The organism is Streptomyces sp. NPDC088554 (assembly GCF_044752945.1).
GTDB lineage: Bacteria > Actinomycetota > Actinomycetes > Streptomycetales > Streptomycetaceae > Streptomyces.
Map to the genome: position 1 here is coordinate 1 of NZ_JBIVMF010000007.1, position 55,102 is coordinate 55,102.

A 55,102-nucleotide genomic window follows, 5' to 3' on the forward strand; every position below is an offset into this window, starting at 1 on the left:
GGCAAATACCCCATGCCTGCATCCAGTCGGCAATCCCACGCCCGGCCCAGCGAGCCTCAAAAACCGGCTTCAGAACCGACCGGTGGATCGAGGCTAAGGCGGATGGTGTGCGGGACTTCATCGGCGTTTCCGACTTCGGCGAGGCCGCGTCGGTCGGCGAGCTGATTAGCGGCCTGCGGGACCGGCAGTCGACCGTGAAGGACTTCCAGAAGTCCATCGAGTTGGCCACCAAGCGCGGCGCGTCAAAGGATTTGATCAGCCAGCTGATCGAGATGGGGCTCGACTCCCAGCTTGCTGGGCTGGTCTCCCGGGCAACCGGCTCCGACATGAAGCAGCTCAACTCGCTGGTCAAGTCGGGTGGGGCGCTCGCAAGCAGCTACGGCAAGAGCATGGCGGACTACATGTTCGACGCTGGGAAGGATGCCGGGCGTGGGTTCCTGACCGGGTTGCTCGGCCAGGAGAAGGCGATCCAGGACGCCATGGCCGAGATCGGCAACAAAGCGATCAAAGCCATCCGCTCCAAGAAGGGCATCGACGCCCACAGCCCGAGCCGCAAGGGCGAGGTGGCCGGCGACGACGTCGGGGCCGGAGTCGTCAACGGCATGGTGCAGAGCCTCCCCGGCATCGACCGGGCAGCAACCCGCCTGGGCGCGGCCGCGGTTCCCTCTGTGGCAGTGGTGCCGGTGTCGGCAGGACGAAGCACGACCGCCGATGTGGTTGCCGCCGTGCTGGCCGCGCTCGACGGCCGCGCCCTCGCGCTGGTCCTGGAGGACGGCACCCAGCTCGACACCCGTATCGACCTGCGGGTCGACAAGGGCCTGACCAAGGTCATCAACCGCAAGCGCGCAGGAGCGAGGTAGAGATGCCGCTGATCGTCGACCCGTCCGCACCGCTGGTGGAACCGACCGCACGGGTCACCAGCCCGGATCAGTGGCTGGCCGCCATCGTCGACCACGCATGGTCGGGCGTCGTCCTGGCCGTGGACTACCGCGCGGGCGCGGGCCTACCCAGGGCCGGGAACGTCCAGTGGGTACGTATCACCCGCCGCGACCCCGGTACGCCCGTCCCCGTGCCGGTCCGCTCCGCCGATCCGGCATGGGCGCTCGGCGGCGTCGGCACCGCGTATGACCATGAGCCACCGCTCGGGGTCGCAGTCATCTACACGGCCGTGCCGGTCTACAAGGACGGCAGTATCGGGCCGTCCTCCAGCCTGGCGGTCACAGCGCCCGCGCCGGAGCCCGGAGAAGACCGCGACCTGTGGATCAAGAGCATCGACCAGCCCGGCCTGTCGATCCGGGCGATGCTCGTCGACGCGCCCGGCCCGACGTCCGCCGGCCGCCAGGACGTCGCCGAACCGTACGGCTCGCCGTACAGGGTCGTCGCCTACGGCACGCACGCAGCCGAGGCCCGCAGCGTCACGGTCGACGTGCCGCCCGAGGACGTCGACCAGATGCGCGACCTGCTGCGCTCGGGTGTCCTCCTCGCCCAGGTACGCCCCGGCTACCTGTGGCCTGACGCCTACTTCGTGCCCGACTCCATTTCCGGCCCGAACCCCACAGGCAAGCTCGGCTCCAGCGAGGGCTACCAGTTCACCTTCGCGATCGAGCCCACTGCCCGGCCCGCCACCGCCGGGGCCACCATGCGGCTGCCCGGCTGGTCCTGGGACCACGTTGCCCGGCAGTTCGCGACCTGGGACGCGGTCGCCGCCTCGTACTCCTCCTGGGCGTCGCTCTCCACGAACGGAGTCCTGTAGTGCTGCCTATCTCGGAGCGGGCCCTGTACTCGCTCACCCAGGCTGCCCACCGGCCGATCCGGGCCGAATGGTCCGGCGACGGCGGACAGACCTGGACCCCCGTACCCGAGGTGGCTGCCGCCGAGGTGAAGCCGGACCGTACGGCGGAGTGCCGCTACTCGGGCTCCGCCGAGCTGCTCGGCATCCCCCGCGGCGCCCTCGGTATCAACGCGGTGACCAGCCAGATCCGCATGTGGCAGGGCATCCAGGCGCCCCGCATGGGCGTCGAGTGGATCCCGGCCGGTGTCTACCTCGTCGACCAGCTCGCCAGTACCCGGCACGGTGCAACCGTCAGTCTCCTCGGACGCGAGGATGCCCTGCGCGCCGCGAAACTCCCCGTGCCCCGCACCATCGGCCCGGACAACGCCCGCCCTCTCGCCCACACCCTCATCGCCGAGGCCCTGCCCGGTGTGCCCGTCGCCTGGCTGGACGGCCTCGCCCCGGACACGTCCCTCCCGGCGATCGTCATCGAGGAGGACCGGTGGGGCGCCCTGTCCGGCGGAAAGGACAGCGGCGGTACGGACACCGGGATCGCCGCGGCGATCGCCGCCGAACTGTACGCCGACGCCCGCGGTGTGCTGACTTTCGCGCCGGTGCCCACTCTCGCCGACCTCGTCGTCTGGCGCATCCCCTACGGCACCGCCCTCGTCGAACCCGCAGAACAGGAGAACGCCGAGGGTCTGGTGAACCTGTGGTCGGTGTCGGGCGACGGCGGCGACGGATCCGAGGCCGTCGGCCCCGTCTACATCTGGGACGACGACCCCGGATCCCTCACCTACGCCGGACCAGACCCGGTCGGTGATCCCCTAGCCCCGCAGCGCCAGGGCCTGACCGGGGTACGGATCCGCTCCGAGCGCTACGCGTCCCCCCTTATCACCAGCACCGGCCAGGCGTACGACGTCGGCCGGGCCCGCCTCGCCGACTCCCTCGGCATCCAGGCGTCCCTCAGCTTCACCTCCGCGTGCAACCCCGCGTTGGAGCCGGGTGACGTCGTCGAAGTAGAGGTCCGACCGGACGAATGGCAGCTCCACATCATCGATTCATGCCCGTACTCCCTTGGGAGCGCCACCCAGTCCTGCACCACCCGCACGACCGCCCGGAGGCTGACGTGACCGACGCCGCCAACGCCCTCGGCGCGGACCTCGCCCGCTCCGTCTCCGCACCGGGCGGACTTCAGACCAGGAGCGCGCAGGTCGACGGCGTCACCGACAAGGGCGTCAACGTGCGGATCGGCGATGAACTGCTGCTGGACATCCCGTGCTCCGAGGGCTACCGACGGCGGCAGGCCGGCGACTGGGTGGCGATCACCAAGAGCAGCCGCCCGGTGGTGGTCTGGCGCCTGGGTGACGATCCCGGGGAGGCGACCGAGGACGAGATCCGGGAGATCGCCGCCGACACCGCCGCCGACCTCCAGGTCGTCCGCGCCGTCACCTGGGGCACCGCGGCCCCCGCCGGTACGGGCTGGCAGGCGGGCACCACCGTCCACGCCCGCAAGAACTCGCAGGGCAAGGTCGAGCTGTACGTGCAACTTGGCACGGTCACCGAACCGTCGCCGCCCGCCCCGCCGGCACGCGCACCGAGCCCCGTCACCGTCACCCCCAGCAGCTCCGGCTCCTGGCGGTCGGGCAGACCGGACGACTACGCGTCGAACCCTATCCAGGGCGACTGGACGGGCAGCGGCGACCGCCGCGGCGCCTGGTTCTACGGTGCGAAGATCGCGCAGGCGTGCGCGGGAAAGACGGTCTCCGGCATGAGCGTCGCCCTCACCCGGGCGCGCGGCTCCGGCGTCAATGCCAAGCGCCCCATGCACCTGTACCTGCACAGTCACCAGAGCGAACCGTCCGGACAGCTCACCCTCGGCGACGGCCCCGAGGAACTGCTCTCCCTGTCCGTCGGAGCGCGCGGCACAGCCGCCCTGCCCGCGCCTTGGCGCTCCGCCCTGGCCTCCGGCACCGCCCGGGGCCTGGCCATCTACGCCCAGGGCCGCACCGACTACATGGCCGTTACCGGCGGCACCCTCACCATCCGCTTCTCAGCCTGAAGGAGGCCCCGATGGCGACCATCGGATACGCCGACCTGCCCGTACCGGGCGGCGGCGACGGGCCACTGGGCCCGGCCGCTTTCGCCATGCTCGCCATGGCGGTCGACCCCCACTTGGTCCAGACCGTCGCCAACCGGGCGGAGCGCGACACCCTTTACTCCGGCGCCCCCATCCACACCATCGTCACCGCTACGGACGGCACGGTCTGGAAAAAGACCTCCAGCAGCTCGAACACCTGGGTCACATGGTGGGAACCGACACCGGCCTGGCGCGCCGTCACCCCCGCGACCGGCTACCAGGCCGGCGAGTTCGCGCCCCTGGCCCGCACCGTCGGCGGACAAGTCCACCTCCAGGGCAGGTTGCAGAGAATCGACGGCGGTGTGTTCCCCGTCTCCGGGATCAAAATCGGATCGGTACCGGCCGACTGCCGACCCGCCAAGTACGGCTCCTGGGCAGGCGGCGCGGGCCTGACCGGCGACCCCGTCAACGGCGTCGGCCGCCTCGAAGTCCTCGGCAACGCCTCGTCCACATCCGCCGGAGTGGTCGGCGACATCATCTGGTACTCCCAGGACGGCACCGGCGTGCCCTGGGTCGACCTGTCCGGCTCCTACTGGCTCGACTGAAAGAGGTCACCATGCCCCTGTACACCTACGGCGGCAGCCCCGCCGACGTCCTCACCAACCTCCAGGGCGACGTCGTCCCCGACTACCCGCTCAACATCCGCGTTGCCGGGTCCGGCGAGTTGGTCACCGCCCTGTACGAGGCGGACGGCGTCACACCGATCGGCCAGCTCCGCTCCAACGGCCTCGCCTCGACCGCCCCCGGCGCGATCCGAGTCTGGCTGTGCGCCTGGCCGCAGATCGAGTACGAGTACAACGCGAGCGGGGGCCGGACCGTGCGCTGGTACGCCACTGGCCGGGAGGTCGCCACCGAGGCCCTCCAGGCTGCCACCGGCGCCGCAGCCCTCGCCACCACAGCGGCGGAGGAAGCCGCAAGGGCACTCACCATCGCGACCAACGCGTCCGCGCTCGCCACCACCGCGGTGACCAGGGCCGATAACGCGAGCACGGATGCCGCCGCGGCGATCGCCGCCGTACAGTCGCGGCTCGGCGCAGCAGTAACAGTTGATGACCTGCCACCCGTCATTTACGACGCGCACCGCGGGGGCGCCGGCGAGGCGCCCGAGAACAGCATGGAAGCGCTGCTCGCCTCCCGGCAATACGCTCAGGTACTCGACATCGACGCACGGCTCCTCAGCGACGGCACTCTGGTCAGCATGCACGATGCGACGCTCGACCGGACAACCAACCGGACGGGCAACGCGAACGCGGTCACGGCCGCGCAACTCGCCAGCGTCCGGATCGATCCCTCTACGTGGTTCGCGGCCTCATACCCGGACCTCCCGGTACCAGCGGTGGAGGACATCCTCGACCGCCTGGGCGGCCGGTACGTCCTCACCGTAGAGGCCAAGGACGCGGCGTCCATTCCGATCCTCGCTGCGATGATCAGGGCCAGGCGACTGGAACGCAGTGTCCTCATCAACAGCAACACTCCCACGCACATGGCCACGATCAAGTCCGCCGGGTGCCTGGCGCATTTGTGGCGGAGCGCCTCACAGATGGCGAGCGACAACCCGGTCACGATCAGGAACAGCGGTGCGGACCTGCTCGACATCGACATCAACGGCACGGACACGCAGATCACCGCGGCGATTGCCCAGGCGTACCCGCTGGGCGTGTGGGCGCACACCCTGACGCGTCGGATACAGCGGGACCGCGCGCTCGCGCTCGGTTGCCGGGGGATCATCACCGATTACCCGGCCTACGTCAGCGGTGCCGTTCCTCGCCGCAGCGTGTCCACGTTCGGCGCGGCCGGCACCTGGGGACCCGGGTACGTACCGTCAGCCGGGGTACGTCCCGTGCTCGACAGCCAGGGCCGTATCCCGCTGCCCGCGCCGGTCTCGGCCGCCGCAACCGACGCCGTCGTGCTCTACGCAGGCGAGGTCTCCCCGGCCTCGGCATCGACCACGATCAACGTCCCGTTCTCCTTCCCCGTCGCGGGCAGCACCGGATGGTCCCTGTTCTCCGTACACGTCGGAGCCGATGACGCGGAAACCGTCCTGTCCGGCACCGACATCAAGCACAACGGATACACCTGCCAGGTCAGCAACAACTCCTCGCTGCGGGTCTACAGGGACGACCAGGCGAGCAACACGTCCACACAGCTCGCCAACACCGCCACCGGAACAGTCTTGTCGGCGAACACCACGTACACGCTGCGGATCGTCATCACCGCCACGCAGATCATCCTCAGCATCCCCGAGGTATCCGGGCTCACCACCACCGTGACGGACGCAACGTACCGCGTGCCCTGGTACGTCTACGTCGGCCGCAACTACAACGCGTCTGCTGTCGGCCTGGTCAACATCATCAGCATCAGCGCCACCTGACCAGCCGTCGCTCCGCATGCCCCGAGCCATCCGGCCCGGGGCGTTTTTTCATGCCCGAAGGAGGCTCACCCATGGGTGACACCGAACGACCGGTCCCCGACCGGCCCGAGGACCAGGCCGAACAAGCGCAGCACCTGATCGCCACCGGCAACGGCCCGACGGTCCAGGACGAGGAGCAGTTGCTCGCCGAGCTGTACGGCGCTCCGGACATGGCCGGGTTCTACACCTGGCCCGGGGCGGTGCTCGATGGCGAGCACCAGGCGCCCGCCGCCGAGACCGGTCCGGCTGTCGACGATGCCATGGACGGAGGTACGTCGGCATGAGCCTCGAGGCGATGATCACGCAGGCCGAGAAGTCCATAGGACTCGGCACACCGAACGCGATACAGCAGTGGTACCGGGAGCGAAACGGGCCCACGTTCAACTACAACTTTCCGTGGTGCAACGCAGCGATCACGTACTGGGCGACCCAGGCAGGGGAACGCGACGCCGTGCTGTTCGGCACCGACTACGCGTACACCGTCGCCCACGCGCAGCGGTTCAAGACGGCCGGGCAGTGGACGGCGATGACCATGGGCATCACCAAGTCCGGCATCCGCCGCGGGGACATCGTGTTCTTCGACTGGGCAGGATCCTCGAGCATCGGCGCGATCGACCACGTCGGCATCGTCACAGCCGTCTCCGGTGAGTTCGTCTACACGATCGAGGGGAACACCGCGGCGGTCTGCGCGCGCAGGGTCAGGACGGTCGGGCAGATCGCCGGGTTCGGCCGGCCGAAGTACAAGCCCGAACCGACAGCGCCGCCAGCGACCGGGACCGGTATGTACAAGGTGAAGGCCGGGGACTCCCTCTCGACCATCGCCGCCGCCCACAAGACCACCGCCGCGGCACTGGCGAAGCTGAACAGCATCAAGGACCCGGACAAGATCCGCGAGGGCCAGGTCCTCAAGCTGCCGGCGGACGCGGTCGTGCAACGGGTGGTGTCGCTGTCCAAACTGCTCACCGCGGCGAAGACCGACCCGCCGCAGAAGGGCACCCCGGTCTCGTACGCGGGTGTGCGGATCTTGGAGGACGCTTTGGTCGCCGAGGGGCTCTTGTCGAAGGGGTACGCGGACGGGCATCTCGGCATGGCCACCCTCTCCGCGATCTCCCTGCTCCAGCTTCGCTACGGGTACCGGGGTACGCAGCCCGGCGGTGACGCCGACGGCACGCCCGGCCTCGCCAGCATGACCCGCCTCGGCCGCGCACACGGCTTCACCGTCATCGCCTGACAGGACACCCGCTCCTGCTCGACGGGGGCACCGCACGCACGAAGGGCCGCACTCATCGGTGCGGCCCTTCGACATTCCACCCAACTCGAAGAACTGGAACGCCATTGGACATCATGCCATTCACCTTCCCCGACACGGGCCAGGCCGTACGTACCGTCACGATCGACGGCGAGCCCTGGTGGATCACCAACGACGTGTGCGCGGTGCTCGGCATCACCAACATCGGCAACGTCGTCTCCCGACTGGACACTGCGGATGCGGGTTCCATCCGTATCGCGGATGGAACCCCGGGCAACCCGAACCGGGCCATCGTCAACGAGTCCGGCCTGTACGACCTCATCCTGGACAGCCGCAAGCCCGAGGCCCGTCTGTTCCGTCGGTGGATCACCAGCGAGGTCATTCCCCAGATCCGCCGTACCGGCCGCTACGAGCCGCTCGAACCGCTCGGTGATCCGCTGCTCGCGCTCGAGGAGCAGGTCGCGCGGACCGCGCAGGCCATCGAGATCGCCAAAAGCGAGCGGGCCCGCGCGGACGCGGCGGAGTCCCGGGCCGCCGATCTGGAGCCGTCCGCCGGCGCGTGGGACACCCTGGCATCGGCCGCCGGTGACTACTCGGTACGGGAAGCGGCACACATCCTCAACCGCGACCCGCTGATTGACACCGGCGAGCGGCGCCTGTTCGCTGTCCTGCGCGGGATGGGCATGGTCGACCGGCGCGACCGCCCCTATCAGCGGCACGCCCGCCATGTGCGGCTCCGCCCCCGTTCGTACACCAACCCCGCAACACGGGTGGAGATGGCTGCCGCGCCACAGATACGGGTGACGACGGAGGGTCTGGCGTACCTCCACCGGCGCCTGGGCGGAGGCGTGAACGTACACCGGCTCATCGCAGAGGACCAGCTGGCGCTCCCCGTCTGAAACGCCCCCGGCCGTCGGCCGGGGATGTGCGCCCGCCAGGAGGGCGCTCTTGACCTGATCTGCATCTAAGAAGGGAACCCCATGTCCAACAAGCTGCCGTACGACATCCTCGAGCGCTCCGGCTGGACCGGAGTCGAGGCCGCCCTCGGCGTCCTGATCACCGACCTGGCCGACATCTCACTGTGGTGGGCCGCCCCGGCCGCACTGGGCCTCGCCTCGGCGAAGAGCTGGGTCGCCGGACGGATCGGCCGCCGGGGCACCGGGTCGACGCTCCCCGAAACACACGACCCCGCCACCCCGCCCAGCCTGGCCCGGGGCATCTGATGCGGGCCGCGCCAGCACAGTTGTGGGCGCGGCTGGGCTGGCGCGGCCTCGCCCTCGCCATCTCCGGGGCGGCCTGGATCTCGTACGGCGCGTCTCTGGTTGTCCAGCCCCGGTACGGGACGACGCTGGGGGTCGCGGTGCTCTTGGACCTGATGCCTGTGCACGCGTGGGGGTGGGGCTGGATCGGCTGCGGGGTGCTGTGCCTGGTGTACTGCTGGGCGGTGCCGGGCCGGGACCTCCTCGGCCTGGCCGCCGCGATGACACCCGCATTGTTGTGGTCGGTCGCCTATGCGATGGGCGGCGCGCTGGGAGCGAGCCCGACGGCGTGGGGTGTGGTGGCTCCGTGGGGGTCGCACGCGCTCCTGATCGCGATCATCGCCCGGGTGACCCGGCCCCGGTGCCTGGTGGTGACGCATGGATAGCCCCAGCAGTTGGTACGCGGTGATCGCACTCGCCATCACCACGGCGGGCGGAGTTCTGACCGCGTGGATCGGCCGGGGCCGACGCTCGGAGATCACCGTGTCGGAGGAGTCGCCGCCCGAACTGGCCGGTGCGGACCTGTCCACGATCGCGGGCATCGCCACTGTGGTGTCCCGCCAGTCCCAGAAACTCACCGCCCAGGAACACAAGATCCGCGATCTGGAGGGCGAACAGGCCGGAACACGGGATCGCCTCGCCGCGCTCGGCCGCTACATCCGCGTACTCCAGGACACCATCCGCCAGGCCGGCCTCCCAGTCCCCGAACCACCCACCGCCGACCGACAATTCCTCGATCAGCAGTAACCGCGCCCCTCTGCCCGCCCCTTCACCGGGGCGGGCAGAGGGGCGCTTCGTCATGTTCGGGAACATGCAGGTACGGATCTGTCAGCTGAGGTCAAGGACCATCACGTCGTACAACGGCGAGTCCGGGAACGGGAGCTTCTCACCGACGTGCTTGTATCCCCAGCTCTCGTAGTGTGCCCGGATGCGGGGGCGTTCGCGGCGCACCAGGAGTTGGGCGCGTTCCTCGGGGCGCTGGCTCATCAGCTCGGTGTGCATCAGCTGAGCAACGCCACGGCCGCGCCACTCTTCCCGCACCATGATCTCGCATAGCCCAAATGTGTCGGTATCGCGTTCCGGTCGCCCATACGTGAACCCGGCTGCGACGCCTTCGATTTCCGCAACGACGCATCCCCAGCCTGGTGTGGAGGAGTGCCAGCCGAGGCGCTCTTCGAACCGCTCCAGGGAGAAGAACGGATTCGATACGATCTCGGCGGCGTACACGTTTGCATACACGTCCAAGAGGGTGCGTCGGATCCCAGGCAGAAGCTCGTTGTAATGGCTGGTGGTCAGCAGGTCTACGGACATGGCACTACCGCCTCGTATCGCTCTAGGAAATCCGCTGCCCCCGCTGGGCGGCGGATTAGCAGATCATCGCGGAATCCTGTCAGGCCCGCCATGACGCGTGGGCTGCTCACGTGGGGGACCAGGTCGAGCGCGTCGGTCCCGGCTGCGATCGCTGCGTCCAGTTCACCTGCTGCTGCCAGGCACCGGGCAAGACGTACGTGTCCCGCCAGACGGTTTCGGCGGAACGGCGTGGGCTCGACAGCGGCGAGCGCCGCGTGGGCGTGTCGTACTGCGTCGTCGTAGAGCCCTAGATCGAGGTGACACAGGGCGGTAGTGCTGGCGACTTCGCCGGCCGAGTAGAAGCCGAGCCACTTCAGCGGGTCGGCGGGCTCCTGGTCGTACGTCTGCTCCGCTTGGTGGAGCGACCTCCCGCACCACCCTCTCTCTCCCTGGACGGCATGCCCTCGCGCCACTCGGGTGTGGAGCAGAGAGGACAGTTCTCCGTCCCGTACGCCTCGGGTGTCGTCCAGGGCTGCCCGTGCAATCGCTACGGCCTCTGCACCGTGGCCCAGCTGGGATGCCTGATGGGACATCGACGACCAGATGCGTGCTTGGAGCAGCCGGTCCCGGCCGAGCAGGGCATACCGCAGGCCAGTGTCCCACCAGCGGCGGGCGGTATCCTGGTGGCCGGCATCGAAACTGAACCATGCGCAGCTGGCACACAGCTCACCGAGTGTCCGGTGAAGAGCTGTCTGCACATTTCCGCCGTAGGCACAGCGCCGCGCCGCGTGCTCCACGTATTCGATGTAGCGTGCTGCGATCTGCGCGATCTCCACGCCCCCGTGAGCGTTATCAAGCTGGTGAAGTCGCCCGGCGGTGGCCTGGATGCGCTCGATGTCGCTCATGCCGAGGCGGCCCGCAGTGGGCAGGGACGGAAGAGAGAGGGCGGCCCCGGTCATGCCGAGGACGAACTGGCGGCGAAGCATGGGCTGCTGATCCTGATCCGGCGACTGCTGTGGATTTTGGGCCCGGACCTTACTCCGGTAGCTGGCCGTCGGAACGAACCCCATCGCCTCAGCCGGAAGTCCGAAAATCTTTTCCAACGCCGCGCGGTATGCGTCTCCGGGCCACGCGATTTCCCCGGATAAGAGTCTGCGGACCTGCCTGCCGGTACAGGAGACAGGCTGTGCGGTGATCCACTGAGAGGTGGTACAGATCGCGTCAGCCAGCCCGTTGTGACTGAATCCGTGTTGCGCCATGAGGCTGCGCAGTACGTCGTTATGCCCGGTCCCCGGCATGGAAAACCCCCTGCTCATTTCTCACGATAACGGCTGTCCAACCGCCTGTCCGGAGAAACCTGTCCTCACCTCATGCAGTAACGCGGGTTCAAGTGTCCTATGCCTACCACTTGGTTGATACGGAGTCTGGAGACGTCCCTTCCGCCCACACTCAGGCAGGAGCACCCAGTGATCGTCTCCGACACCGCCGTCTCCCGGTGGCTCGCATCATCGATCTGCGATCCCGAAGCGGCTCGAAGAGAGTGGCGTGAGGGAACAGCCATGCTCCGGGGCGGGATCCGTTTCGACGCTGTGAAAATGCATCCGGCCGTGGTGGAGGCTGCGGTAGGCAGTACCGTCCCGGCCGAGGTGTCCGCCGTCCTGGCTGACACTCTCCGCGGGCCGGTGATCTGCCGCCCGCGCGTCTGGTACTGGGCTCTGGTGCCCCCGGGAACATGTGAGACGTGGAAGTCCCCGCACGCGGTTGTCTGGGGATACGGCGCGTGGCTCAGCGTGCCGAGGGTTGACCGTAGGACGCCCGGAGATGTGTTGCCGTACTGGTCTGTGCCTCCGGCCTGCCCCGGCTTCCTGTGCGATGCCGCAAACGTGGCGGCGTTCCTGCGGACCGGCTGTGATCGGCTGGAGGCGCAAGGGCAAACGGCATACCGGGATCTGCTGGACCACGTGGACGCGTGCCCCGCCTGCCGGGCCGGCTCGAACCTGCGGGCCATTGCCGACGACTGCGACAACGCGCTCTCCGGGCATCTGTCCACCGCGTCTCATGCAGCGCTCACCGACCGGGCGGCCCTGCTACGACGGCATCTGGCCATGCTGGTGCCGATGGGCGTGCACAGTACCGACGAGGTACGCGCGGACCAGGTACTGCAGGACGCGGCCCAGCTGCTGGCCGAGGCCCCACCAGAAGACCGCATGCGGGCATGGGTACAAATGCGGGCGCTCGCACGCGTGACCCGCACCCTGGCGGACGTCTGCCGCCCGCGCGGCGGCGGGTCCATCTGCGAGACCGGTACCGCCCTTCGGCGCGCCGCCCGGAGGACCTGGTGACACTCTGCCCTGCCGGCGACGGCGACCATGATTACCCCGACGAACGGACCGGTGGCGCCCGGTGCAGGGACCACGGGGTGATCACCCTGTTCCACGGCGACCCCATCACCTCGGAAGATCTCCCCGACGACGGCCTCGGGGTACCCAGCTTCTGCGCGGCTTGCCTGGCTGCCGAGATGCTCCGTCTCGTCTCCCCGCACGGCTGCGATGGAATCACGACCCTCAGCAGCATCGGCGACGCGCTCCTGGAGGCCGATCCGCAACCCTGCCCGTGCCCGTGCCCGTGCAGCGGGAAGCCGACACCGAAACCGACCGCCGACCTCGGCATCCGGGCAGACCTCGCCGAGGCGGACAGGCTGGTTCGGGCGAGGGCCGCCCCCGAGGAACTGACCGAGGTGGCCGCCCGCATGCGGGCGCACATCCGCACGATGCTCCCGATCGTGGCCGTACTGGACGATGTGCCTCCCGATGACCCAAGGCAGGAGATCCGCCGGTCACGCGTGAGAAGCATTCAGCCACACATCGGCGCCGACCTGGTCGACAGCACGCTGCCTGCTCACAAGTACGTGGCCATCCTCCGAGAGGAGTGCGCCTGGCTGCTGTCCGAGTACATCACCGGGGCTACCTGGGGATCTGCCGAGGACGATCCCCAGTGACGAATGATCCGAACAGGGAGCAGCCCGGGTGCCTGACCACTCTCTCGCAGCCCTCGTGTTTCGGCTTCCTCGCGTTCATCGGACTGATGCTGCTCCTGTGCAGCATCGCCGACATAACGCTCTGACCCCCGCGCGCCGCTGACCACTCGCGGGTCAACGGCTTGCGCCCCTGCGACTTCCTGTCCTTGCGGATCTCGAAGTCCATAACACCCCTTGAACTGGGGTGTTGCAACGACCACTAGAACTGAAGCCCAACGGGGCCCGCAGCACACCCATGGCGACCGAATCGGGTTAAGGGTCGCACTCTGAACCCGTGTTGCCAGGGCGCCGAGCCCAGGCAACACGGGGCATGCCCCGATCAACGGAATGGAATCTCGGTGACCGAACGATGCGCGGAATTCCAGTGGCTCCCGCGCCCTCTGCTGCACGGAACACTGGCCGCGGCGACGCCCGCGCCTGGTGCAGGCGACGGGATCCTGAGGACTCTGGAATGTTCTCTGCCGAGCGGTCACGGCGAGCAGCACTACGCGCTGGTCTGCGAGCTGGACGGAGCGGGCACGGGTGCGATCTGGGCTCCCTGGACGGGCTCCATGCCGCCGACCGCAATCGTCACCTTGCCGGACTGCCCCTACCTCGGCGCCGAGGAGGGCGGGTGCATCCTGTACGCCGGGCATGGGGGAGACCACCAAGACCGGACGCAGAGCTGAGGTGCGTCGTGGCTTCCTGTCGGCACCGTGCCTGGCTTCCCCACACGCTCGTACGGGAGATCATGCGCATGGGTTCTCCCGCCCCGAGCCGTGTGGCCCTGATCGTGCAAGACCTGGAATGTGGCCTGGCCGCAGACCATAGCGGCGAGCACTACGGATTCGTATGCGAGCTGACAGAGGCGGGGGAGACGGAGGAGGCGGGCGGTTTCTGGGCGCCGTGGACAGACAGCACACCAGCAGTCCTCGTCAGACTGCCCGACTGCCCTGCCGTCACCACCGACGGCATGGACGCATGCTCCTCGTTCGGAGGACACCCCGGCCTCCATCTGTTCTACGAAGACACCTAGTGTGCTATCTCGTGAGGTTGGTACCGCGCCAGGGAGGATGGAAGCGGGAACGGACCGGGATGTTGCCCGTATCCAGGTGGAGCCGCCGCCGTTGTATGCGGAGAGGCGAACCGTTGGCGCGTCTCCGCACGCGGCACTGCGACCAACCGCCGCGCCATCGAACGAGGAGAGGGTGGCGATGACCGGGCACCCCGCAACTGACGGCGACCTCCTGCCCCGCGCGGCAGCTCAGCTCGTGATCGTCTTCGAGCAGATCGGGGCCGAGCATCAGGCGCTGGCCGCCGAAGCAGAGAAGATCACCGCGACGGAGCGCCGTGGCACCGTCAACCGCATGGTCGAGCGCATCGCCCAAGCCGCCCACATCCTGCACCACACCGTCAACCTGCTGGCCACTGTCCACGGGCTGAGGGGACTGGGTATTGAGAGGCAGTTCTCCAAGGACGGCAATGGCCGCGACTACAGCCCGTTGAACGCCCTTGGGGACCCCAGTGAGACGCTCTTCGAGGCTGCGGAACTTCTCCAGGCGGTCGCCGATACCTTGGGCAAGACGTACACACCGACCCGGAAGTACCCCGGCCTGGCCAGGGCCCGATGTCCCCAGCAGATGAGGACGGCCCTGGCCAGCCTGCGGACCGCCCTGGAGTTGGTGTGCGCCGATCTCGTCGCTGGTCACGACGAGGAGGGGGCTGCCGAGTGCACCCCCGCCATCGAGTTCCTGAGCGAGCTGGCAGACCGCGTGTGCTGCGCTGTGCCCGCTCAAGGCGCCAGCCCGACCGCCGAGGAGGTCGCCGCGGCGATCCGGGGCAATCCCGAAATTGCCCGTGCAGCAGCCGCCGCACTGGCGACGATGCCTGCCTGAACGCCTGCTGTCCCAGAACATGGAGCTGGCTCTACCTTTTCGGTCAGGTACTCGAGTGGGTGGCACCAACCTCGCGGGACACCACACCTAGGCAGTCTTGGCTCCGAGGCGTCGCCCACCCGCCATCTGCTGGTGCTTGCGGTGGGTATACGCCCCGATGCCCGTACGCCACTGAGCCCCGATTGCCCCGGCCAGTACCTGTCCGCCAGGTGCGAGCCGGGGCTCCGTCGTTATTCCCATCGTTCGAGGTACAGCCCGTCGCTCACCATGCGGTGCAGGTAGACGTTTGCCTCGGCGAGCAGCTTGGCACTGACGTAATCCTCATGCACGCCCCACCCGAGGCGCCCTGGGACCGCGAGAGGAGCGCACAGGAGACCAGTTGGTAGATCGTCCCCGGGAACAGGTCTCCAGAACGCTTCGGCGATACCGCGATTCTCGGAAGGGCGGTCCAATCTTCCGATGTCGCCATCCCAGTTCTGCACCCAGAGAGCCTGCTGCACAAGGAGGGATTCGTAGAGGCGTGTTAGGTCGCGCAGCAGCTCGTCTCTCATTTCACCCAGACCGACGCGCGCCGCAAGCCAGCCGGGTCCCTCGGCGACATGGCATGCTCGCCCGTTAAGTTCACTGGACGGGACCGTAGCGAAGGTGATCTTCTTGATTCTAATGATCATTTCATTCCCTTGCCGCAGGGCGGATTTCTTTGCTAACCCCGAGACTAATACTGCGCAAGAAATGACAGGTGTATCAGAAGATAGTTAATCACACGTCGCCGGAGGGGTCCGCCAGACCTCCAGCAGAGCTTGCACTTTCGCCCGGTCGTCCGCGCTAAGCGATCTATAATTGTGGATCAGCGTCCGTGCCTCACGATCTTCGGAGTAGATCATGTCGATACCGAAGAACTGACCCGCAGCTGCTTCTTTCGCCAGGCTGGACGGTACTTCGAGTCCTGCTGCCAGCGCTTCTAGTTGGGAGGCGTCGGGAGCCTCAATGGGTAGTCCTTTTTCCAGGCGGTCGATCGTGGTGTATTTCCACTTCGAGCCGGCTTCCGGCTCCTCCGGGTCGATGCATCGGGCCGCCAGCCCGCGCAGGCTGAGAGCCAGCACCTTGCGGCGCTCCTTCGTAAGGTCGGACAGGTCGGTCCTCGCCTCATGAGCCATCCAGCTACTCCAGCACTCCAGGGTCAGATCGCCCCCGAGGCTACGTCACCGCAGACCTCGGGGGCGGATATGTGACCGTTTAGTTCGACAGTTTGACTATTTCGTGCAACACTCTGGCCTGTCGAATGCTGGTGCAGCGATCAGGGGCGGGGCTCGTCCCGCCTCCCCAGGTGATGCTTACCCCGCCCCTGATCGCTGCCCAGGCTGGGAGATGAGTGGGAGATGATCTCTCCCGCCTAGGGCTAGCAAGTGCTATCTCAGGCTAACTGGATCGGATTTGCTAGCCTGAGATTTCACCCGCGTGAGGGCTCAAAGCCCCCGTCGTGACCAGGAAGAGCAAGGTCAGGCCCAGGATGACTCGGTAGATCACGAACGGCATGAAGCTTTTGGTGGAGATGAACTTCATAAACCATGCGATAACCGCATATCCGACGGCGAATGCGATCACCGTGGCGAAGAACGTCGGCCCCCACGACACATGCCCCTCGCCCACGTCCTTCAGCTCGTACGCGCCCGAGGCGAGTACCGCCGGAATCGCCAGTAGGAACGAGTAACGCGCCGCCGCCTCGCGGGTGTAGCCCATCAGCAGGCCGCCGCTGATGGTCGCGCCGGAGCGGGAGACGCCGGGGACCAGGGCCATCGCCTGGCAGAAGCCGAAGATCAGACCGTCCCTGACGCTCAGGTCCTTCAGCGACTTGCGCTCCTTGATCGCGCGGTGCCGGGCGCCGGTCTCGTCCCGGGCTGCCAGTCGGTCGGCGATGCCGAGGACGATGCCCATCACGATCAAGGTGACGGCGATCAGCCGCAGATCGCGGAACGGGCCGTTGATCTGGTCCTTCAGTGTCACGCCGAGGACCCCGATCGGGATCGAGCCGACGATCACCAGCCAGCCCATCTGCGCGTCGTGGTCGCCGCGCATCGCTTTGTCCGTCAAGGAGCGGAACCACGCGGAGATAATGCGGACGATGTCCTTGCGGAAATAGATCAGAACGGCCGCTTCCGTGCCGATCTGGGTGATCGCGGTGAATGCCGCCCCCGGGTCCTCCCAGCCGGCGAACGCGGCGGTGAGCCGCAGATGGGCGCTGGAGGAGATGGGCAGGAACTCGGTCAGTCCCTGAACGAGCCCGAGAATAAAAGATTCGAACCAAGACATGAGGTACTACGCCGTCCAAGGAATGTTTTGTGCACCGGGGAGAAGCGTGGCGGGTGCGAGCGTCACGGGAAAAAGGGGAAGGGGAAGGGGGAGGGAAAGCGGAATGTATAGGGCGACCTCGTCCTGCCGGCTCTTCATGGACAGGGCGCCGATGTGACGGCGATCACGTCCCGGTGGGGCCAGACTAGCCGCTGAGGGTTACGGGACAGTGGCAGGAAGCTGAACGCCACGAGGGTCGGGCGCGTCGTCCCTACCCTTTCGGGCGTCATGAAAGTTCTAGAGAAGAGGTATTGGGGGAGGGCAAGGTCACATGGATCACCTCTCCTGCGCCCTCCGTGAGCTGCCCTAACATCTGGGCATGACGGTCCTGCCTGATGACGGGCTATCCCTCGCAGCCGAGTTCCCAGATCCGACCCGTGAACAGTGGCAGAGCCTGGTAGCAGGCGTTCTGCGCAAGTCCGGCCGAGATGTCTCGGGCCAGGACGCCGAGGACGCGCTCTCCACGGCGCTCCAGGACGGTCTTGTCACCCGTCCGCTCTACACGGCCGAGGACACTTTCGCAGGGGACCCCGGGTATCCGGGGTTCGCGCCCTTCACCCGGGGCGGCCGGCCGGAAGGGGGCGTGGTCTCCGGCTGGGACGTACGGCAGCGGCACGCCGGTCCCGACCCCGCGCGGGCCAACGAGGCCGTCCTGTCCGACCTGGAGCACGGGGTCACCTCGCTGTGGTTGGTCGTGGGACCCGCCGGAATCCCGGTGTCCGGGCTGGCCGCCGCGCTCGACGGCGTCCATCTCGACCTCGCGCCCGTCGCCCTCGACGCGGGCGACGCGTTCGGCCCCGCCGCCCGGGAGCTGCTGCGGATCCACGACGCACGCGGCCTGGCGCGCGGGGAGGCGCGCGGCACCCTCGGCGCCGACCCGGTCGGGCAACTCGCCCGCACCGGACGCGAATCCGCCGACGGTACGGAGACGGCCGCCGAACTCGCCGCGCTCTGCGACCGGGAGTATCCCGGCCTGCGCGCCCTCACCGTGGACGCGCTGCCGTACCACGAGGCGGGCGCCTCCGACGCCCAGGAGCTGGGCTGCTCGCTGGCCACCGGCGTCGGCTGGCTGCGCGACCTCACCGAGGCCGGGCTCTCTGTCGAAGCGGCCTGCGGACAGCTGGAGTTCCGGTACGCGGCCACCGCCGACCAGTTCCTCACCATCGCCAAGCTCCGGGCCGCCAGACGGCTGTGGGCCCGGGTCGCCGAGGTCTGCGGCGCCCCCGCGTCCGTCGCGGCACAGCGCCAGCACGCGGTCACCTCGCCGGTGATGATGACCCGCCGCGACCCCTGGGTGAACATGCTGCGCACCACGGTCGCCTCGCTGGCCGCCGGGGTGGGCGGCGCCGACGCCGTCACCGTACTGCCCTTCGACCACGCCCTCGGGCTGCCCGACGCCTTCGCCCGCAGGATCGCCCGGAACACCTCGGCCATCCTGCTGGAGGAGTCCCACCTCGGCCGGGTCATCGATCCGGCGGGCGGCTCCTGGTACGTGGAGCGGCTCACCGACGAACTCGCGCACGCGGCCTGGGCGTGGTTCCAGGAGATCGAGCGCGCCGGGGGCCAGCGCGCCGCCCTGCGCGGCGGGCTGATCGGCGAGCGGATCGCCGCCACCTGGGCGGAGCGCTCGGGCCGGATCGCCCGCCGCCGCGAACCCATCACCGGGGTCAGCGAGTTCCCGCAGCTCTCCCAGGCCCCGGTCGAGCGCGAGCCCGCCCCGGCCGGACCCGGCGGGGGGCTGCCGGTCGTCCACCGCGACGAGGCGTACGAGGCGCTGCGCGCCCGTTCCGACGCCCACCTCGCGGCCACCGGCGCCCGGCCCCGGGTCTTCCTGGCCGCCCTCGGACCGGCCGCCGCCCACACCGCGCGGGCCACCTTTGCGGCCAGCCTCTTCCAGGCCGGCGGCGTCGAACCCGTACACGACCCGGTGTCGGTCGACGCGGCCACCGCCGCCGACGCCTTCACGCGCAGCGGCGCCACCGTCGCCTGTATCTGTTCCAGCGACGCGCTCTACGCCGAGGGGGCGGCGCCCGTCGCCGAGGCCCTCAAGGCAGCCGGGGCGCTGCGGGTCTTCCTCGCCGGACGCCCCGGCGAGCAGCGAGAGACATATCTACGGGCCGGAGTCGACGAGTTCGTCGTCGCGGGCGGCGACGCGGTCGCCGTCCTCACCTCCGTCCTCGACCGGATGGGAGTGGCGTGATGCGGATTCCGGACTTCTCCGAAATCGGCCTGGGTTCCGGCGACAGCGCCGGGGTCACCGAGGACAACTGGCGCACCGCCGTCAAGGAACAGACCGGCAGGAGCGACCACGAGCTGTTCTGGGACACGCCCGAGGGCATCGCCGTCAAACCCCTCTACACCGAGCGGGACTTGGCGGGCCTCGACTTCCTCGGGACGTACCCGGGCATCACACCCTATCTCCGCGGCCCCTACCCGACGATGTACGTCAACCAGCCGTGGACGATCCGGCAGTACGCCGGGTTCTCCACCGCCGAGGAGTCCAATGCCTTCTACCGGCGCAACCTCGCCGCCGGGCAGAAGGGGCTGTCGGTCGCCTTCGACCTGCCGACCCACCGGGGGTACGACAGCGACCACCCCCGGGTGACCGGCGATGTCGGCATGGCGGGCGTGGCCATCGACTCCATCTACGACATGCGTCAGCTGTTCGACGGCATTCCGCTGGACCGGATGAGCGTGTCGATGACGATGAACGGCGCGGTGCTCCCCGTACTCGCCCTCTACATCGTGGCCGCCGAGGAACAGGGCGTACCGCCGGAGAAGCTGGCCGGGACCATCCAGAACGACATTCTCAAAGAGTTCATGGTCCGCAACACCTATATCTATCCGCCGAAACCCTCGATGCGGATCATCTCCGACATCTTCGCGTACACCTCGCAGAAGATGCCGCGCTACAACTCCATCTCCATTTCCGGCTATCACATCCAGGAAGCCGGTGCGACGGCCGATCTGGAGCTGGCCTACACCCTCGCCGACGGCGTCGAATATCTGCGCGCCGGACTCGATGTCGGCCTCGACGTCGACGCGTTCGCGCCCCGGCTCTCCTTCTTCTGGGCCATCGGCATGAACTTCTTCATGGAGATCGCCAAACTCCGGGCCGCCCGGCTGATCTGGGCGAAACTCGTCAAGAAATTCGATCCGAAGAACCCCAAGTCGCTCTCCCTGCGCACCCATTCGCAGACCTCCGGCTGGTCGCTCACCGCACAGGACGTCTTCAACAACGTCACCCGCACCTGTGTCGAGGCCATGGCCGCCACCCAGGGCCACACCCAGTCCCTGCACACCAACGCCCTCGACGAGGCGCTCGCCCTGCCCACCGACTTCTCCGCGCGCATCGCCCGCAACACCCAGCTGCTCATCCAGCAGGAGTCCGGCACCTGCCGGGTGACCGACCCCTGGGGCGGCAGCGCGTACGTCGAGAAGCTGACCTACGACCTGGCCCGGCGTGCCTGGCAGCACATCGAGGAGGTCGAGGCGGCGGGCGGCATGGCCCGCGCCATCGACGAGGGCATCCCCAAACTCCGGATCGAGGAGGCCGCCGCCCGCACCCAGGCGCGGATCGACTCCGGACGCCAGCCCGTCATCGGCGTCAACAAGTACCGGGTCGGCACCGACGAGAAGATCGACGTGCTCAAGGTCGACAACTCCTCCGTCCGCACCCAGCAGATCGAGAAGCTCCGCAGACTGCGCGCCGAACGCGACGAGAACGCCTGTCAGGACGCCCTGCGCGCGCTCACCGCCTCGGCGCGGGCCGGATCGAGCACCGGCCTCGACGGCAACCTGCTCGCCCTCGCCGTCAACGCCGCGCGCGCGAAGGCCACCGTCGGAGAGATCTCCGACGCACTGGAGCAGGTGTACGGGCGCCACTCCGGCCAGATCCGTACGATCTCCGGTGTGTACCGCAACGAGGCAGGCACCTCCCCGGCCGTCGAGTCCACCCGCGCCGCCGTCGAGGAATTCGAGCGCGCCGAGGGCCGCAGGCCGCGCATCCTGGTCGCCAAGATGGGCCAGGACGGCCATGACCGGGGCCAGAAGGTCATCGCCACGGCCTTCGCCGACCTGGGCTTCGACGTCGACGTCGGCCCGCTCTTCCAGACGCCCGCCGAGGTCGCCCGGCAGGCCGTCGAGGCGGACGCGCACATCGTCGGCGTCTCCTCGCTGGCCGCGGGCCACCTCACCCTCGTACCGGCGCTGCGCGAGCAGCTCGCGGCCGAGGGGCGCGACGACATCATGATCGTCGTCGGCGGGGTGATCCCGCCCGCGGATGTCCCGACCCTGCTGGAGATGGGCGCCGCGGCCGTGTTCCCGCCCGGCACGGTGATCCCGGAGGCCGCCCGTGAACTGCTGGACGCGCTCGGCGCGGCCCTCGGCCACGAGCGGTGATCGGGTGCCGCCACGGATCGACATCGACAGCTACGCCAAGGGCGTCCTGGACGGCTCCCGCTCGTACATCGCCCGTGCCATCACCCTCGTGGAGTCCACCAGACCCGACCACCGCAGGCTCGCCCAGCAGCTCCTGACCGAGCTGCTCCCGTACGCCGGAAGGGCCCGCCGGATCGGGATCAGCGGGGTTCCCGGTGTCGGCAAGTCGACCTTCATCGACGCGCTGGGCACCCTGCTGACCGGCCTCGGCCACCGGGTCGCGGTCCTCGCCGTCGACCCGTCGTCCAGCAGGACCGGCGGCTCCATCCTCGGCGACAAGACCCGGATGGAGCGCCTCGCCGTCGACCCCGCCGCCTTCGTACGGCCCTCGCCCACGGCCGGCACGCTCGGCGGCGTAGCCAAGGCCACCCGCGAGACCATCATCGTGATGGAGGCCGCGGGGTACGACGTCGTGCTCGTCGAGACCGTGGGCGTCGGCCAGTCGGAGACCGCCGTCGCCAACATGGTCGACACCTTCCTGCTGCTCACCCTCGCCCGTACCGGCGACCAGCTCCAGGGCATCAAGAAGGGCGTCCTCGAACTGGCCGACGTCATCGCCGTCAACAAGGCGGACGGCGCCTTCGAACGCGACGCGCGCTCCGCCGCCCGCGAACTCGCGGGCGCGCTGCGCCTGATGCACCCGGTCGACGCGGCCTGGACGCCCCCCGTCCTCAGTTGCAGCGCCCGCGAGGGCAGCGGCCTCGACGCCGTGTGGGAACGCCTCGAACAGCACCGCGCCGTCCTGGAGGCGGACGGCCGCCTCGACCGCAAGCGCAGCGGCCAGCAGGTCGACTGGGTCTGGACGATGGTCCGCGACCACCTCCTGGACCGGCTCAGGGAACACCCGGGCGTACGGGAGTTGGCACCCGCGCTGGAGCGTGAGGTACGGGACGGCCGGCTGACCGCGACCGTCGCCGCGGAGCGGCTGATCGAGGCGCTCGACCTGCCGAAGGACGGCGGGTAACGCCCGCCCCCGCGCGCCCCTCCCGGCGGGGGCGCGCGCGGGCGCGGCGGGATCGGCAGGGCAGGCCCTGGCGCCCTCCCGGGACCAAGGGGCCCGCATACTGGGCTCCATGGTCCACGACGACGAACCGGTGCTGCTGCGCGAGGCGGGCGGTACGGCCCACATCATCCTCAACCGGCCCCGCGCGCTGAACGCGCTGACCCATCCCATGGTGCGCGCCATCGGCGCGGCGCTCACCGCGTGGGAACAGGACCCGGACATCACGGCCGTGGTCATCTCCGGCGCCGGGGAGCGCGGGCTGTGCGCCGGGGGCGACATCCGGATGATCCACGACGACGCCCGCTCCGGCGGCGGCGCCTCGCCCGCCTTCTGGCGCGACGAGTACCGGCTCAACGCCCGGATCGCCCGCTACCCGAAGCCGTACGTCGCGCTGATGGACGGCATCGTGATGGGTGGCGGGGTCGGTGTCTCGGCCCATGGCGCCGTACGGATCGTCACCGAACGCTCCGCCGTCGCCATGCCCGAGACCGGCATCGGCCTCGTCCCCGACGTCGGCGGAACGTTCCTGCTCTCCCGCGCCCCCGGCGAACTCGGCACCCATCTCGCCCTCACCGGACGCACGGTGGGCGCCGCCGACGCGCTGCTGTGCGGGCTCGCGGACCACTTCGTACCCTCGCGGCGGCTGCCCGACCTGCGCGCGGCGAACGGCGCGGCCGAGCTGCGCGAAACCGTACAGACGTACGCGACGACGGCGCCCGAAGGGCGGCTCGCGGCGGACCGCGAGTGGATCGACGCGTGCTACGCGGCCGACACCGTGGAGGAGATCCTCGACCGGCTGCGCGCCACCGGACACCCCGCCGCGCAGGACACCGCCGAGACCCTGCTGACCCGCTCGCCCACCGTCCTCAAGGCGACCCTCGACGCCGTCCGCCGGGCCCGCCGGACGGCCACCCTGGAGCAGGTGCTCGACCAGGAGTACCGCGCCTCGTGCGCCGCGCTCACCTTCCCCGACCTGGTCGAGGGCATCCGCGCCCAGGTCATCGACAAGGACCGCGACCCGCGCTGGTCGCCCAAGGACCTCGCGGGGGTGACGGACGCCGACGTACGACGGTTCTCCGCGCCGCCGCCCGGCGGCGACCTCGGGCTCGGCGGGCCGTACGGCTAACGCGCGAGGTGGTGGCGCTTGCGCCAGGCCACCACCGCCGCGACCACCCCGGTGACCACGATGAACCCCGACGCCAGCAGGAACACCGGCGAGGACGGGGAGGTCGCGCGGGCGCCCGCGATCACATAGGCCGCGGTGTTGGGCACCGAACCGAGCGCCGTCGCCAGCAGGAACGGCGTCCACCCCATCCGGGAGACGGCCGCGCCGTAGTTGCCCGCCGCGAACGGCACCCCGGGGAAGAGCCGGATCGCCAGCATCGACCGGAACCCGTGCCCGCTCAGCTGCCCGTCCGCCGCCCTGAGCCAGCGGCCCCGCAGCAGCGGACGCAGCGCGTCCTGCCCCAGCAGCCGGCCGAGCCCGAAGGAGATCCCCGCCGCCAGCACCGTCCCGGCCACCGCCGCGACCAGCCCGGACACCGAGCCCAGCAGCGCGCCCGCGGCGAGATTGAGCAGCGGCCGTGGTACGAACGCGACGCCGCACAGCCCGTACGCCACCACGAACAGCACCACGGCCGCGCCCCCGCCCGCGTACCCCGGCCAGCCGTCCACCAGCAGCCGCTGCGGCTCGAAGACCAGCACCATCGCGCCCGCCGACCCCAGCACGGCCACCAACAGCGCCAGCCGCGACCACGGCGAGAGCAGCGCTCTGGAACAGCGCGCGCCCGGGGAGGGTTCGGCGAGGGGCGGGTCGGCGGTGTCGAGCATGCTCGGGATGCTAGCCCACGCGTGTGAAACCCGTGCCACGAAAACCATTCGACGCCACCACGCCCGTACGCCAGGATCGGGGACATGTTCCGGTACGCCTTCCTCGCAGCGCCGTCCGCAGTCGCGGACGCGCCGAAGGCTGCCGCGTTCTTCGTGGAGACGGCCGCACACATCACGGCAGAGGCCGTGGCCGCGCCCTTCGGCGGCGCCCGAAGCTGACCCTCCCCGGAACGTCCGGCGGACCCCGTAGGGGGAGGGTCGGCAGGGATTCCGGGGTCCCGCTCACGCTCGAGCCACTCGCTTCGAGCCACTCGCTTCGAGTACAGGGACAGCAGCCATGCCCAAGACGGCATACGTACGCACCAAGCCCCACGTCAACATCGGCACCATGGGCCACGTCGACCACGGCAAGACCACTCTGACCGCCGCCATCACCAAGGTCCTCAGCGACCGGGGGACCGGCACGTTCGTGCCCTTCGACCGGATCGACCGCGCCCCGGGGGAGGCCGCGCGGGGGATCACCATCAACATCTCGCACGTCGAGTACGAGACCGACACCCGGCACTACGCGCATGTGGACATGCCCGGTCACGCCGACTACATCAAGAACATGGTGACCGGCGCGGCCCAGCTCGACGGGGCGATCCTCGTCGTCTCCGCGCTCGACGGGATCATGCCGCAGACCGCCGAACACGTCCTGCTCGCCCGGCAGGTCGGGGTCAACCACATCATCGTGGCCCTGAACAAGGCCGACGCGGGCAACGACGAGCTGACCGACCTGGTCGAGCTGGAGGTGCGCGAGCTGCTCACCGAGCACGGCTACGGGGGCGACGAGGTGCCCGTCGTCCGGGTCTCGGGGCTGCGCGCCCTGGAGGGCGACCCGCGTTGGGTCGCCGCCGTGGAGGCGCTGCTGGACGCCGTCGACACCTATGTGCCGATGCCCGTCAGGTACACGGACGCGCCGTTCCTGCTGTCGGTGGAGAACGTCCTCACCATCACCGGACGCGGCACCGTCGTCACCGGAGCCGTCGAGCGCGGCACGGTACGCGTCGGCGACCGGGTGGAGGTGCTGGGCGCGGGGCTGGAGACGGTCGTCACGGGTCTGGAGACCTTCGGCAAGCCGATGGAGTTCGCGGAGGCCGGCGACAACGTCGCCCTGCTGCTGCGCGGGCTGCCCCGCGCCGCGGTCCGCCGCGGCCATGTGGTCGCGGCGCCGGGCAGCACCGTACCGAGCAGGCGTTTCACCGCGCAGGTGTACGTCCTCCCGGCGCGGGAGGGCGGCCGTAGCACCCCGGTCGCCACCGGTTACCGGCCACAGTTCTACATCCGTACGGCGGATGTGGTCGGCGACATCGACCTCGGGGAGACGGCCGTCGCGCGCCCCGGTGACACGGTCACCCTGACCGTGGAGCTGGGCCGTGACCTGCCGCTGGAGCCGGGCCTCGGCTTCGCCATCCGCGAGGGCGGCCGTACGGTCGGCGCCGGTACGGTCACCGCGCTGCTCTGAGCCGTGGTGTGCGCCCGCCTCCCCGGCACCGGGGAGGCGGGCGCACAATAGGACGGTGAACGAGCCGATCCCCGTCATCCGCGCCGTGGACAGCGGCACCGCCAAGCTGCTGCCCGATGTGGACCGGGAGCGGGCCTGGCTGCTGACGGTCGACGGGGCGCCCCAGTCGTACGTCGACCTGGACGAGCCGACGCACCTGGAGTTCGAGTACGTACGACGGCTCGCCCACGCCGTCGACCTCGCCGCGCCGGAGGGCGAGCCGCTGACCGTCCTGCATCTGGGCGGCGGGGCCTTCACCCTGCCCCGCTACATCGCCGCCACCCGGCCGGGGTCCGCGCAGTCGGTGATCGAGGCGGACGGCGGGCTGCTGGACCTGGTCGCCGAGTGGCTGCCGATACCGGCCGCCGCCGAGATCACCGCGCACCGCGCGGACGCCCGCCGCTGGCTCGAAGCGGCGCCGGACCGCTCCGTGGACGTACTCGTCGGGGATGTCTTCGGCGGCTCGCGGATCCCCGCGCACCTCACCTCCGTCGAGTACGCGGCCCAGGCCGCGCGGGTGCTCCGTACCGGCGGGGTCTACGCGGCCAACCTCGCGGACGGCGCGCCGTTCGCCTTCCTCCGCTCCCAACTGGCCACCTTCGCGGCCGTCTTCGGGGAGCTGGCCCTGATCGCGGAGCCCGCCGTGCTGCGGGGCCGGCGCTTCGGAAACGCCGTGCTGCTCGCCTCGCACACCCCGGTCGACACGGCGGCCCTGGCCCGCCGCACCGCCTCCGACGCCTTTCCCGCCCGGGTCGAACACGGCGATACGCTGCGGCGGTTCATCCGGGACGCGGCGCCGGTACGCGACAGCGGAGCCGTCCCCTCGCCCCGCCCGCCCGACGGCGCCTTCAGCATCGGCTGAGACGGCGCCACCCGGAGCCTTCTCCGGGCCGGACGGGCCGGAGGCGCGGCGCCTCAGCCGTCGTACATCCGGTACGAACAGGACGGCGGAGGTCAGCACCACGACCACCACCACAGCGCCGCGCCGAGGCGATCAGGGCGCCCTGGCCGCGGGAGGGCTCAGGAGGCGCTCTCCGTGCTGTCCGCCAGCCGTACGGTGCTCATGATCTTCTTGATCGTCGCGTCCGGGATCTCATCGGGAACACCGGTGCAGGCGTAGAGGACCCAGGTCGAGAAGTCGCCCTTGGCATTGGCGAAGGAGAAGGTGAACGACTTTCCGTCCGTGTCGCACTTGTTCTTCTTCGTCACCCCCGTCGCCCTGGCCGTCGCGAAGCTCCCCTTCAGCCCGGAGGCGGTGGTGTACGGTTCGGCCTCGCTGACCTTCACCTTCTCCTTGAGGGTGCCCTTGGGCTCCTCCTGCGCGTACGGCGCCCAGACCCAGTTGCCCGCCTCGTTGGTCGCGGCGATATCCGTGTCCTTGGCGCCCCGGGCGCCCTTCGTCCCCGTACCGGCCAGCTCGGTGTACTCCAGCTTGCCGTCCTTGTCGGTGTCCTGGGAGCACCACTCGGACGTGAGGAAGGCGGGCGCGGAGAAGGAGGTGACGGGGGTGCCGTCGCCCTTCGCGGCGTCCTCGAAGCCGGAGATGGTGCCGGGCTTGCCGACCTCCCACTCCGGCGGTACGTCGAACTGCGTGCCGTACTTCGGGTTGGTGACCACCTTCCACCCCGCGATGGTCGGCTTGGCGGCCGCGCCGTCCCTGGGGTTGGCGAGGGACGGGGCCGTGGCCGGGTCCTCGGAGGGGGAGGCGGAGGACTTGGCGTCGCCGGACGCCTTGTCGCTCTTCCCGTCGTCCTTGCCCAGCACGAAGAACGCGGTGCCCGCCGCGGCGATCACGACCACGGCCGCCGCGACGACCGCGACGACGGTGGTGCTCTTCCGGCCCGGCCCGGGAACCGGCTGACCCGGCTGACCCGGCGGCATCGCGTACTGCGGCACGGTCGGCTGCTGGTACGGATTGGGCTGCGGGTATCCCTGCTGCGGCGGGTACCCCTGCTGCGGCGGGTATCCGGGCGGCCCCTGCGCCTCGGGCTGCGCCGGGTACCCGGGCTGTTGCCGATAGCCGGGCTGCGTGTAGGGATTCGGCTGCTGATACCCCGGCTGCTGGTACGGATCGGGTGTCTGGTCCTGCGGGTTCTGCTCGCCCCCGGGCGGCTGCTGTCCTTGCCACATGGCGATCAACGATAGAGGGGACACCTGTCGGTTGTGACCTCTGTTCTGTCAGGGGATGGTGAAGCTCCGTTACTCATAGGTAACGTAACGGCCCATGAGCGCAGACCAGAAGTCCATCGGCGAGATGCTCGCCGCCACCGTTCCCATGGCCAGGACCCTCGGGCTGGAGTACCTGGAGGCCACCGCCGAGCGGGCCGTCGTCCGGCTCCCCGATCGGCCGGACTTCCACAACCATGTCGGCGGTCCGCACGCCGGCGCGATGTTCACCCTCGCCGAGTCCGCCAGCGGCGTCATCGTGATCGCCGCCTTCGGCCACTTCGTCGACCGCGCCGTTCCGCTGGTCGTCAGCGCGGAGATCGGCTACCGGAAGGTGGCGATGGGCCCCGTCACGGCCACCGCGGTGCTGGGCCGCCCCGCCGCCGAGGTCGCCGCGGAACTGGAGGCCGGCGGGCGTCCCGAGTTCCCCGTCACCATCGACATCACCCGCGAGGACGGGGCCGTCACCGGGCGGATGACCGTGATCTGGACGCTCCGCCCGCACCGCTGACCGTGCCGGGACCGACCCGTACCGTCCAGCGGGTAGGCTGCCCGGCGGGTGCCCCGGGGCACCCGCCGGGCGGTGGCCCGGAGAACGGTACGAGGGTTCAGGGCAGTACGGGAGGAACCGGCGTTGCACGTCCAGGAGTGGCTAGAGACCGTCCCCCCGGTCAGTATTTATCTCCTGGTGGGGGTGGTCATCGGGCTCGAAAGCCTCGGTATCCCGCTGCCGGGCGAGATCGTCCTCGTCAGCTCGGCGCTGCTCGCCTCCCAGCACGGCGACATCAACCCGTACATCCTCGGCGCCTGTGCCACGGCCGGCGCGATCATCGGGGACTCGATCGGCTACGCCATCGGCCGCCGGGGCGGCAGGCCGCTGCTCGCGTGGCTCGGCGCGAAATTCCCCAAACACTTCGGTGAGGGCCAGATCGCCCTGGCCGAGCGGTCGTTCGAGAAGTGGGGCATGTGGGCGGTCTTCTTCGGCCGTTTCGTCGCGCTGCTGCGTATCTTCGCCGGACCGCTCGCGGGCGTCCTGCGCATGCCGTACTGGAAGTTCCTGATCGCCAACGTGCTGGGCGGCATCGTCTGGGCGGGCGGCACCACGGCCGTCATCTATACGGTGGGTGTGGTCGCCGAGGCGTGGCTCAAGCGCTTCTCCTGGCTCGGGCTGGTGCTCGCCGTGGTCTTCGGGATCGCCTCGATGCTCATCGTGAAGAACCGCGCCAAGAAGGCCGCCGAGCGTACGGAGACCGCCCCGGCGCGGTCCACGGCGACGGACGGACCGGCGCCCGTCGTCGTCGACTGAGCCCCTGCCGACCGGGTCCCGTCACGTTCGGGCCCGTCGTGCTCAGTCCCGCGCGCTCAGTGCCCGTGCGCCGCGCGGTGGGCCTTCGCCAGTGCGAGATAGCCCACCGCGTTCCGGGTGATCCCGGCCCGCTCCTCCTCGGTCAGCTCCCGCTTGACCTTGGCGGGCACCCCCGCCACCAGCGAGCCGGGCGGTACCCGCATCCCTTGTGGTACGAGCGACTGCGCCGCGACCAGCGAACCCGCGCCGATGTGCGCGCCGTTGAGGACCGTGGCCCCCATGCCGATCAGCACGTCGTCCTCGACCGTGCAGCCGTGCAGCACCGCGTTGTGGCCGACCGAGACCCGCTCACCCACCGTGAGCGGGAACCCGGGGTCGGCGTGCAGGGTGCAGTTGTCCTGGATGTTGCTGTCGGCGCCCACCGTGATCGGCGCCGCGTCCGCCCGCAGCACGGCGTGGTACCAGATGCCGGCCCCGGCGGCCACGGTGACCTCGCCGATGACCACGCAGGTCGGCGCGGTGAACGCCCCGGGGTGGAGCCGGGGCTCCTTGCCGCCCACGCCGGTGATCAGTGCCGGTGGTGTCATGTCGTCTCCTGGGTGCGTGGCCGTGTACGTACCGGCTGGTACGTACACAGGCACCGTAGGCGACGCGCCGGGGATCACGGCGGGCGGAGCCTCACTGGACGACGGGTGTGAACGTCACCGGCAGCGAGGTCAGTCCGCGCATCAGGATGGAAGGCCGCCAGGTCAGTTCGTACGGCTCCACCGCCAGCACCACATCGGGCAGCCGCTCCAACAGCGTCTCCACCGCGGTCCTGGCGATGACGTCGGCCAGCAGCGGAGCCGGATAGGGGCAGCGATGCTCGCCGTTGCCGAACGACAGGTGGGCGGAGTTCTCCGCGCCGATATGGCCCTCGGGCCAGATCTGCGGATCGGTGTTGGCCGCCGCCAGCCCCAGCACCAGACAGTCGCCCGCCCTGATGTGCTGGCCGCCGAGGCGGGTGTCGCGCACCGCCCACCGGCCGATGTAGTTCTGCATCGGGGTGTCCAGCCACAGCACCTCGTTCAGCGCCTGGCCGACGCCGATCCGGCCGCCGGAGACGTTCAGCGCGAACCGGTCGTCGGTCAGCAGCAGCCGCAGGGTGTTGCAGATCCAGTTGGTCGTGGGCTGCTGCGCGGCGGCGATCAGGGCGATCAGGTCCTGGACGGTCTCCTCGTCCGTCAGCCCGGCCGGATGGGTCAGCATCCGGGAGGCGATGTCGGGACCCGGGCTGTTGCGCTTGTTCTTCACCAGTCGTTCGATGCGCTCCTGGGCCCGGCGGTAGGCGGCGACCGGGTCGTCGGTCTCCGCCGCGTCCAGGGAGATCCGCAGATCCCGCACCAGCTCCTCGACTCCCTCGCTGTCCGGTGACATCCCGCAGAGCTGGACCACGGCACGCATCGGCAGCGCCGTCGCGTACGCGGCCATCAGCTCGGCCTCGCCGCTGCCCGCGAAGGTGTCGATGAGCCCCTCGGCCAGCTCGCGGCAGAGGTGTGCCAGCTCGAACTGGTCGACGGTCTCCAGCGCCTCGGTGATCACGGCGGCCCGCCGCTGGTGCTCGGCTCCCTCCTTGAAGAGCACCGACGGCTGGTAGCCGAGGAACGGCATCATCGGCCAGTCCTCGGGGATGGTGGACCACTGGTTCCACCGCCGGGAGTCCCGGGCGAACAGCTCGTCGTGGCTGGTGACATAGGTGACCTCGGTGTAGCCGAGCACCAGCCAGGCGGGAATGCCGCCGTCGAGGACGACGGGGGCGATGGCGCCGTGCCGCCCGCGCAGCGAGCGGTAGAGCTGGGAGGGGGTCTGCTGGTGTTCCAGACCGCTCAGCAGCGGCGCGTCCACATGCGAGGGACAGTCCGGCGGAGGGCCGGGGACGGTATCTGCGGGGTCGGTCATGGTGTCAGCTCCCTGGCCACGGCCAGTTCGTAGAGGTGGTCCACGAGGGTGATCAGGACGTTCTTGCCGGACGCGCGCACCCGCGCGTCACAGTCGATCAGCGGTACGTGCTCGGGCAGCGAGAGCGCCTGGCGGATCTCCGCGAGGGAGAACGCCGAGACATCGTCGTCGAAGCGGTTGACCGCGACCACGAACGGTGTCCGGTGGTGTTCGAGCCGGTCGACGGCGTACCACGACTCGCTCATCCGCCGGGTGTCGACCAGGACGACCGCGCCGAGCGTGCCGGAGAAGAGCCGGTTCCACAGGAACCAGAACCGCTCCTGCCCCGGCGCCCCGAACAGATAGAGGACCATCCGGTCGTTGAGGCTGATCCGGCCGAAGTCGAAGGCCACGGTGGTGGTGGTCTTGGTGGTCAGCCCGACTGTCTCGTCGACGCCGATACCGGCCTTGGTCATGACCTCCTCGGTGTTGAGCGGGCGGATCTCGCTGACCGAGCGGACGAGGGTCGTCTTGCCGACCCCGAACCCGCCCACGATGACGATCTTCAGACCGGTCTCCGCGGCATCGGGCAGTGGGGTCCGGCGGGCCGGGAGTTCAGAGGTTGCGGAGTCCATGGAGCACCTCCTTCAAGAGGGCGGAGTCGGGGAGCGTGGCGACGGACCGTGCCGCGCGTGGATGGCGCGCGGTGATCCGGCCCGTCGCGAGGAGGTCGCCGAGCAGGATCCGTACCACCGTCACCGGCAGGTTCAGCTCCGCGGAGATCTCGACGACCGCGGTGGGATGGCGGCACAGCGCGAGGATCCGGACATGCTCCGACTGCATGCCCGGGGTGGCCTCGCACTCGCTGACGATCAGGGTGACCAGGTCGAACGAGTCGTCATCGACCCGGCTGCGGCCACCCGTGACGGTGTACAGCCGGTCGGGATCCCCGGTGTCGACGGGCCGCCGGGTCATGACGGAGAACTCTCCTGGAGCGGTGTGCGCGGTTCGGCCCGCAGATGTTCGCCGATCTGCTCGACCAGCTCCGTCATCTGGTGGCCGACCACCCCCGGGTCGGCGCCGTCCTCGGCCACCACCGCGAGATGCGCCCCGTCACCGGCCTCCACGATGAACAGCAGACCACCGTGGAATTCGGTCATCGAGTGCCGCACCCCACCGGTGCCGTTGCCGAACTCGACCGAGGCGCCCTGCGCGAGCGCCTGGATGCCGGAACAGATGGCGGCCAGCTGATCGGCCTGGTCGAGGGTGAGATGGCGGCTCCAGCAGAGCTTCAGCCCGTCGCGGGAGAGGACGAGGGCGTGCCGGGTGCCGGGGGTGCGTTCCAGCAGGCTCTCCAGGAGCCAGGTCAGGCTGTTGTCAGTGGTCTGCATGGTGTGTGGGGCGGGTTGCACCCGGTAAACAGGTCACCTGCCCGTTTCTCCAATCTGGCGTACGTGGTGTGGTGGGACGCCGATCCCCCGGGCGCCGTACGGGACGGGCACCGGCGGGCCCTACTCCGCCGGCGCGTCGGCCGGATCCTCGGGGGAGCGGCGTGCCCGGTGGAAGGCCCCGAACTGGGTGCCCGCGTCACTGCCGGCCGCTATCCCGCCGCCTTCCGGCTCCGTACCCGGGAGCGGCCTGCCCCGGTCGGAGGCGGCCATCGTGCGGCCCGGCGGCCGTACCGGCAGCCCGCCGGGGGTGGCCACCCGGGGCCCGCCGCCCGGTGCCGACGGGGCGGGCAGCGACCGGTCGGGGGTGGTCGACGGGAGCGGCGGGGTGTGGTGCGGGACGGGGCTGACCCGGGGTACGGGCGGTGAGGGCATCGTCGTCTCCGGGTCCGGGCGCCGCAGGGACTGTTCCGGGGCCATACCGCGCTGCTGGGCGAGGAGCTGGGGCGGGAAGAGGACCACCACGCCCGTACCTCCGCGCGAGGAGGGCCGGTAGTTGACGCTGATGTGGTACTTGGCGGCCAGCCGGCCGACCACGGCGAGACCGAGCCGGGTGCCCTGGAGGTGCGCCAGGTCGGTGACGCGGCCAGACACGGACTCCTCGGCCCGCCGCATCGCCGCCGCGGCCATTTTCAGCCCGCTGTCCTCGATGGTCACGACGATGCCCGCGGTGCGCTCCTCGACATAGACATGGACCTCGTCGATCGGCGGGGAGAAGTTCGCCGCGTTGTCCATGAGTTCGGCGAGGAGGTGCATCACGGGCTCGGCGGCGAACCCGGCGATGGCCGCGCCGCTGGAGCAGTGCAGGCGTACCCGCTGATAGGCGGCGATACGTCCCACCGCGCCGCGCAGGATCGACTCCATGCCGATCGGCTTGTTCCAGGCGCGGCTGGCCCGGCCGCCCATCAGCAGGGCGAGCCGGTCGGTCAGCAGGCCCAGCTGCGAGGTGTTGTGGTCGAGCCTGAGCAGGTCGCCGAAGACCTCCTCGCCGTGCCGGTCCTGCATCTCGCGCAGGTCCGCCAGCATGCTGACGGCCTTGGCCTGCACCCGGCTGAGCGCCTTGGCGCTGGCCACCTGGGCGGCGGTGGCCCGGCGCTCGCTGATCGCGAAGTCCCTGACCACCGCGTCCACCAGGACCCGCAGCCGGGGATCGTCCGGCGGTTCGACGGTGGCGAGCACGGTGTCGGCGGAGCCGCCGGAGCGCAGCCCGTGGAGCGCCCCGGGGAGCGTCTTGGTGGTCACCAGGTCCAGATCGTCGGCCGCCTTCGTGAGCTGGGCGACGGCGGCGTCCCGGTCCTCGACCGCCCGCGCCGCCCGCTCCTCGGAGTGCGCGACCTCGGCGGCGAAGACCTCCAGGACGCGGCGGAGCTGGGCGTCGGTGGGCGAGGGCGTGGCGGCGAGCGCGTCCTCGGCGCTCACCCCGTCCCGGAGTCGGGCGACCACCGCGGGCAGGGTGACGTTGAGCAGCTGCGCGGAGTCGGCGCCGACCTGGGTCAGCTGGCTCCTGGCCGTTCTGCTCTCGCTCTCCGTCATGACCGCGCCGCGCCGGCCGCGCCGCAGCAGCAGCGCCGCGGTGACGGCGGTGACGGCCACCCAGGTCCAGGCGATCACGATCGTGACGGCCACCCAGGTCCGGGCCGGTGCGGGCGCCTCGGCGGCCACCGCGCAGCCGACCGCTCCCGCCACGACCAGCAGCGCCAGCGGGACGGTGAGCGGCAACGGCCGTGGTCGGCGTATGCGGCGCGGGCTGGGGGCGACAGGCACTGGCATTCCGCGGTCCCTCGTACTTGAGTGCGGTGGGGGAATCTCGACTGCGGGTGGTGCGGGTGGTGCGGGTGGATACGGGGGCTTCCGCACCACATGAGGCGCTCATGCTGCCACGGAGCGGGGGGCCGGAACCGGCTGAACGGCCGGAGCCCACACAACAGGTGATTTCATGCCGAATCGGCCCGTGGGGTGGGGGTGTCGTGGTAGTCGGTACGCGGGGCCGGAACGGCGTTGGGGTGAACGTCACAGCCCGTGGCGACGATCGGCGCGGTCCGCGCGGACTACGGTGTGCGCGTGCCGAAGAACAGAGAGCCGCTCTCCTCGCTGACCGCCTGGCGGCGCTCCCTCGCCTCCCGCGCCGTCCAGCGCGGCTGGAAGTGGGTCCAGGACGCGGGCGCGGTCAGCGCCGAGCGCCCGGGGCGGCTGCGCTTCCGCCGGATCGGCACCGGCACCCGGCTCGCCTTCCCGCAGGGCACCGTCTTCGGTGAACCGTGGATCGAGCTGGGCGACCACTGCGTCATCGGCGAGCAGGTCACGCTGACCGCGGGCATGATGCCCGACCTCGACCTCGGCGCGGGGACGATCCTGACCCTGGGCGACGGGGTCGTCCTCGGCCGGGGCAGCCATGTCATCGCCGACACCACCGTGACGATAGGGCGTGACACCTACTGCGGGCCCTATGTCTACATCACCTCGACCAACCACAGCTACGACGACCCGCAGACGCCCATCGGCAAGCAGTGGCCCCGCACGGAACCGGTCGAGATCGGCCCCGGCTGCTGGCTCGGCACCGGCGCGGTCATCCTGCCCGGTGCCCGGCTCGGCCGGAACGTGGTGGTGGCGGCCGGGGCCGTCGTCCGCGGGGAGGTGCCCGACCACGCGGTGGTGGCCGGGGCGCCCGCCCGGATCGTACGCAGCTGGGACCGGACCCGGGGCTGGCAGCCGCCGCTGCGGACCCCCGCGCCGGTGCCGATCCCGGACGGTGTCACCCCGCAGCAGCTGCGGGCGCCGGCCGGGCCGGAACCGGATGCGTGAGCCCGGCGGGGGCCGTTGGTGACCGGGGGGTGGTGAGTACAGCGCGGCGTGCCCGCTGATCGCGTGTACGCGGCTCACTGGCGATCCCCGCTGACGGTATTGGACGGAACGTGTCGGACCTCGACCAGCTCACCCAGTCGCTCGCCCGCAATCTCAAGCGCTGGCGAGGGGAGCGCGGCTTCACGCTCGACGTGCTGGCCGCGCGGGGCGGGCGTCAGCCGCGGGATGATCATCCAGATCGAGCAGGCCCGTACCAATCCGAGCGTCGGCACCACGGTCAAGCTCGCCGACGCGCTCGGCGTCTCCCTCGCCACGCTCCTCGACTACGAGCAGGGCCCCCGGGTCGGGATCGTCCCCGAGGAGCAGGCCGTACGGATGTGGTCCACCCCGGCGGGCAGCCGCACCACCCTGCTGGTCGGTACGGAGGCGAGGGGCCCGCTCGAACTGTGGTCCTGGACGCTGCTGCCCGGTGAGTCCAGCTCCTCCGACCCGCACCCGCCGGGCACCACCGAACTGCTCCATGTGACCGCCGGTGAACTCACCCTCGTCATGGACCGCGCCGAGCACCGGGTGGCGGCCGGAGCGTCCGCCGTCTTCGAGGCGTCGGTGGCGCACACCTACCGCAACGACGGCACCGGCACCATGGAAATGATCATGTCTGTCTCGATCCCGCCCGTCCGCCGAGACAACGCCGCGACAGCCGACTCCCGCCCCTCACAAGGCTGTTAGCGTGACGCGCATGCGTGCTCCCCTCGGAGATTTCGACAACGCCACCCCTGCTGTCGAATGCCTCGACCTGCTCACACCACCTGTCGCCGACGCCGTACGCGCCTGGCGCGCCGAGGTACCCGTGGGGCTGCTGGTCTTCGTGGACACGGAGCCGGCACTCGCCGACCCGGCGGTCTTCCGCGCGCGGTACGGCCCCGAACTGCTCGGCCGGTCCGCCGACTGCGTGGTCATGACGGTCACCGGCGGCGCGCACGCCCTCGCCGCCTGTGTGGTGCTCTCCAGCACCCGGATCGACCTCGACGGCGTGGCCCGTGGTCAACTCGCCGCCCGTACGGTCTCGTTCGCCTCGACGGACGATGCCGCCGAGCTGACGGGCATGGAGTACGGCGGCATCACGCCGATCGGACTGCCCACGGGCCGGCCGCTGCTCGTCGACGCCGCGGTGCTCGACACCGAGTGGGTCCTGATCGGCAGCGGACGCCGCCGGGGCAAGCTGATCGTCCCCGGCAAGGCACTCGGGAGCCTGCCGTGCGCGGTGGTGGTCGAGGGGCTCGGCGTGCTGCCGAGGGACGGCTGACGGGGACGGGCCGTTCCCGAGGCGGGGGCCGGCTCCCGCCTCGGGTCGGCCCCCGCTCCGGATCCGCTCTTCGCTCCGGGGCGGCACTCGCTCCGGGTCAGCCGTCGAGGCGGGGGATCTCGATGGCGGGGCACCGGTTCATGACCATGTCGAGACCGGCCGCGCGCGTCCGTTCGTACGCCTGCTCGTCGACCACCCCGAGCTGGAACCACACCGCCTTCGCGCCGATCTCCACCGCCTGGTCCGCGACCGGACCCGCCAGCTCGCTGTTGACGAACACGTCCACGACATCGACGGGGAACGGGATCTCGGCCAGCGTCGCGTACCCCCGCTCGCCGTGGACCGTCTCCGCCTTGGGATGCACCGGTACGACCCGCTTGCCGTACCGCTGGAGCACCGAGGCGACGCCGTACGCCGCCCGGGAGGGGTTGGTGGACAGCCCCACCACGGCCCAGGTGTCCCCGGACCGGGTCAGGATGGTGCGGATCGTCTCTTCGTCTGCGTCCATGCACAGGAGAACGGGCCGCCCGCCCCGGCCATTCCCGCCCGCGGCCCCGCATAGGGTGGACGGATGCCGGACCAGTACCTGACCGTCGCCCGCGCGGGCGTCCACGAGACCGAGATCAACCGGTCCCGTTTCCTCTGCGCGCTGGCGCCCGCCGCGACCGAGGGCGCGGCACAGGAGTTCCTCGCGGGCGTCCGCGCGGAACACCCGGCCGCCAGCCACCACTGCTTCGCCTACGTCATCGGGGCCGACGCCTCCGTGCAGCGGGCGAGCGACGACGGCGAGCCCGGCGGCACGGCCGGAGCGCCGATGCTCCAGATGCTGCTGCGCCGTGAGATGCGCTACACCGTCGCGGTCGTCACCCGCTACTACGGCGGGGTCAAGCTCGGCGCGGGCGGACTGATCAGGGCGTACGGCGGCGCCGTGGGCGAGGCACTCGACGCGATCCCCACCCTGACCCGCCGGCGCTTCAGGCTCGCCACCGTCACCGTCGACCACCAGCGCGCGGGCCGGCTGGAGAACGACCTGCGCACCACGGGCCGCGCGGTGCGCGAGGTGCGGTACGGGGAAGCGGTGACGATCTCGCTCGGGCTGCCGGAGGCCGACCTCCCGGCGTTCCGCGCCTGGCTCGCGGACGGTACGGCGGGAACGGCGCGGCTGGAGCTGGGCGGGGAGGCGTTCGCGTGAGGCGCGTGAGCGTGCCGGCCGACGACGTGACGGCCGGAGACAGGGGGAGCGCGTGAGGATTCTGCATACGTCGGACTGGCATCTGGGCCGGTCGTTCCACCGGGTGAGTCTGCTGGACGCGCAGGCGGCGTTCCTCGACCATCTGGTGGCGACGGTCCGGGCGCGCGAGGTGGACGCGGTGCTGGTCGCGGGGGACGTCTACGACCGTGCCGTACCGCCGCTCAGCGCCGTGGAGCTGTTCGACAGCGCGCTGCACCGGCTGGCGGAGGCCCGCGTCCCCACGGTGATGATCTCCGGGAACCACGACTCGGCGCGCAGGCTCGGGGTCGGCGCGGGACTGATCGGGCGCGCGGGGATCCATCTGCGGACCGATCCCCGGGGCTGCGCCACCCCCGTACTGCTGTCGGACGCCCATGGCGAGGTCGCGTTCTACGGGCTGCCGTATCTCGAACCGGCCCTGGTACGCGACGAGTTCAAGGTGGCCAAGGCGGCGCACGAGTCGGTGCTCGGGGCCGCGATGGCGCGGGTGCGGGCGGATCTCGCGGGACGCGCGCCGGGCACCCGGTCCGTGGTGCTGGCGCACGCGTTCGTCGCCGGGGGCCGGGCCAGCGAGAGCGAGCGGGACATCACGGTCGGCGGGGTGGCCTCCGTACCGGCGGGGGTCTTCGACGGGGTCGACTACGCGGCGCTGGGGCATCTGCACGGCGCGCAGACCCTGACCGAGCGGGTACGGTACGCGGGCTCCCCGCTCGCGTACTCGTTCTCCGAGACCACCCACCGCAAGACGATGTGGCTGGTGGACCTCGGTCCCGGGGGCGAGATCGAGGCCGAGCGCGTCGACTGCCCGGTGCCGCGCGCGCTGGCCCGGATCCGGGGGCGGCTGGACGAGCTGCTGGCCGATCCGGGGCTGGCGGCGCACGAGGACTCCTGGGTCGAGGCGACGCTCACCGACCCCGTGCGCCCGCCCGAGCCGATGGCCCGGCTGGCCGCCCGGTTCCCGTACACACTCAGCCTGGTCTTCGAGCCCGACCGTGCGGACGGCGGTCCGCACACCTCCTACGCCCAACGGCTGGCGGGCCGGGGCGACCAGCAGATCGCGGAGGACTTCGTGGCGCATGTACGCGGCGGGCCGGGTCCCGACGCGCGCGAACGGGCCGTGCTGCGGGGCGCGTTCGACGACGTACGTACCGACGCGGCGGTGCGCGAGGTGACCCCGTGAGGCTGCACCGGCTGGCCATGACGGCCTTCGGTCCCTTCGCCACCACCCAGCGGGTCGATTTCGACGTGCTCGCCACCGCCGGGCTCTTCCTGCTGCACGGCCCGACCGGCGCGGGCAAGACCTCGGTGCTCGACGCGGTGTGTTACGCGCTGTACGGCGAAGTGCCGGGCGCCCGGCAGAGTCCCGGGGTCACCCTGCGCAGCGACTACGCGGCGGAGGACACCACCACCGAGGTCACCCTCGAACTGACCGTGTCCGGACGGCGGTTGGAGATCAGCCGACGGCCCGCACAGCCCCGTCGCAAGAAGACCGGCACCGGCTTCACCACCGAACGGGCACAGAGCGGACTGCGCGAGTACGACCCGAGGGACGGGGCCTGGCGGGCGGTGAGCCGGTCCCACCAGGAGATCGGCGAGGAGATCCGCCAGCTGCTCGGGATGAGCAGGGACCAGTTCTGCCAGGTGGTGCTGTTGCCGCAGGGCGACTTCGCGCACTTCCTGCGGGCGGGTGCGGAGGCGCGCGGCAAACTGCTGGGCCGGCTCTTCGACACGCGCAGGTTCGCCGCCGTCGAGGAGCGGCTCGCGGAGCTGCGCCGCGCCGCCGAACACCGGGTGCGCGCCGGGGACGACCGGCTTCTCGGCATCGTGCAGCGCATCTCCCAGGCGGCGGGCGGCAGTTCGGCCCTGACCCCGCCCGCGCGCGAACCCGGGGACGCCGGGCTCGCGGCGGCCGTCCTGGAGTGGGCGGCGCTCGCGCGCTCGGACGCCTGGGAGCGGGCCGCCGTCGCGGAATCCGCGCTCGGCGCCGCCGAGAGCAGGACGGCCGCCGCGCGGCGCGCGCTGGACGACGCGCGCGAACTGGCCAGGCTGCAACAGCGGTTCGCGGAGACCCGGCGGCGCGCCGAGGCACTCGAAGCCCGCCGCCCCGCGTACGAACGGGCCCGCGAAGCGCTGGAGCGGGACCACCGGGCGGAGCTGGTCGCCCCGGCGCTCTCGCTGCGCGACGAGGCGGACGGCGCGCAGCGCGCGGCCGTCGCCGACAGGGACCGCGCGCGCGAACTGCTCCCGCGCGACCTCCTGGACGCCGGGGCCGAGCAACTCGCCTCGCTGGAACGGCGGACGCGCCAGGAACTGGGCGCCCTCGACGCGGCCGGACGCGCGGAGGAACGCGACGCCGCGATCACCGCCGAGCGCGCCGGGCTGGACCGAGAGGCCCGCGCCGACCAGGAGATCCTGGCGGAGGCGGCGGAGTGGCTCGCGGGCTGGGAGCCCCGGCGCCACGCGCTCCTGGGCGCGGTCGAGCGCGCCCAGGAGGGAGCCGCCCGCGCCGGGCGGCTCGCCGTACAGCTCGAACCGGCGCGGGCGCGGCGGGACGCGGCCCGGCTCCGCGACACCCACGAAGCGGCGCTCGCCACGGCCGCCGGGCGGGCGCACGACGCGTCCGTACGGGCGGGCGCGGCCCGGGAACACTGGCTCGACCTGCGCGAACAACGGCTGAACGGTATGGCGGCCGAGCTGGCGTCCCGGCTCACGGCCGGGGAGCCCTGCGCGGTCTGCGGATCGGCGGAACACCCCGCGCCCGCGCGGACGGTGGCCGGACAGGTCGACCGGGCCGCCGAGGAAAGGGCTCTGACGGAGTATCGGCGACTGGAGGAGGCGCGCCGGGCGGCGGAGGACGCGCACACGGCCGTACGGGAGGAGCACGCGACCGCCCGCGCCCGCGCCGGGGACGACGCTGTCACCGAACTCGCCTCGATCGCACGCCAGTTGGAAGACGAACACACCGAGGCGCACCGGATCGGCGCCGGTACGCACGCGGCCCGCGAGGCCCTCGCGAGCGCCGAGCGCGAACACGACAGCCGGCTCGCGGAACGGGGGCGTACGGAACAGCGGGTGGCCGCCCGTACCTCGCGGCGGGACGCGCTCGAACGCGAACAGGCAGGACTCCGGGAGCAGTTGGAACGGGCCAGGGGGGCGGCGGCCAGCGTCGCGGAGCGCGCGGGCGAACTGGAGCGCAGGGCGCGGCGGTTCGGCGTGGCGGCGGACAGTGCCCAGGCCGTGGAACGTACCGCGCTCCGGCTGAAGGAGGCCGACGACCGGCTGGCGACCGCCGCTTTCCGGGCGGGCTTCGACACCCCGCGGGAGGCGTCGCGGGCGCTGCTCGCCGACGCCGAACGGCGCGAACTCCAGCGGCGGTCGGACGCGTGGCAGGCCGAGGCCCACGCGGTCGCCGAGCGCCTCGCCGAACCGGACGCGCGGGCTGCCGCCGGACAGCCGCCCGCCGGGGTCGAGGTGGCCGGGACCGTCCATGACACCGCCGAACGCGTCCTGCGGGCCGCCTCGTCCGCCGCCGTCACCGCCCGGGAGCGCGCCGCCGAACTGGGCAGGCTCTCCCGGCAGGCCGAGGCGGAGGTGCGCGGGCTCGGCCCGGTGCGCGAGGAGTACGACCGGGTGGCCCGGCTCGCCGGGCTCACCGCCGGGACCTCCAGTGACAACGAACGCCGGATGCGCCTGGAGTCGTACGTCCTGGCGGCCCGGCTGGAACAGGTCGCGGCGGCGGCCACCGTACGGCTCCAGCGCATGTCGTCCGGCCGCTACGCGCTGCTGCACTCCGACGCGCGGGCCGGCGGGCGGGGCAGGTCGGGGCTCGGGCTCCAGGTCGTCGACGCCTGGACCGGCCGGGCGCGCGACACCGCGACGCTCTCGGGCGGCGAGACGTTCTTCGCCTCCCTCGCGCTCGCGCTCGGCCTCGCGGATGTCGTCACGGACGAGGCCGGGGGCGTACGGCTGGACACCCTCTTCATCGACGAGGGCTTCGGCAGCCTGGACGACCAGACGCTGGACGAGGTACTGGATGTGCTGGACTCGCTGCGGGAACGCGACCGCAGCGTCGGCATCGTCAGCCATGTCGGGGATCTGCGCCGCCGGATCCCGGCCCAGCTGGAGATCGTCAAGGACCGGCACGGCTCGGCGGTCCGTCAGCGCGCGGTGGATCACACGCGCTGACGGACCGCCGGGGGAGCGGGGTGGCCGGGGAGTCAGCCGGCTTCCGGCGCGGTGCGGCGTGCCCGTACCGCCGGGACGAGAACGGCGACGAGCGTACCGGCCACGACATACGCGATGATCACCGCGAGGTGCCCGCCGATGCCGTGCCCGCCGAAGTAGACGATGTGCCGCACGGCCTCGGTGCCCGCGCCGTTGGGCAGGGCGCCCGAGATCGTCCGCCAGAACGCCGGCAGCAGGGACGGCTGGTAGGCGCCGCCCGCCGACGGGTTGCCGAGGACGACGAAGACCAGGACGGTGATCCCGATCCCGATCACCCCGAAGAGCGACTGGAAGGCCATGGTGACCGTCGCCGCCGAGACGACCAGCAGTGCGCCGATGCCCCAGAGCGCCATGAAGTGCCCGGTCAGCGCCCCGAGCACCGGATCGGCGATGATCGCGCCGCCCAGCCCGGAGAGGATCGCGTACGGGACGAGCGCGCCGACCCGGAAGATCGCGCGCCGCGTGGTGACCGGCCGCGCCCCGGCGGCCACCCCGAGCAGCGCCGCGACCAGATATCCGCCGACGATCCAGCCGATGACCAGGTAGAACCCGCTCAGCCCCCGGCCGTCGCCGGACTGGAGCGGGACGATGTCCTGGACGGTGACGGTACGGTCCTGGGCCGCGTCCGCCTCCGTGACCACCTCGGTGATCGCCGTGACCTCGGAGACCCCGCCGCCGGACGCGACGAGCAGGGTGTCCTTTGTGCTCTTCGCGTCGACGATGAGGGCGGCCGAGGTCTCGCCGGAGCGGATCAGCTTCTCGGCGGCGGCCCGGGAGGCGACGGGCTTGGCCTCGACCGGGGTGGAGGCGATCGTGTTGAGCCCGCTGACGGTCTGGGCGGAGACCTGGGCGGGGGCGACGACGGCGATCGGGATCTTGTGCGGCTTCGGGGAATGAAACGCGCCTATGTAGGACAAAATAAAGCCGAATTGCAGGACGAGGACGCCGACGAGCAGGAGCACCGTGCGGAGCTGCACGGCGTCCTGGAGTTCGGACAGGAAGCCCTGCTTCGCAGGCAGTGGCTCCTCGGTCTCCTGGAGGCTCGATTCGGCTGGCGCGCTCATGACTGGACCCTTCGGGTGGGGGATGCGGGGATGACCGGCCCGACCGGGTTCAATCATCGAATACGATTATGTATCCGATTCAAAAATGAATCGCAAGTTGGAGTGCGACCATGCCTGCTTCCGCCAAGCCGTCCGAAGCCCCGAGAAAGCCGTCCAAGACCTCGCCGCCCAAGACCTCGGGGAAACCGGCCCGCGTCACCAAGCGCCGGGCCGAGACACGCGCCCAGCTCTTCGCCGCCGCGTCGGAGGTGTTCGCCGAGAAGGGGCTCGGCCGGGCCTCGATCGACGATGTGTGCGCCCGCGCCGGGTATACGCGTGGCGCCTTCTACTCCAACTTCAAGACCCTCGACGAGCTGATCCTGGCGCTGTACGCGGTACGGGGCGCCGAGCTGATCCGTACCATCGAGGCCGCCGCGGCGGCGGCGGTGACCGAGCTGACGACGGCCGCCGGACCGGACACCGATCAGCCCCCGGGCATGTCGCGGCTGGTCGAGGCGGTCACCCGGGTCGTCGCCACGCTCGCCATCGACCGCGATGCCCATCTGCTCCACCTGGAGTTCACCGCGCACGCCATCCGCCACCCCGAGGCCGCCGAGGCGTTCACCGCGCACCGGCGCACCCAGCGGGAGGCGCTGATCCCGGTGGTCAGGGCCGCGCTGCGCGGTCTGGGCCACGAGGCCACCGACGAGCGGCTGGAACAGACCGTGCGCGCGATGCTCGCGGTACGGGACGGCATGACCAGCCAGGAAGTCCTGGAACCGGACAACGGCGAGCTGCCCCGGCTGCACGAAAAACTCATGGCGGCGACGATCGAGATGCTGGAACAGTAGACATCGGCCGCACCGAACTCCCCGGCCGCCCCCGAGGACGCAGTCCGCATGGTGCCCCTCCCCGAACCGCCCGCCCGGGCGGAGCCGTGCCGCGATCTGAGGTCAGTCCGGCCCTGGCCGACGACGAGGTCAACGCGCTCTTCGCCGCCGCCCGGCCCGGCCGTCGCGCGACCTCTTTCGGGCCGGTGCACGCCCGCAGCCTGCTGTGGGTCGCGGCCCGGCGCGACGATGTGCTCATCGGGTACGTCGATGTCGCCGGGGGCGGCGGGCTCCACGCTTTTCTGCTCAACCCCACCGTGCGCCCCGATGAGCGCTGCCGCCCGGCCCGGCCGTCTTCTCGTACGGACGGCGGTGGACGGGGCGCGCGAGCGGGGCGCGGTGGCCGCAGGTGGACTACGAGGCCCGGCTCGCGCCGTTCTGCGCGAGCTGCGGCTTCGGGCCGACGGCGGCCGGGTTGATGGCTCTCGGCCGGGAGCCCGCCGGGTGAACCGGCTCTGATCCTGGCCGCCGTCGTGCCGTATCACCGGGTCAGAGCTTGGACAGCTCGTCCACCAGATCGTCCAGCCCCAGCGAGCCCTGGGACAGGGCCGCCATGTGCCAGGCCTTCGCGTCGAACGCGTCGCCGTGTGCCGCGCGGGCGTTCTCCCGGCCGAGCAGCCAGGCGCGTTCGCCCAGCTTGTAGCCGATGGCCTGGGCCGGCATCGACAGATAGCGGGTCAGCTCGCTGCGGACGAAGTCCGCCGGGCGGCCGCTGTGGTTGCCGAAGAACTCCTCGGCCAGCTCCGGCGTCCAGCGCTCGCCCGGGTGGAACGACGAGTCCGCCGGGATCTCCAGCTCCAGATGCATGCCGATGTCCACGATCACCCGGCAGGCGCGCATCATCTGCGCGTCCAGATAGCCGAGCCGGCGCTCCGCGTCCGGCAGGAAGCCCAGCTCGTCCATGAGCCGCTCCGCGTAGAGCGCCCAGCCCTCGGCGTTGGCGCTGACCTGGCCGACCGACGCCTGGTAGCGGGAGAGCTGATCGGCGACATGCGTCCACTGCGCGATCTGGAGGTGGTGGCCCGGGACGCCCTCGTGGTACCAGGTCGACACCAGGTCGTACACCGGGAAGCGGGTCTCGCCCATGGTCGGCAGCCAGGTGCGGCCGGGGCGGGAGAAGTCCTCGGAGGGGCCCGTGTAGTACGGGGCGGCGGCGCCGCCCGGCGGGGCGATCCGGGACTCCACCTTCCGTACCCGCTCGGCGAGTTCGAAGTGGGTGCCGTCCAGCGCCTCGATCGCCTCGTCCATCAGGGACTGGAGCCACTCGCGCACCTCGTCGACCCCCTCGATGTGCTTGCCGTGCACATCGAGGTGCGCGAGCGCCTCCCAAGGATCCGCGTGCGGCAGGATCTTCGCGGCCTCGGTGCGCATCTCGGCGAGCAGCCGGTGGTATTCGGACCAGCCGTACGCGTACGCCTCGTCCAGATCCAGATCGGTGCCGTTGAAATACCGCGCCCAGCGCGCGTAGCGCTCCCGGCCCACGGTGTCGGGCGCGCCCTCGACGGCGGGCGCGTACACGTCGCGCATCCAGTCGCGCAGCCCGGTGACCGCCTCGGTGGCGGCGCGGGAGGCACTGTCCAGTTCGGTACGGAGGGAGTCGGGGCCCGCGGCGGCGAACTCCTCGAACCAGCCCCGCTCCTCACCCGCCCACTCGGTCAGCTGCTCGATGAAGGTCGCGGTGGGGCGGGGGCCCGCGGGCAGCTTGCGCTCCAGGCCCAGGGCGAGCGAGGCGCGGAAACCGGCCAGAGCGCCGGGCACGGCGCGCAGCCGCTCGGCGATGGCCGCCCAGTCCTCGTCGGTCTCGGCCGGGGTCACGCTGAAGATGTCGCGCACCGCGTGCGCGGGCGAGTGGATGTTACTGACCGTACGCAGCCCCTCCTCGGCGTCGTGGACGGCGAGTTCGGCCGTGAGCCGCTCGCGCAGCAGCCTGCCGCAGCGGCGCTCGGCGTCGCTGTCGGCGCCGGGCCGGGTCTCCGCCTCGTCGAGCCGGGCGAGGGTCGCGCGGCCGAGATCGGCGAGGGCCTGCTGTCCGGCGGGGGAGAAGTCGGGGAGGCGGGAGGAGGATTCCGCCACGCCCAGATAGGTGCCGGTGATGGGGTCGAGTTGGATCAGCGCGTCGACGTAGGCGTCGGCGACCTGACGGGGCAGCGCACTGCCGGCTCTGTCTGACATGCGGCCATCCTCACCGACGGGTACCGCTGCCGTCACACCCATGTCGGCGCGGGGGACGCCGGGTTGGCTGATGAGAGCGGTGGCGCGGGCCGGGGAGGGGCCTGCACGGCCGTGGCGCGCGGGGCGGCGTGCCACGGCCGGGATTGGCCGGATCTAATCGGTACGTTCCCGGTGCGGTGCGGTGCGGTGCGGTGCGGTGCGGTGCGGTTTTGGGTCCGGTGCGGTCCGGTCCGGGGGTCTGGGCTTGGTACGGGATGACCTGGGCTTCCCGTACCGGCCTCGGCGCGGAGGGGTCAGCTTTCGGCGCGGCCGGGGCCGAAGGGGAGCGACGCCCCCACGGGACCCTGTTCCAGCCGGGCCGTGATGACGAGGGTGCCCTCGTCGATCTGGTAGTCCAGCGGCAGCCCGAGGTCCCGCATGGTGGCGACCATGCCCGTGTTGGATGCCTGGGTGACCGCGTACACGCTGCCGCAGCGGGCCTCGACGGCGAGCGCGACCAGCCGGCCCAGCAGCTCGGAGCCGATACCGCGCCGCTGCCAGCCGTCCTCGACGATCAGCGCGACCTCGGTCTCGTCACCGTCCCAGAGGAGATGCCCGAGCGCGATCAGCCGGCCGGAGGAGGTCTGGACGGCGAGGGTGCGTCCGAAGCGGGGGCTGAGCAGATGGGTCAGATAGCGGTCGGCGTCATCGACCGGGCCGTGGTAGCGCAGCCCGAGGGTCCGCTCCGAGCAACGGCCGTGCATGGCGAGGGCGGCGTCGAGGTCGTCGCCGTCGGCGCGGCGGACGGTGATCTCCTCGCCCTCGGGGAGGGTCAGTACGTCCTGGCTGCGCGGGATACGCGGACCGAGCCGGGCGTCCAGCTCGACCAGGGCGCGGGCGCGGGCGAACTCGGTGGGGGTGAAGGGGAGATAGGGGCGCTCGACGCTGATGCTGCCGCCGTTCGGGTCGCGCAGCCGCATCTCCGTACCGTCGAGCACGCCCTCGACGGGCGCGCCCTCCCCGGCGGACCGGCCGGTGACCGATACGGCGGGGCGCGAGCGGATTGTGCAACGGCCCAGCAACTGGCGCAGCGCAAGCGGGAGTTCGGCGGCGTCCAGGGCGGTACGGGTGGCGAGGCCCAGCACCCGGGTCGGCGTGTCCACCAGGTCGTGCGCGTCGGCGCGCTCGATCCAGGTGCTGCTGCCGCCCGCCGCCGCGACCTCACGGGTGAGGTCCTTGGCCTGGAGCGTGGCGGGGGCGCGGAGCAGGAACTCGTCGACCGTGCCGTCCGCCAGCGGATGGGTCTGGAGGGTGAGGATGTCCACGCGGTGTGCCGCGAAGGCGACGCACAGCGCGGCCAGACTCCCCGGCTCGTCCCGGACGGTGGTGCGCATCCGCCAGATGACCGTGTCCCCGGGGTCCGCGCTGTCCCGGGTGTCCGGCCCCGTGGCCGGGGCGGCGGCCACGGGGCCGCCGCCGGGGGCCGGTGGGGCGTGTCCGTGCCTCCGCGCCCACCAGGTGTGGAACACGGTTGTGGCGATCAGGGCGACGGCCGAGCCGACCAGCAGGACCGCCCCGTCGGGTCCGTGCGCGATCATGTTCGCCAGGGCGTCGGCGACGGCCACGGCGGTGAACAGGGCGGCCAGCTCGACAAGGTCCCGCCGCCAGTGGTGCGGACGGCGGGCGCTCTTCGCGGGAGTCACATGGGTCATGACCTCACTCTGACGGAATGGTGTTGCGTGATCACGAACGGTTTGTGACTGATGGGTTAAGGATAGTTTTGTTCGATTTTAAGCCACTTTCGATCAGATTTGGCGTGGAATGTTCGCCGCGTCAGCGCAACCTGCCCAGCACCCGTCGTCCCCGGCATCCGTCGTGCCCCACAGCCGTCGGCGCAACGCGACCAGAGGCCGTCGGCGCAACGCCGCCGGCAGCCGAACGGCCTGCGCCACCGCCCGTGATGTACCGCCGCGCCCGGCCGGCTCCGGCAGGCCGGATATCTCCCCGGTCGCGCCACAGCGCTCCGCGCGGTCGGCGGCCACCGCCGGCGGCTCCCCGAGCCCGGCCCGGACGGCCGTCGACCGGCCCCCCCGTCGGCAGCAGGGCGGGCAGCGCCGCGCTCGGCACCGACCGGACCGTGGCGTACGCGCCGGTCGCCGCCGCCGTACGGACCGAGTCGGCCGGCCGGTCGACCTTGACCTCGTCCGACACCACCGGCCCGGCCGGCTCCTCGCCCACCACCGGCCCGGCCGGCTCCCCGCGCGCCGCCGGCACCAACAGCGCGTCCACGGACGCCAGCCGGTCCTGCGGATGCCGGGCCCCGAGGCCGTACGCCAGCGCCCGGCGCGGCGAAGGGCCCGCGGGCCCGCCGCTCTCGGCGAGCGGTGGCAGCCACCACGCCCCGCCCCGCTCGTCGTGCACCGCGCAGTCCGCCACCTCGTGCAGCAGCCACTCCACGAGGATCTCCCGGTCCCCGGGCAGCACCCCCAGCCGGTCGCCGTTGTGGTCGCCCTCCCCGTGGTAGCACTGCGGTCCGGGCCGCTCCGGCGGCAACGGCGTGGACAGGCGGCGGGCAGGCTCCTTCTCGCGATCGGCCGCGACGAGCGCCCATGGCGCCGAGCCGGGGCTGCGATCGCTTGGGCGCTGTGCGAGGCGTAGTTCGTGGAGTTCGACGGAGCCCCCGCCGTGCTGTTCCTGAGCGGCGGAGCGCCGGATGCCGTTCTCCAGCTGGAGCTGAGGGACGGGACGGGTTGAATAGGTCCATCTCATCCGTAACCCTGACCAGCTCGGTGGAGTCGCCCCGTTCGCCCACTCTCTGTAGTGGTGAATGACCGTGTGGTGGGCGTTTGGTGCCTTCGTTGGTCTTGACCAACACGAAGAGTCGTCCTATCGTCACTTATTAGTGCAGGAACCTTTCATAAACAAGGCAGGCAAGAGCCGCCGGTCGTCCGGCGATTGCGGAGGAGCAGGGTGGGGACCACGCAGCTGGAAACGGTGCCGGAGCCCAAGTACTGGCATCTGAAGACGGTGCTCACCGAAGCGATAGACACCGACTTCGCGGTGGGGGAGATCCTGCCCAACGAGCGTGAGCTGGCAGCCCGGTTCGGGGTCGCCCGCGCCACCCTCCGGCAGGCGCTCGAACAACTGGAGCTGGAGGGCAGGCTCCAGCGCCGCCGGGGCGTTGGCACGACCGTCGCTCCGCCGCGCGTGAGCGTGGATGTCTCCACGCCCTGCCTCGAATGGCCCGGCGCGGAGCAGGAGGTCTGGCAGCCCCTCGACTCCGTCCTCGCGCCCCCGCCCGCCGCGGTGGCCCGGCTGCTGGAGACGGAAGCGGGCGAGGCGGCGCACACGGTCCGCCGGATCCGGGTCGCCCAGGGCCAGTCCGTCGCCGCCGAGCTGATCTACATACCGCCCTCGTCGGTGCCCGAGCTGTCGGCCGTCGACGCCCGTGGCGTCCTGCGGGAGTTGCGGCGGCTCACCCTCGACAGCCAGGACCGCTCGGTGGAGCTGGGCTCGGCGCGCGCGGACGACGCCAAGGAGCTGGACCGGCTCCCGGGCGCCCCGGTCCTGGTGGTGACGACGCGTTACGCGGCGGCGGGCCGGATCGCCGCCGTCGCGGTGGCCACCTACCGCGCCGACACCTGCCGGCTCACCTTCGGCGAGTCCGGCGACCCGTCCGCCGACACCCCGCCGAGGGAGCGCCCCGCGTCCTGAACACCCCTGGCGCCAGAGGCACATGAGACACATGAGGTACGAGGGATACGCGAGGTGCGAGGGGTACGAGGGGTACGGTGACGGCCCGCCGTCACCGCCCGGCGGCGGGCCGTCACCGTACCGCCGCCTCCACCTCCACCGCGAAGAGCTGCTCCTCCACCCGGTCGAGAGCCAGTCGCAGCGCGCCGGTCGCCACCGCCGCCTCGCCGAGCCGGGAGAGCACCACCCTCGGCGGACGCAGACAGAACCGGGTCAGCTCCCGGCGCAGCGGGTCGAGGACCCCGGCCAGGCCCGCCGCCCAGCCGCCGATCACCACCAGCTCCGGATCCAGCGCCAGCACCAGCGCCGCCACATCGTGCACCAGGCGCTCGACGAACCGCTCGACGGCCTCCCGCGCGCGGACGTCACCCTGGCCCGCCCGGTCGAAGACCGCCGTCATGGCGCGCTGGTCGAGCGGCTGGAGCGGCTTGTCCGTCGTCGACAGCAGCTGCTCCGGGGGCGCCCCGCGCCCCAGCAGATGCAGCGCGCCGATCTCGCCCGCCGCCCCGCCGAAACCGCGGTGCAGCCGCCCCCGGATCAGCGCGCCCGCGCCGGGGCTGAGCCCCGCCAGGACGAAGACGACGTCGTCGGACTCGGTGGCGGCGCCCTGCCAGTGCTCGGCGACCGCCGCCGCGTTGGCGTCGTTCTCCACCAGCACCGGACAGTCGAACGAGCGCCGCAGCCGCTTCCCCAGCCGTAACCCCGTCCACTCGGGCAGCGCGGTCCCCAGCCGTACGGTCCCGTCCGCCTCCACGATCCCGGGGGTGCCGACACCGACCGCGCGCAACGAGCCACGGGCCACCCCCGCCTCCTCCAGGACATCGGCGACGACCAGCCAGAACCGCTCCAGCCGCTCGTCCGCGTCGGCGGTCTGCGCGACCTCCCGCGAACCGGCGGCCAGCACCTTGCCGTCCAGCCCCGACAGCAGCGCGGTCACCCGGTGCGGCCCGATCTCGATGCCCAGCAGATGCCCGGCCTCCGCCCGGAACCTGAACCGCCGCGCGGGGCGCCCCTGTTTACGGGTCTCGCCCTCCTCCGGCGCGCACTCCGCGACCAGATCCACCTCGATCAGCCCCTCCACGACCCCCTCGACCGTGGGCCGGGACAGGCCGGCGAGCCGGGCCAGATCCGTGAGCGTGAGCGGCGGCGAGTCCCGCAGGACCCGCAGGACCACCGAGGAGTTGATCCGCCGTAACAGCGAAGGGTCCCCGCCGGTCAGCCGTCCCACGTAGGTCCCCCCGGATCGTGCGTATGTGTGCCGGATGCTACTGGGTGCCAGGCGTCCCCGTGAGAGCCGGGCGGATCCCGGAAGGAGACGGGCGGCGACGCATCCCCGCTGTATGCCCCGAAGACCACACGAAACAGACGTACCGTCGATCAACCCTGCCCGAAAGGGCATTGAACGGAGGTACGCCCTTGACGGCGCACGTGCCCGGGGCGGCCCGGAGGGCTTCGCCGGCCCTCAGAGCTCGGCGCGCAGCCGGGCGTACTCGTCCGCCATCGTCCGCGCCGTCCAGTGCGCGTTCAGGCCGCTGGGGTTGGGCAGTGCCCACACCCGGGCGTCGCCGATCGTCCTTTCCTGGGGGCCGATTCGGGCCTTTCGCTCGCCGAAGGCCGTGCGGTACGCCGTGATGCCGACCACCGCCAGCCAGGCCGGCCGCAGCAGCTCCACCTTCGCGGTGAGCAGCCTGCCGCCCTCGCGGAACTCCTCGTCGTCCAGTTCGTCGGCGCGCGCCGTGGCCCGCGCCACGACGTTGGTGATGCCCAGGCCGTACGTGAGCAACTCGCCCTGCTCGGCGGGGCGCAGCTGTCGTGGGGTGAAGCCGGAGAGGTGCAGCACGGGCCAGAAGCGGTTCCCCGGGCGGGCGAAGTGGTGGCCGGTGGCGGCGGACATCAGACTGGGGTTGATTCCGCAGAACAGCACGCGCAGACCGCTCGCGGCCACGTCGGGGATGACGTGGCCGCGAGCGGCGGCGAGTTCCTCGGGGGTCATCCGGGGATCAGAGGATCGAGCCCGGGGTGTAGCCCGCGGCGGCGGGGTGCTGCTTCACGATCGCGTCGACCCGGGCCAGTACGGTCGCGATCTGGTCGGCCGCCGCGCCCGTGAAGGAGAGCTTGTCCGCCATCAGCGCGTCCAGCTGGGCGCGGTCCAGCGGCATCCGCTCGTCGGCGGCCAGCCGGTCGAGCAACTCGTTGCGCTCGGCGCCCTGCTCGCGCATCGCGAGGGCCGAGGCGACCGCGTGCTCCTTGATGACCTCGTGCGCCGCCTCCCGGCCCACCCCCGCCCGTACCGCGCCCATCAGCACCTTGGTCGTGGCGAGGAACGGCAGGTAGCGGTCCAGCTCGCGCGCCACGACCGCGGGGAACGCGCCGAACTCGTCGAGGACTGTCAGGAAGGTCTCCAGCAGCCCGTCCAGCGCGAAGAACGCGTCGGGGAGCGCCACCCGGCGGACCACCGAGCACGAGACGTCGCCCTCGTTCCACTGGTCGCCCGCCAGCTCGCCGGTCATCGACGCGTAGCCGCGCAGGATCACCATGAGGCCGTTGACCCGCTCGCAGGAGCGCGTGTTCATCTTGTGCGGCATGGCGGAGGAGCCGACCTGGCCGGGCTTGAAGCCCTCGGTCACCAGCTCGTGCCCGGCCATCAGCCGGATCGTCTTCGCGACCGAGGAGGGCGCGGCGGCGAGCTGGACGAGCGCGGTCACCACGTCGTAGTCCAGCGACCGCGGATACACCTGGCCGACGGAGGTGAACGCCTGGGCGAAGCCCAGATGGCCCGCGACCCGGTTCTCCAGCTCGGCCAGTTTCGCGGTGTCCCCGCCGAGCAGGTCCAGCATGTCCTGGGCGGTGCCGACCGGGCCCTTGATCCCGCGCAGCGGGTAGCGGCCGAGCAGATCCTCCAGCCGTCCGTACGCCACGAGCTGCTCGTCGGCGGCGGTCGCGAACCGCTTGCCGAGCGTGGTGGCCTGCGCGGCGACATTGTGGGAGCGGCCCGCCATGACCAGCTCGCCGTACTCCCCGGCCAGCTTCCCGAGCCGGGCCAGCACCGCGACCGTGCGGTCGCGCACCAGCTCCAGCGAGAGCCGGATCTGGAGCTGCTCGACGTTCTCGGTCAGATCGCGCGAGGTCATGCCCTTGTGCACCTGCTCATGACCGGCGAGGGCGTTGAACTCCTCGATCCGGGCCTTCACATCGTGCCGGGTGACCTTCTCGCGCTCGGCGATCGACGCCAGGTCGACCTGGTCGAGGACGCGCTCGTAATCGGCGAGCGCCGTCTCGGGCACCTCGATCCCGAGGTCCTTCTGCGCCCGGAGCACGGCGAGCCACAGCTTGCGCTCCAGTCGCACCTTCTGCTCGGGGGACCAGAGGGCGGCGAGTTCCGCCGAGGCGTAGCGGCCGGCGAGGACATTGGGGATACGGGGCTTCTCAGTCACGTGAGGGGAGTCTACTGGCGGTTCACGCAGCCGGGCTACGCCCGTTTCCTCGTACGTTCCTCCAAGGGTGCCCCGTGGCGCGCCCCACGCCGCCGTCCTACGAGGTCTCGTACGGCAGCAGTTCCGGGCGCTTCGCGGGCCGTCCGTCCCCGGAGGAACGCCCCGTCGCCCGGCGTACGACCCAGGGCCCCAGATGCCGGCGCGCGAACCGGAGGTCGTCCAGCCGCCGGGCCGGCCAGCGCGCGGGCACGGCGGGCGCCGGCTCCGCGCGCCAGTCCTCCTCCGGGGCGAGCCCCAGCGCCTGCCACACCGCCTCGGCGACCCGGCGGTGCCCCTCGGCGGTCAGATGCAGCCGGTCCGCGTCCCACATCCGCCGATCGCCGAGCACGGGCGCCCCGTACAGGTCGACCACCAGCGCGCCATGGCGCGCGGCCAGTTCGTCGACGTACCGGAACAGCTCCTCCATCCGGGGCCGGAAGCGCTCCATCACCGGGCCGTCACGGCCGGGGCTGCGCATCAGCACCAGCCGGTCACAGGCCGGCGCGAGCCGCTCCACCGCCTCCTCGAACAGCCCGCGCACCCTGCCCATGTCGACCTTGGGCCGCAGTGTGTCGTTGAGCCCGCCGACCAGCGTGATCACATCGGGCCGCATCGCGGCGGCCACACCGGCCTGCTCCTCGACGATCTGGCCGATGAGCTTGCCGCGCACGGCGAGATTCGCGTACCGGAAGCCGGGGGTACGGGCGGCCAGGCGCGCGGCGAGCAGATCGGCCCAGCCGCGGTAGGAACCGTCGGGAAGGAGGTCCGACATGCCCTCGGTGAAGGAGTCACCGACCGCGACGAAACTGGTGTATTCGGCATTCATCTCCATGGCGGAGCCGATCGTACCGCGCGGTACGGCATGCCCCGCGCGGCGGTTACGGGGACGGCCCACGTGGTGGTAACGGGACGGCCCACGCGGCGGTACGGGACCGCCTACGCGTGCCGTCCCACCAGCTCGCGCAGCACGTCCTCCATCGTCACCAGCCCCTCCAGCCGGCCCTCCTCGTCCAGGACGGCGGCCAGATGCGTACGGCCGCGGCGCATCGCGGTCAGTACGTCGTCCATCGGCGTCCCGGCCCGCACCCGCGCGATCGTCCGCATCCCGGAGACCGGGAACGGTACCTCGCGGCCCGGCGCGTCCAGGGCGTCCTTCACATGGAGGTAGCCCAGGATCCGGCGCGCCGGGTCCAC

The 55,102-nt window shown here is 71.3% G+C and carries 56 protein-coding genes and 2 pseudogenes (1 of these 58 cut by a window edge); 35 read left to right on the forward strand and 23 right to left on the reverse strand.

The genetic code is table 11. The annotated features are described in order from the left end of the window. From ACIP8W_RS10320 to ACIP8W_RS10375, 12 genes and pseudogenes are all read left to right on the forward strand, one after another. Positions 1-860: pseudogene (locus tag ACIP8W_RS10320) on the forward strand (replication protein); the annotation flags it as partial. Between the two features lie 2 nt (positions 861-862). Then, positions 863-1,753 (forward strand): hypothetical protein, encoded by an 891-nt coding sequence (locus ACIP8W_RS10325; RefSeq protein WP_402202625.1) that lies wholly within the window; start codon positions 863-865, stop codon positions 1,751-1,753. After that, positions 1,753-2,904, forward strand: coding sequence for a phage tail protein (locus ACIP8W_RS10330; protein ID WP_402150381.1), 1,152 nt, complete (start codon positions 1,753-1,755; stop codon positions 2,902-2,904). The genes ACIP8W_RS10325 and ACIP8W_RS10330 overlap by 1 nt, the downstream gene beginning before the upstream one ends. Beyond that, positions 2,901-3,833 carry a hypothetical protein gene (locus ACIP8W_RS10335; RefSeq protein WP_402150383.1) on the forward strand — a complete coding sequence of 311 codons (933 nt, stop codon included), beginning with the start codon at positions 2,901-2,903 and terminating at the stop codon, positions 3,831-3,833. The genes ACIP8W_RS10330 and ACIP8W_RS10335 overlap by 4 nt, the downstream gene beginning before the upstream one ends. Before the next feature lie 11 nt (positions 3,834-3,844). Further along, on the forward strand, positions 3,845-4,456 hold the full coding sequence (locus tag ACIP8W_RS10340) for a hypothetical protein (protein WP_402150385.1): 612 nt from the start codon (positions 3,845-3,847) through the stop codon (positions 4,454-4,456). Between the two features lie 11 nt (positions 4,457-4,467). Next, the gene (locus ACIP8W_RS10345; protein ID WP_402202628.1) at positions 4,468-6,282 is read left to right on the forward strand and encodes a glycerophosphodiester phosphodiesterase; all 1,815 of its coding nucleotides are present in this window, start codon (positions 4,468-4,470) and stop codon (positions 6,280-6,282) included. 71 nt (positions 6,283-6,353) lie between these two features. Then, positions 6,354-6,605: a hypothetical protein gene (locus ACIP8W_RS10350; RefSeq protein WP_402150391.1), complete on the forward strand. Its 252-nt coding sequence runs from the start codon at positions 6,354-6,356 to the stop codon at positions 6,603-6,605. Further along, positions 6,602-7,552, forward strand: a complete 951-nt coding sequence (locus tag ACIP8W_RS10355; RefSeq protein ID WP_402150394.1) for a LysM peptidoglycan-binding domain-containing protein — start codon at positions 6,602-6,604, stop codon at positions 7,550-7,552. The genes ACIP8W_RS10350 and ACIP8W_RS10355 overlap by 4 nt, the downstream gene beginning before the upstream one ends. Positions 7,553-7,665: 113 nt before the next feature. Beyond that, positions 7,666-8,469 (forward strand): BRO family protein, encoded by an 804-nt coding sequence (locus tag ACIP8W_RS10360; RefSeq protein ID WP_402150397.1) that lies wholly within the window; start codon positions 7,666-7,668, stop codon positions 8,467-8,469. A gap of 81 nt (positions 8,470-8,550) precedes the next feature. After that, positions 8,551-8,793 carry a hypothetical protein gene (locus ACIP8W_RS10365; protein WP_402202630.1) on the forward strand — a complete coding sequence of 81 codons (243 nt, stop codon included), beginning with the start codon at positions 8,551-8,553 and terminating at the stop codon, positions 8,791-8,793. After that, positions 8,793-9,215 carry a hypothetical protein gene (locus ACIP8W_RS10370; protein ID WP_402202632.1) on the forward strand — a complete coding sequence of 141 codons (423 nt, stop codon included), beginning with the start codon at positions 8,793-8,795 and terminating at the stop codon, positions 9,213-9,215. The genes ACIP8W_RS10365 and ACIP8W_RS10370 overlap by 1 nt, the downstream gene beginning before the upstream one ends. Continuing rightward, a complete protein-coding gene (locus ACIP8W_RS10375; protein ID WP_402154688.1) occupies positions 9,208-9,576 on the forward strand; it encodes a hypothetical protein in 369 nt (122 codons plus the stop codon). The genes ACIP8W_RS10370 and ACIP8W_RS10375 overlap by 8 nt, the downstream gene beginning before the upstream one ends. Positions 9,577-9,657: 81 nt before the next feature. Here ACIP8W_RS10375 and ACIP8W_RS10380 read toward each other — a convergent pair whose 3' ends face one another. Together ACIP8W_RS10380 and ACIP8W_RS10385 are read right to left on the reverse strand one after the other, a co-directional pair. Further along, positions 9,658-10,140 (reverse strand): GNAT family N-acetyltransferase, encoded by a 483-nt coding sequence (locus ACIP8W_RS10380; RefSeq protein WP_402154690.1) that lies wholly within the window; start codon positions 10,138-10,140, stop codon positions 9,658-9,660. Then, positions 10,131-11,222, reverse strand: coding sequence for a hypothetical protein (locus ACIP8W_RS10385; RefSeq protein WP_402202635.1), 1,092 nt, complete (start codon positions 11,220-11,222; stop codon positions 10,131-10,133). Before ACIP8W_RS10385 ends, ACIP8W_RS10380 begins: the two co-directional genes overlap by 10 nt. A 780-nt stretch (positions 11,223-12,002) precedes the next feature. Between ACIP8W_RS10385 and ACIP8W_RS10390 the strand changes: the two genes are divergently transcribed. From ACIP8W_RS10390 to ACIP8W_RS10410, 5 genes are all read left to right on the forward strand, one after another. Then, on the forward strand, positions 12,003-12,461 hold the full coding sequence (locus ACIP8W_RS10390) for a DUF6415 family natural product biosynthesis protein (protein WP_402154492.1): 459 nt from the start codon (positions 12,003-12,005) through the stop codon (positions 12,459-12,461). A 77-nt stretch (positions 12,462-12,538) separates the two neighbouring features. Then, on the forward strand, positions 12,539-13,117 hold the full coding sequence (locus ACIP8W_RS10395; protein WP_402202637.1) for a hypothetical protein: 579 nt from the start codon (positions 12,539-12,541) through the stop codon (positions 13,115-13,117). Then, positions 13,114-13,242, forward strand: coding sequence for a hypothetical protein (locus ACIP8W_RS10400; protein ID WP_402202639.1), 129 nt, complete (start codon positions 13,114-13,116; stop codon positions 13,240-13,242). The genes ACIP8W_RS10395 and ACIP8W_RS10400 overlap by 4 nt, the downstream gene beginning before the upstream one ends. A 650-nt stretch (positions 13,243-13,892) precedes the next feature. Then, a complete protein-coding gene (locus tag ACIP8W_RS10405; protein WP_402154500.1) occupies positions 13,893-14,171 on the forward strand; it encodes a hypothetical protein in 279 nt (92 codons plus the stop codon). A gap of 178 nt (positions 14,172-14,349) precedes the next feature. Then, a complete protein-coding gene (locus ACIP8W_RS10410; protein ID WP_402202641.1) occupies positions 14,350-15,030 on the forward strand; it encodes a hypothetical protein in 681 nt (226 codons plus the stop codon). Between the two features lie 230 nt (positions 15,031-15,260). Here ACIP8W_RS10410 and ACIP8W_RS10415 read toward each other — a convergent pair whose 3' ends face one another. The 3 genes from ACIP8W_RS10415 to ACIP8W_RS10425 form a co-directional block, all read right to left on the reverse strand. Beyond that, the gene (locus tag ACIP8W_RS10415) at positions 15,261-15,701 is read right to left on the reverse strand and encodes a hypothetical protein (protein WP_402154418.1); all 441 of its coding nucleotides are present in this window, start codon (positions 15,699-15,701) and stop codon (positions 15,261-15,263) included. 84 nt (positions 15,702-15,785) lie between these two features. Continuing rightward, positions 15,786-16,187, reverse strand: a complete 402-nt coding sequence (locus tag ACIP8W_RS10420; RefSeq protein ID WP_402154416.1) for an XRE family transcriptional regulator — start codon at positions 16,185-16,187, stop codon at positions 15,786-15,788. Between the two features lie 280 nt (positions 16,188-16,467). Next, complete coding sequence (locus ACIP8W_RS10425) at positions 16,468-17,340, reverse strand: undecaprenyl-diphosphate phosphatase (RefSeq protein ID WP_402154414.1); 873 nt, start codon at positions 17,338-17,340, stop codon at positions 16,468-16,470. Positions 17,341-17,698: 358 nt separating this feature from the next. Between ACIP8W_RS10425 and ACIP8W_RS10430 the strand changes: the two genes are divergently transcribed. The 4 genes from ACIP8W_RS10430 to ACIP8W_RS10445 all read left to right on the forward strand — a co-directional run bounded on the left by ACIP8W_RS10430 (position 17,699) and on the right by ACIP8W_RS10445 (position 23,948). Beyond that, complete coding sequence (locus tag ACIP8W_RS10430; RefSeq protein ID WP_401947510.1) at positions 17,699-19,579, forward strand: methylmalonyl-CoA mutase family protein; 1,881 nt, start codon at positions 17,699-17,701, stop codon at positions 19,577-19,579. Next, positions 19,579-21,780 (forward strand): methylmalonyl-CoA mutase, encoded by a 2,202-nt coding sequence (scpA, locus tag ACIP8W_RS10435; protein WP_401947513.1) that lies wholly within the window; start codon positions 19,579-19,581, stop codon positions 21,778-21,780. Before ACIP8W_RS10430 ends, scpA begins: the two co-directional genes overlap by 1 nt. 4 nt (positions 21,781-21,784) lie before the next feature. Continuing rightward, positions 21,785-22,783: a methylmalonyl Co-A mutase-associated GTPase MeaB gene (gene meaB, locus ACIP8W_RS10440; RefSeq protein WP_401947516.1), complete on the forward strand. Its 999-nt coding sequence runs from the start codon at positions 21,785-21,787 to the stop codon at positions 22,781-22,783. Between the two features lie 109 nt (positions 22,784-22,892). After that, on the forward strand, positions 22,893-23,948 hold the full coding sequence (locus tag ACIP8W_RS10445) for an enoyl-CoA hydratase/isomerase family protein (protein ID WP_401947518.1): 1,056 nt from the start codon (positions 22,893-22,895) through the stop codon (positions 23,946-23,948). On the opposite strand, the gene ACIP8W_RS10450 is transcribed toward ACIP8W_RS10445, so the two are convergent. Then, the gene (locus ACIP8W_RS10450; RefSeq protein ID WP_402202644.1) at positions 23,945-24,652 is read right to left on the reverse strand and encodes a TVP38/TMEM64 family protein; all 708 of its coding nucleotides are present in this window, start codon (positions 24,650-24,652) and stop codon (positions 23,945-23,947) included. The two genes, ACIP8W_RS10445 and ACIP8W_RS10450, sit on opposite strands and share 4 nt — an antisense overlap. Positions 24,653-24,736: 84 nt before the next feature. Here ACIP8W_RS10450 and ACIP8W_RS10455 point away from each other — a divergent pair, with 84 nt between their 5' ends. From ACIP8W_RS10455 to ACIP8W_RS10465, 3 genes are all read left to right on the forward strand, one after another. Next, positions 24,737-24,871 carry a hypothetical protein gene (locus tag ACIP8W_RS10455; protein WP_401947524.1) on the forward strand — a complete coding sequence of 45 codons (135 nt, stop codon included), beginning with the start codon at positions 24,737-24,739 and terminating at the stop codon, positions 24,869-24,871. A gap of 118 nt (positions 24,872-24,989) precedes the next feature. Next, positions 24,990-26,159, forward strand: coding sequence for an elongation factor Tu (tuf, locus tag ACIP8W_RS10460; protein ID WP_402202646.1), 1,170 nt, complete (start codon positions 24,990-24,992; stop codon positions 26,157-26,159). Between the two features lie 55 nt (positions 26,160-26,214). Continuing rightward, positions 26,215-27,060, forward strand: a complete 846-nt coding sequence (locus ACIP8W_RS10465) for a spermidine synthase (RefSeq protein WP_401947528.1) — start codon at positions 26,215-26,217, stop codon at positions 27,058-27,060. Positions 27,061-27,218: 158 nt separating this feature from the next. Here the strand turns inward: ACIP8W_RS10465 and ACIP8W_RS10470 are convergent, their stop codons facing one another. Then, the gene (locus ACIP8W_RS10470; RefSeq protein WP_402202648.1) at positions 27,219-28,328 is read right to left on the reverse strand and encodes a hypothetical protein; all 1,110 of its coding nucleotides are present in this window, start codon (positions 28,326-28,328) and stop codon (positions 27,219-27,221) included. A gap of 94 nt (positions 28,329-28,422) precedes the next feature. Between ACIP8W_RS10470 and ACIP8W_RS10475 the strand changes: the two genes are divergently transcribed. Both ACIP8W_RS10475 and ACIP8W_RS10480 read left to right on the forward strand, forming a co-directional pair. Beyond that, positions 28,423-28,875, forward strand: a complete 453-nt coding sequence (locus ACIP8W_RS10475) for a DUF4442 domain-containing protein (RefSeq protein ID WP_401947533.1) — start codon at positions 28,423-28,425, stop codon at positions 28,873-28,875. 123 nt (positions 28,876-28,998) lie between these two features. Further along, on the forward strand, positions 28,999-29,670 hold the full coding sequence (locus ACIP8W_RS10480) for a DedA family protein (RefSeq protein WP_401947535.1): 672 nt from the start codon (positions 28,999-29,001) through the stop codon (positions 29,668-29,670). A 56-nt stretch (positions 29,671-29,726) separates the two neighbouring features. Here ACIP8W_RS10480 and ACIP8W_RS10485 read toward each other — a convergent pair whose 3' ends face one another. The 6 genes from ACIP8W_RS10485 to ACIP8W_RS10510 form a co-directional block, all read right to left on the reverse strand. Next, positions 29,727-30,257: a gamma carbonic anhydrase family protein gene (locus ACIP8W_RS10485; protein ID WP_402151344.1), complete on the reverse strand. Its 531-nt coding sequence runs from the start codon at positions 30,255-30,257 to the stop codon at positions 29,727-29,729. Positions 30,258-30,348: 91 nt separating this feature from the next. Further along, entirely contained in the window at positions 30,349-31,608 is a 1,260-nt protein-coding gene (locus ACIP8W_RS10490) for a cytochrome P450 (protein WP_401947541.1), read from the reverse strand. Next, the gene (locus ACIP8W_RS10495; protein WP_401947543.1) at positions 31,605-32,222 is read right to left on the reverse strand and encodes a GTP-binding protein; all 618 of its coding nucleotides are present in this window, start codon (positions 32,220-32,222) and stop codon (positions 31,605-31,607) included. Before ACIP8W_RS10495 ends, ACIP8W_RS10490 begins: the two co-directional genes overlap by 4 nt. After that, positions 32,203-32,562: a DUF742 domain-containing protein gene (locus tag ACIP8W_RS10500; protein ID WP_401947546.1), complete on the reverse strand. Its 360-nt coding sequence runs from the start codon at positions 32,560-32,562 to the stop codon at positions 32,203-32,205. The genes ACIP8W_RS10495 and ACIP8W_RS10500 overlap by 20 nt, the downstream gene beginning before the upstream one ends. Continuing rightward, positions 32,559-32,978, reverse strand: a complete 420-nt coding sequence (locus ACIP8W_RS10505) for a roadblock/LC7 domain-containing protein (RefSeq protein WP_401947548.1) — start codon at positions 32,976-32,978, stop codon at positions 32,559-32,561. The genes ACIP8W_RS10500 and ACIP8W_RS10505 overlap by 4 nt, the downstream gene beginning before the upstream one ends. 120 nt (positions 32,979-33,098) lie before the next feature. After that, positions 33,099-34,805, reverse strand: a complete 1,707-nt coding sequence (locus tag ACIP8W_RS10510) for an ATP-binding protein (RefSeq protein ID WP_402151341.1) — start codon at positions 34,803-34,805, stop codon at positions 33,099-33,101. Positions 34,806-35,096: 291 nt separating this feature from the next. Here ACIP8W_RS10510 and ACIP8W_RS10515 point away from each other — a divergent pair, with 291 nt between their 5' ends. The 3 genes and pseudogenes from ACIP8W_RS10515 (at position 35,097) to ACIP8W_RS10525 (ending at position 37,143) form a co-directional block, all read left to right on the forward strand. Then, on the forward strand, positions 35,097-35,837 hold the full coding sequence (locus ACIP8W_RS10515; RefSeq protein WP_401947553.1) for an acyltransferase: 741 nt from the start codon (positions 35,097-35,099) through the stop codon (positions 35,835-35,837). Between the two features lie 110 nt (positions 35,838-35,947). Then, positions 35,948-36,566 (forward strand): annotated as a pseudogene (locus ACIP8W_RS10520) (helix-turn-helix domain-containing protein). 10 nt (positions 36,567-36,576) lie between these two features. After that, positions 36,577-37,143: a YbaK/EbsC family protein gene (locus tag ACIP8W_RS10525; protein WP_402202652.1), complete on the forward strand. Its 567-nt coding sequence runs from the start codon at positions 36,577-36,579 to the stop codon at positions 37,141-37,143. A 97-nt stretch (positions 37,144-37,240) separates the two neighbouring features. Here the strand turns inward: ACIP8W_RS10525 and ACIP8W_RS10530 are convergent, their stop codons facing one another. Next, on the reverse strand, positions 37,241-37,651 hold the full coding sequence (locus ACIP8W_RS10530) for a CoA-binding protein (protein WP_401947558.1): 411 nt from the start codon (positions 37,649-37,651) through the stop codon (positions 37,241-37,243). A 63-nt stretch (positions 37,652-37,714) separates the two neighbouring features. Here ACIP8W_RS10530 and ACIP8W_RS10535 point away from each other — a divergent pair, with 63 nt between their 5' ends. From ACIP8W_RS10535 to ACIP8W_RS10545, 3 genes are read left to right on the forward strand one after another with little or no spacing between them, the layout of a single operon-like run. Beyond that, a complete protein-coding gene (locus ACIP8W_RS10535) occupies positions 37,715-38,335 on the forward strand; it encodes a YigZ family protein (RefSeq protein WP_401947560.1) in 621 nt (206 codons plus the stop codon). 52 nt (positions 38,336-38,387) lie between these two features. Then, a complete protein-coding gene (locus ACIP8W_RS10540; RefSeq protein ID WP_401947562.1) occupies positions 38,388-39,554 on the forward strand; it encodes an exonuclease SbcCD subunit D in 1,167 nt (388 codons plus the stop codon). Further along, complete coding sequence (locus tag ACIP8W_RS10545) at positions 39,551-42,559, forward strand: AAA family ATPase (RefSeq protein ID WP_402202654.1); 3,009 nt, start codon at positions 39,551-39,553, stop codon at positions 42,557-42,559. Before ACIP8W_RS10540 ends, ACIP8W_RS10545 begins: the two co-directional genes overlap by 4 nt. A 32-nt stretch (positions 42,560-42,591) precedes the next feature. Here the strand turns inward: ACIP8W_RS10545 and ACIP8W_RS10550 are convergent, their stop codons facing one another. Beyond that, the gene (locus ACIP8W_RS10550) at positions 42,592-43,662 is read right to left on the reverse strand and encodes a DUF3533 domain-containing protein (protein ID WP_402150806.1); all 1,071 of its coding nucleotides are present in this window, start codon (positions 43,660-43,662) and stop codon (positions 42,592-42,594) included. Positions 43,663-43,772: 110 nt separating this feature from the next. Between ACIP8W_RS10550 and ACIP8W_RS10555 the strand changes: the two genes are divergently transcribed. Next, positions 43,773-44,492 (forward strand): TetR/AcrR family transcriptional regulator, encoded by a 720-nt coding sequence (locus tag ACIP8W_RS10555; protein ID WP_401947570.1) that lies wholly within the window; start codon positions 43,773-43,775, stop codon positions 44,490-44,492. A gap of 86 nt (positions 44,493-44,578) precedes the next feature. Further along, positions 44,579-44,950 (forward strand): hypothetical protein, encoded by a 372-nt coding sequence (locus ACIP8W_RS10560; protein WP_402150803.1) that lies wholly within the window; start codon positions 44,579-44,581, stop codon positions 44,948-44,950. 70 nt (positions 44,951-45,020) lie between these two features. On the opposite strand, the gene ACIP8W_RS10565 is transcribed toward ACIP8W_RS10560, so the two are convergent. The 3 genes from ACIP8W_RS10565 to ACIP8W_RS10575 form a co-directional block, all read right to left on the reverse strand. After that, a complete protein-coding gene (locus tag ACIP8W_RS10565) occupies positions 45,021-46,703 on the reverse strand; it encodes a DUF885 domain-containing protein (protein ID WP_402202656.1) in 1,683 nt (560 codons plus the stop codon). A 293-nt stretch (positions 46,704-46,996) separates the two neighbouring features. Next, positions 46,997-48,394, reverse strand: a complete 1,398-nt coding sequence (locus ACIP8W_RS10570; RefSeq protein ID WP_402150798.1) for a GNAT family N-acetyltransferase — start codon at positions 48,392-48,394, stop codon at positions 46,997-46,999. Between the two features lie 121 nt (positions 48,395-48,515). Continuing rightward, on the reverse strand, positions 48,516-49,451 hold the full coding sequence (locus ACIP8W_RS10575) for a hypothetical protein (protein WP_402202658.1): 936 nt from the start codon (positions 49,449-49,451) through the stop codon (positions 48,516-48,518). Between the two features lie 201 nt (positions 49,452-49,652). Here ACIP8W_RS10575 and ACIP8W_RS10580 point away from each other — a divergent pair, with 201 nt between their 5' ends. After that, entirely contained in the window at positions 49,653-50,396 is a 744-nt protein-coding gene (locus ACIP8W_RS10580; RefSeq protein ID WP_401947581.1) for a GntR family transcriptional regulator, read from the forward strand. Positions 50,397-50,508: 112 nt separating this feature from the next. Here ACIP8W_RS10580 and ACIP8W_RS10585 read toward each other — a convergent pair whose 3' ends face one another. The 5 genes from ACIP8W_RS10585 to ACIP8W_RS10605 all read right to left on the reverse strand — a co-directional run. Further along, entirely contained in the window at positions 50,509-51,663 is a 1,155-nt protein-coding gene (locus ACIP8W_RS10585) for an ROK family protein (RefSeq protein ID WP_401947584.1), read from the reverse strand. Between the two features lie 234 nt (positions 51,664-51,897). Next, positions 51,898-52,428: a G/U mismatch-specific DNA glycosylase gene (gene mug, locus ACIP8W_RS10590; protein WP_401947587.1), complete on the reverse strand. Its 531-nt coding sequence runs from the start codon at positions 52,426-52,428 to the stop codon at positions 51,898-51,900. 7 nt (positions 52,429-52,435) lie between these two features. Further along, positions 52,436-53,869 carry an adenylosuccinate lyase gene (purB, locus tag ACIP8W_RS10595; RefSeq protein WP_401947590.1) on the reverse strand — a complete coding sequence of 478 codons (1,434 nt, stop codon included), beginning with the start codon at positions 53,867-53,869 and terminating at the stop codon, positions 52,436-52,438. A gap of 97 nt (positions 53,870-53,966) precedes the next feature. Beyond that, positions 53,967-54,740: an SGNH/GDSL hydrolase family protein gene (locus tag ACIP8W_RS10600; RefSeq protein ID WP_401947592.1), complete on the reverse strand. Its 774-nt coding sequence runs from the start codon at positions 54,738-54,740 to the stop codon at positions 53,967-53,969. A gap of 104 nt (positions 54,741-54,844) precedes the next feature. Next, positions 54,845-55,102, reverse strand: the end of a protein-coding gene (locus ACIP8W_RS10605) for a hemolysin family protein (RefSeq protein WP_401948449.1). 756 nt of this gene lie beyond the right edge of the window; 258 of the gene's 1,014 nt are visible here — the last part of the coding sequence; the start codon falls outside the window, past its right edge — the gene reads right to left on this strand; it ends in the stop codon at positions 54,845-54,847.

What these genes read in the sequence shown, in the direction of transcription:
- ACIP8W_RS10325 (WP_402202625.1), top strand. Translation starts at nt 863, where the DNA reads ATGCCGCTGATCGTCGACCCGTCCGCACCGCTGGTGGAACCGACCGCA.
- ACIP8W_RS10340 (WP_402150385.1), top strand. Translation starts at nt 3,845, where the DNA reads ATGGCGACCATCGGATACGCCGACCTGCCCGTACCGGGCGGCGGCGAC.
- ACIP8W_RS10345 (WP_402202628.1), top strand. Translation starts at nt 4,468, where the DNA reads ATGCCCCTGTACACCTACGGCGGCAGCCCCGCCGACGTCCTCACCAAC.
- ACIP8W_RS10350 (WP_402150391.1), top strand. Translation starts at nt 6,354, where the DNA reads ATGGGTGACACCGAACGACCGGTCCCCGACCGGCCCGAGGACCAGGCC.
- ACIP8W_RS10355 (WP_402150394.1), top strand. Translation starts at nt 6,602, where the DNA reads ATGAGCCTCGAGGCGATGATCACGCAGGCCGAGAAGTCCATAGGACTC.
- ACIP8W_RS10360 (WP_402150397.1), top strand. Translation starts at nt 7,666, where the DNA reads ATGCCATTCACCTTCCCCGACACGGGCCAGGCCGTACGTACCGTCACG.
- ACIP8W_RS10365 (WP_402202630.1), top strand. Translation starts at nt 8,551, where the DNA reads ATGTCCAACAAGCTGCCGTACGACATCCTCGAGCGCTCCGGCTGGACC.
- ACIP8W_RS10370 (WP_402202632.1), top strand. Translation starts at nt 8,793, where the DNA reads ATGCGGGCCGCGCCAGCACAGTTGTGGGCGCGGCTGGGCTGGCGCGGC.
- ACIP8W_RS10375 (WP_402154688.1), top strand. Translation starts at nt 9,208, where the DNA reads ATGGATAGCCCCAGCAGTTGGTACGCGGTGATCGCACTCGCCATCACC.
- ACIP8W_RS10380 (WP_402154690.1), bottom strand. Translation starts at nt 10,140, where the DNA reads ATGTCCGTAGACCTGCTGACCACCAGCCATTACAACGAGCTTCTGCCT.
- ACIP8W_RS10405 (WP_402154500.1), top strand. Translation starts at nt 13,893, where the DNA reads ATGGGTTCTCCCGCCCCGAGCCGTGTGGCCCTGATCGTGCAAGACCTG.
- ACIP8W_RS10410 (WP_402202641.1), top strand. Translation starts at nt 14,350, where the DNA reads ATGACCGGGCACCCCGCAACTGACGGCGACCTCCTGCCCCGCGCGGCA.
- ACIP8W_RS10415 (WP_402154418.1), bottom strand. Translation starts at nt 15,701, where the DNA reads ATGATCATTAGAATCAAGAAGATCACCTTCGCTACGGTCCCGTCCAGT.
- ACIP8W_RS10420 (WP_402154416.1), bottom strand. Translation starts at nt 16,187, where the DNA reads ATGGCTCATGAGGCGAGGACCGACCTGTCCGACCTTACGAAGGAGCGC.
- ACIP8W_RS10425 (WP_402154414.1), bottom strand. Translation starts at nt 17,340, where the DNA reads ATGTCTTGGTTCGAATCTTTTATTCTCGGGCTCGTTCAGGGACTGACC.
- ACIP8W_RS10430 (WP_401947510.1), top strand. Translation starts at nt 17,699, where the DNA reads ATGACGGTCCTGCCTGATGACGGGCTATCCCTCGCAGCCGAGTTCCCA.
- scpA (WP_401947513.1), top strand. Translation starts at nt 19,579, where the DNA reads ATGCGGATTCCGGACTTCTCCGAAATCGGCCTGGGTTCCGGCGACAGC.
- ACIP8W_RS10445 (WP_401947518.1), top strand. Translation starts at nt 22,893, where the DNA reads ATGGTCCACGACGACGAACCGGTGCTGCTGCGCGAGGCGGGCGGTACG.
- ACIP8W_RS10450 (WP_402202644.1), bottom strand. Translation starts at nt 24,652, where the DNA reads ATGCTCGACACCGCCGACCCGCCCCTCGCCGAACCCTCCCCGGGCGCG.
- ACIP8W_RS10455 (WP_401947524.1), top strand. Translation starts at nt 24,737, where the DNA reads ATGTTCCGGTACGCCTTCCTCGCAGCGCCGTCCGCAGTCGCGGACGCG.
- tuf (WP_402202646.1), top strand. Translation starts at nt 24,990, where the DNA reads ATGCCCAAGACGGCATACGTACGCACCAAGCCCCACGTCAACATCGGC.
- ACIP8W_RS10470 (WP_402202648.1), bottom strand. Translation starts at nt 28,328, where the DNA reads ATGTGGCAAGGACAGCAGCCGCCCGGGGGCGAGCAGAACCCGCAGGAC.
- ACIP8W_RS10475 (WP_401947533.1), top strand. Translation starts at nt 28,423, where the DNA reads ATGAGCGCAGACCAGAAGTCCATCGGCGAGATGCTCGCCGCCACCGTT.
- ACIP8W_RS10485 (WP_402151344.1), bottom strand. Translation starts at nt 30,257, where the DNA reads ATGACACCACCGGCACTGATCACCGGCGTGGGCGGCAAGGAGCCCCGG.
- ACIP8W_RS10490 (WP_401947541.1), bottom strand. Translation starts at nt 31,608, where the DNA reads ATGACCGACCCCGCAGATACCGTCCCCGGCCCTCCGCCGGACTGTCCC.
- ACIP8W_RS10495 (WP_401947543.1), bottom strand. Translation starts at nt 32,222, where the DNA reads ATGGACTCCGCAACCTCTGAACTCCCGGCCCGCCGGACCCCACTGCCC.
- ACIP8W_RS10500 (WP_401947546.1), bottom strand. Translation starts at nt 32,562, where the DNA reads ATGACCCGGCGGCCCGTCGACACCGGGGATCCCGACCGGCTGTACACC.
- ACIP8W_RS10505 (WP_401947548.1), bottom strand. Translation starts at nt 32,978, where the DNA reads ATGCAGACCACTGACAACAGCCTGACCTGGCTCCTGGAGAGCCTGCTG.
- ACIP8W_RS10510 (WP_402151341.1), bottom strand. Translation starts at nt 34,805, where the DNA reads ATGCCAGTGCCTGTCGCCCCCAGCCCGCGCCGCATACGCCGACCACGG.
- ACIP8W_RS10525 (WP_402202652.1), top strand. Translation starts at nt 36,577, where the DNA reads ATGCGTGCTCCCCTCGGAGATTTCGACAACGCCACCCCTGCTGTCGAA.
- ACIP8W_RS10530 (WP_401947558.1), bottom strand. Translation starts at nt 37,651, where the DNA reads ATGGACGCAGACGAAGAGACGATCCGCACCATCCTGACCCGGTCCGGG.
- ACIP8W_RS10535 (WP_401947560.1), top strand. Translation starts at nt 37,715, where the DNA reads ATGCCGGACCAGTACCTGACCGTCGCCCGCGCGGGCGTCCACGAGACC.
- ACIP8W_RS10550 (WP_402150806.1), bottom strand. Translation starts at nt 43,662, where the DNA reads ATGAGCGCGCCAGCCGAATCGAGCCTCCAGGAGACCGAGGAGCCACTG.
- ACIP8W_RS10555 (WP_401947570.1), top strand. Translation starts at nt 43,773, where the DNA reads ATGCCTGCTTCCGCCAAGCCGTCCGAAGCCCCGAGAAAGCCGTCCAAG.
- ACIP8W_RS10565 (WP_402202656.1), bottom strand. Translation starts at nt 46,703, where the DNA reads ATGTCAGACAGAGCCGGCAGTGCGCTGCCCCGTCAGGTCGCCGACGCC.
- ACIP8W_RS10570 (WP_402150798.1), bottom strand. Translation starts at nt 48,394, where the DNA reads ATGACCCATGTGACTCCCGCGAAGAGCGCCCGCCGTCCGCACCACTGG.
- ACIP8W_RS10575 (WP_402202658.1), bottom strand. Translation starts at nt 49,451, where the DNA reads ATGAGATGGACCTATTCAACCCGTCCCGTCCCTCAGCTCCAGCTGGAG.
- mug (WP_401947587.1), bottom strand. Translation starts at nt 52,428, where the DNA reads ATGACCCCCGAGGAACTCGCCGCCGCTCGCGGCCACGTCATCCCCGAC.
- ACIP8W_RS10600 (WP_401947592.1), bottom strand. Translation starts at nt 54,740, where the DNA reads ATGGAGATGAATGCCGAATACACCAGTTTCGTCGCGGTCGGTGACTCC.